We start from the raw sequence: 56,961 nt of genomic DNA, 5'->3' as shown, positions 1-56,961 counted from the left end.
CCGCGCCTGCAGATCGGCCACGCCCTGATACGGGTCGATCAACTCACCTTCGGCGGAGCGGGCGATGGCGTTGATGGTCAGGTCGCGCCGCAGCAGGTCTTCCTCCAGGGTAACGTCCGGCGCGGCGTAGCAGGTAAAGCCGGTGTAACCCTGGCCGGATTTGCGTTCGGTGCGCGCCAGCGCGTATTCCTCATGGGTTTCAGGATTGAGGAATACCGGGAAGTCTTTACCGACCTGCTGATAACCCATCGCCAGCAGCTCCGCCGGCGTGGCGCCGACCACCACCCAGTCGCGGTCGAACACCGGAATATCGAGCAGGCCGTCGCGGACGGCGCCGCCGACCAGGTAAATCTGCACTGTTAACTCCTGAATTTGTTTTGGGGCTCTGTCTATCAGATTACATGAATTGGCGACGGGATGTCGGCGCCAATAAAAAGGGCGCCCACAGGCGCCCGAATTCAAACTGAACGATACTGAAATCAGTTCATCCAGCGGTTGCTGTTCTTGCGACGCGGGATCAGGTGCGGCAGCAGCAGACCCAGCAGCAGGCCGACGCCGGCCACGCCGCCGCCGTACATGAACCACTGCAGGATAATGGTGCGCTGCTTGTCGTCGAGCTGCAGATTGACCGCGCTAACCTTCTTCTGCGCGACCACCAGCTGGTTTTTCAGCTCCTGATTTTCCTGCTGCAGGCCGCTGATGGTGCTGTCGCTGCCCGCCACTTTTTGCTGCATTTCAGCGGTGCGCTGGTTCCAGCTGTTGTCGATGTTGGCCAGTTTGTCGGTCAGGGTTTTCACCTGCTGTTCCAGCTCCGGCACGCGGGTGCGCAGGCTTGGCGTTTGGCTCAGCTGATCGAGGGGGATCCAGGTGGTGCGGCCTTTCGGATCGCGGATCTGGCCGTAATGGGTCGCGTCATTTACGCTCAACAGGGTGACTTCTTCACCGGCGTTCAGGGTGCCGACAATGCGGTACTGATTGCCCGGGCCGCTATGGACATAAGTGCTCAATTCATCGGAGATATAGCGTTTATCTTCGGCATGTGCGCCCCAAGAGATGCTGAAGCTCAGCACGGCAAGGCAAATCAGGCGTAATTTCTGCATTAGTTCATCGTTTCTGTGTGAATTTATGGAACGATAGTAGAGCGTTCAGTCTGACGACGCAACGCTAAAACCGGAATGAGAACTATCTTACTGTGGCAGATTCCGTGAGTTGCGCAGCGTTTTATAACGTAACAGGTTTTTTCTGCAGTTAGCAGGGTTAAGGGGCCGGGAATCGCGGTAAGATAACGGCAACAGTGCGTCATCGAGCGGCATGCGGCAGGCCAAGGCCGTGCGGCACCGCCAGACGTGAATGCGTAACCTATTGGTGTAAAAGACTTATGACCGTTGAAATAGAACTGAAATTTATTGCCACTCCGGAGGCGGTCGCCGCATTGCCGCAGCAGTTGGCGGCCTGGCCGAACCAGCATTCCGCGCCGCAGAAGCTGACCAACATTTACTTCGAAACTGCCGACAATTTCCTGCGCAGTCAGGATATGGGCCTGCGCATTCGCGGGTTCGACGACAGCTACGAAATGACCATCAAAACCGCCGGCAAGGTGGTGGGCGGCCTGCATCAGCGGCCGGAGTACAACGTCGCCATCGCCGCGCCGGAGCTGGCGCTGGAACGGTTCCCGGCCGACATCTGGCCAGAGGGCTGCGACCTCGCGGCGCTGCAACAGGCGCTGCAGCCGCTGTTCCGTACCGATTTCGCGCGGGAGAAGTGGGTGGTCACTTACGGCGAAAGCGAGATTGAGGTTGGCCTCGATCAGGGGGAGGTGCGCGCGGGTGAATTGAGCGAGGCACTGTGCGAGATTGAGCTCGAGCTCCAGCAGGGCAACACCGGCGATCTGCTGGCGCTGGCCAATGCGCTGGCCGAGCACGGCGGTCTGCGCCAGGGCAGCTTGAGCAAGGCGGCGCGCGGTTACCACCTGGCGCAGGGCGATGCCGCGCGTGAGCGCCGTCCGCTGAACGTGCTGAAACCGGCGGCCAAATCCAGCGTCGAGCAGGGCATGATCGCCAGCTTCGAACTGGCGCTCAGCCATTGGCAATACCACGAAGAGCTGTGGCTGCGCGGCGACGCCCAGGCGCGCCGTTCGGTGATGGAGGCGATTGCGCTGATCCGTCAGGCGCTGGTTGTCTTCGGCGGCCTGGTGCCGCGCAAGGCCAGCGCCGATCTGCGCGCCCGCCTGACCGCGCTCGAACCGCTGTTGGTGGATAAAACCACCCAACCGCAGGTGCTGTGCTACAGCGCAGAGTACCTGCAGTGTAAGTTGGCGCTCACATCTTGGCTGGTGACCGGCGCCTGGCGCCCATTCATCGACGCCAAGGCGCAGGCCAGGCTCGATGGCTCCTTCAAACGTTTTTGCGACATCATGCTGGGGCGCAGCGCCGCCGAGCTGAAAGAGGCGTTCAACCGCACGCTGAACGACGATGAATACCAGGAACAGCTGCCGCGCCTGACGCGTCAGGTGTCGGCGCTTATCCTGCTGGCCGGGGCCTACCCCGACGAACAGACCGGGCCATATATCGACAGCTGGCGCGAGCTGCAGCTGGCGTTGGCCGAACGCCGCCAGGGCTGGTATGAAGCCAGCCGCAAGCAGGCCTTATCGCATGCGCCATTCTGGTTAAACGGCGCGCTTCGTTAATCGAGCCGGCCTGCCAGGCTGCAGGCCGCAGAACGGGTCATACACTATGTCGCCACTCTCAGCAGCGTTACAGGCTCAGGCACAGCAGGTTGTGCAGCGTTTTCGGGAAGTTCGGGGCGCGGAGTGCGCCTTCAGCGAACAGGAACAATGGGTGCTGGCGTCGAGCGATTTCGTCAGCGACGCGCTGCTCGGCCAGCCGGAGTGGCTGGCGACGCTGCGCAAGCAGCCGCCGACGCCCGGCGAGTGGCAGCACTACGCCGCCTGGCTGCAGGACTCTCTGGAAGAGGTGCGCGACGAAGCCGGGCTGATGCGCGCATTGCGCCTGTTCCGCCGCGAGACGCTGGTGCGCATCGCCTGGGCGCAGGCGCTGGGCCAGTGCACCACCGAAGAAACGTTGCTGCAGCTGAGCGGGCTGGCTGAAACGCTGATCGTCAGCGCGCGCGACTGGCTGTACCAGACCTGCTGCCGCGAGTGGGGCACGCCGTGCAACGCCGAGGGCGCGCCGCAGCCGCTGCTGATCCTCGGCATGGGCAAGCTGGGCGGCGGCGAGCTGAACTTTTCGTCGGACATCGATCTGATCTTCGCCTACCCGGAAAACGGCCAAACCCAGGGCGGGCGGCGCCAGTTGGATAACGCCCAGTTCTTCACCCGGCTTGGCCAGCGGCTGATCAAGGCGCTGGATCAGCAGACCATCGACGGTTTCGTTTACCGGGTGGATATGCGCCTGCGGCCGTTCGGCGACAGCGGGCCGCTGGTGATGAGCTTCGCCGCGCTGGAGGATTATTATCAGGAGCAGGGGCGCGACTGGGAACGCTACGCCATGGTGAAGGCGCGGCTGATGGGCGGTGCGGAAGACGCCTACAGCCAGGAGCTGCGCAAGACCCTGCGGCCGTTCGTGTTCCGCCGCTATATCGACTTCAGCGTGATCCAGTCGCTGCGCAACATGAAGGGCATGATTGCCCGCGAGGTGCGGCGGCGCGGGCTGAAAGACAACATCAAGCTGGGCGCCGGCGGCATCCGCGAAATCGAATTCATCACCCAGGTATTCCAACTGATCCGCGGCGGGCGCGAGCCGGCGCTGCAGGGGCGTTCGCTGTTGCCGACGCTGCAGGCGGTGGGCGAACTGGGGCTGCTGGAAGCCGGGCAGGTGCAGGCGCTGAGCGCCGGCTATCTGTTCCTGCGCCGGCTGGAGAACCTGCTGCAGGCGATCGCCGATCAGCAGACCCAGACGCTGCCGCAGGACGCGCTGGATCAGGCGCGATTGGCCCAGGGCATGGGGATGGCGGATTGGCCGGCGCTGCTGGCGGCGCTGGAGGCGCATATGCAGGCGGTCAGAGCGGTGTTTAACGACCTGATCGGCGACGATACCCCCGACGTGGGCGAAGATCCCGATTACCAGCATTATCACAGCCTGTGGCAGGATGCGCTGGAGGAAAACGAACTGGCGCCGCTGACGCCGCACCTGGACGAAGAGGCGCGGCGGCAAATGTTGCGCACCATCGCCGATTTTCGTCACGACGTCGACAAACGCACCATCGGCCCGCGCGGCCGCGACGTGCTCGATCAGCTGATGCCGCGCCTGCTGGCGGAGGTGTGCCCGCGGCAGGATGCGCCGACGGCGCTGCTGCGGCTGACGCAGCTGCTGCTGAGCATCGTCACCCGCACCACCTACCTCGAGCTGCTGGTGGAGTACCATGCGGCGCTCAGCCATTTGATCCGCCTGTGCGCCGCCTCGCCGATGGTCGCCAACCAGCTGTCGCGCTACCCGCTGCTGCTGGACGAGCTGCTGGATCCGGCCACCCTGTATCAGCCGGTGGCGCCGGACGCCTACCGCAGCGAGCTGCGTCAGTACCTGCTGCGGGTGCCGGAAGACGACGAAGAGCAAAAGCTGGAGGCGCTGCGCCAGTTCAAGCAGGCGCAGCAGTTGCGCATTGCTGCGGCGGATATCGCCGAGGCGCTGCCGGTAATGAAAGTGAGCGATCACCTCACCTATCTGGCGGAGGCGATCATCGACGCGGTGGTGCAGCAGGCCTGGGGCGACATGGTGGCCCGTTACGGCCAGCCGACCCACCTGCAGGAGCGTGAAGGGCGCGGTTTTGCGGTGATCGGCTACGGTAAGCTGGGCGGCTGGGAGCTGGGGTACAGTTCCGATCTCGATCTGGTGTTCCTGCTGGACTGCCCGCCGGAGGTGATGACCGACGGCGAGCGCTGCATCGACGGCCGCCAGTTCTATCTGCGCCTGGCGCAACGGGTGATGCACCTGTTCAGCACCCGCACCTCGTCCGGCATTCTGTACGAAGTGGACGCTCGCCTGCGGCCTTCCGGCGCCGCCGGCATGCTGGTCAGCACCGTGGAGGCGTTTGCCGATTATCAGCAGAACGAAGCCTGGACCTGGGAGCACCAGGCCCTGGTGCGCGCGCGCATCGTACACGGCGACCCGGCGCTGCATCAGCAGTTTGACGCCATTCGCCGCGAGATCCTGTGCAAAGCGCGCGAGCCGGAAACGCTGCGGCGCGAAGTGCGCGAGATGCGCGAGAAGATGCGCAGCCACCTGGGCAGCAAGCAACGCGATCTGTTTGATATCAAAGCCGATGAAGGCGGTATCACCGATATCGAATTTATCGCCCAATATCTGGTCTTAGGCTATGCGAGCGCCGAACCGCGCCTGACGCGCTGGTCGGATAACGTGCGCATCTTCGAGCTGATGGCCAACTACGACATCATGCCGGAAGAAGAAGCGCGCGCGCTGACCCAGGCCTACGTTACCATGCGCGACGCGATCCACCACCTGGCGCTGCAGGAGCATTCCGGCAAGGTCGGCGGCGGGCTGTTCGCCGCCGAACGCGAGCAGGTGCGCGCCAGCTGGAGCAAATGGCTGGGCTAATACGTTTTGCAGGTATTCCGGAGGTCTGTGGTAATATCTGCGCCACTAAAATTTTGTTCTTTTTTGGAGTTATCGGATGAAAGTTACGCTGCCTGATTTTCGCCGCGCCGGTGTACTGGTGGTAGGCGACGTCATGTTGGATCGCTATTGGTATGGGCCGACCAGCCGTATTTCACCGGAAGCCCCGGTGCCGGTGGTCAAGGTCGATACCATCGAAGAGCGTCCCGGCGGCGCGGCTAACGTGGCGATGAACATTGCCGCACTGGGCGCCAATTCCCGCCTGGTGGGTCTGACCGGCATCGACGATGCGGCGCGGGCGCTGAGCGCCAAGCTGAACGAAGTCAACGTGCGCTGCGACTTCGTTTCGGTGCCGACCCATCCGACCATCACCAAGCTGCGCGTGCTGTCGCGCAACCAGCAGCTGATCCGTCTGGACTTCGAAGAAGGTTTCTCCAACGTCGACCCGCAGCCGATGTTTGAGCGCATCCAGCAGGCGCTGCCGCAGATTGGCGCGCTGGTGCTTTCCGACTACGCCAAGGGCGCGCTGAGCCAGGTACAGGGCATGATCCAACTGGCGCGCGCCGCCAAGGTGCCGGTGCTGATCGATCCGAAAGGCTCTGATTTTGAACGCTATCGCGGCGCTACGCTGCTGACGCCGAACCTGTCCGAATTCGAGGCGGTGGTAGGCCACTGCAAGGATGAGGCCGAACTGGTCGAACGCGGCATGAAGCTGGTGGCGGATTTTGAGCTGTCCGCGCTGCTGGTGACCCGTTCCGAGCACGGCATGACGCTGCTGCAGCCGGGCATGGCGCCGCTGCACCTGCCGACGCAGGCGCAGGAAGTGTTTGACGTGACCGGCGCCGGCGATACCGTGATCGGCGTGCTGGCCGCCGCCCTGGCCGCCGGCAACAGCCTGGAAGAGTCCTGTTTCCTGGCCAACGCCGCCGCCGGCGTGGTGGTGGGCAAGCTGGGGACGTCGACCGTTTCGCCGATCGAACTGGAAAACGCGGTGCGCGGCCGCGCCGAAACCGGCTTTGGCGTAATGAACGAAGCCCAGCTGAAAAACGCCGTGGCGCAGGCGCGCCAGCGCGGTGAAAAAGTGGTGATGACCAACGGCATCTTCGACATCCTGCACGCCGGCCACGTGTCCTATCTGGCCAATGCCCGCAAGCTGGGCGATCGGCTGATCGTGGCGGTCAACAGCGATGCCTCCACCAAGCGCCTGAAGGGCGAAACCCGCCCGGTCAACGCGCTGGAAAACCGCATGATCGTGCTGGGTGCGCTGGAAGCGGTGGATTGGGTGGTGCCGTTCGAAGAAGACACGCCGCAGCGCCTGATCGCCGACGTCCTGCCGGACCTGCTGGTGAAGGGCGGTGATTACAAGCCGGAAGACATCGCCGGCAGCAAGGAAGTGTGGGCCAACGGCGGCGAGGTCAAAGTGTTGAACTTTGAAGATGGCCTGTCGACCACCAATATCATCAAGGCAATCAAAGACGGGCGCGGTTAACGCCCGCTAAAAACGGCGGTGGCCAGTGGGCGGACTGAAGCAGGATTTAGGTTTGGCGCAGGGCGTTGGGCTGTTGTCCACCTCGCTGCTGGGTACCGGGGTCTTCGCCGTACCGGCGTTGGCGGCGCAGGTGGCGCAAGGCGATAGCCTGTGGGCCTGGCCGCTGTTGATCGCGCTGGTATTCCCGATCGCCATCGCCTTTGCCGCACTGGGGCGCCGTTTCCCCAGCGCCGGCGGGGCCGCGCATTTCGTCGGTTTGGCCTTTGGCCCAAGGCTGGCGAAGGTGACCGCCTGGCTGTTTTTGTCGGTGATCCCGGTTGGGTTGCCCGCCGCGCTGCAGATTGCCGCCGGTTTCTGGCAGGCGGCGTTCGGCTGGAGCGCCAACGGCCTGCTGGTGGTGCAGGTGGCCACGCTGGTCGCCATCTGGCTGCTGGGCACGCGCAGCGCCGGTTCCAGCGCCAATATTCAAACGCTGATCGCCGTTTTGGTGGTGGCGTTGGTGGCCGCCATCTGGTGGCGGGGCGAAATATCACCCGCGCAGATCCCCTGGCCCGCCCTTGACGATATCTCCCCTCCCAATCTGTTCCATGCGCTGGCGGTGATGTTTTGGTGCTTCGTCGGGCTGGAGGCCTTCGCCCATCTGGCGACCGAGTTCCGTAACCCCGGGCGTGATTTCCCGCGGGCGCTGCTGATCGGCATGCTGGTCGCCGGCGCGGTGTACTGGGGCTGTACCGTGGCGGTATTGCATTTTCACGCCTACGGCGAGCACCGGGCCGCCGCGGCGTCGCTGCCGGGCATTGTGGTGCAGCTGTTTGGCCGGCATGCGCTGTGGATCGCCTGCGTTATCGGCTATCTGGCCTGTTTCGCCAGCGTGAATATTTATACCCAAAGTTTCGCCCGGCTGGTGTGGTCGCAGGCGCAGGACAAACCGTCCAGCGCCTTGGCGCGGCTTTCCGCCGGCCAGGTGCCGCTCAACGCGCTAAGCGCGGTGGTGGGGTGCTGCCTGCTGTTCACCCTGGTGATTTACACGCTGAGGCTGCCGCTGGATCTGCTGCTGGTCTACGCCAATGGCATCTTCGTGCTGATTTATCTGCTGTGCATGCTGGCGGGCTGTCGGATATTGCAGGGGCGCGCGCGGCTGATGGCGGCGACGGGGTCGCTGCTGTGTCTGCTGCTGCTGGTGATTATCGGCTGGAAAAGCCTGTATGCGGTGGGCATGTTCACCGGGATTTGGCTGGCGCTGCGTTACTGGCCACGGGCGGCGGCCAACGAGCGGTAAGGGCGCGGCGAGGCGCCCCGACGATATTATTCTTCTTCCTGCTTGGCGGCCGGCGCGGCGTTCAGCTTGCCTTCCAGCTCGGTCATGCGCTGTTCCAGCAGCGCCAGTTTCTCGCGGGTGCGCAGCAGCACCTGGGTCTGCACGTCGAACTCTTCGCGGTTGACCAAATCCAGACGGGTCAGCTGCGATTGCAGCACCTGGCGGATTTTTTTCTCAACGTCTTCCCCGAATTCACGGACGCCTTTAGGCATGGATTCATGAACCTGGCGTGCGATCTGTTCAATTTTTTTCGGGTCAATCATGGCGTATCCCTTTCAGAGTTTTTAATAGCTGCCGCCTAGTGTAATGCGAGTTGCCCGCCGGATAAACTATTAACCGCATTCATCGCGCCTGTCTGAATTGTGCTTTTGCCAATTGCCCCATTTAATCATTAGCGTTATAGTCAATCTGCTTATTCTCAGGGCGGGGTGCAAGTCCCCACCGGCGGTAAATCACCTTCTACGGTGAAAGCCCGCGAGCGCTCAGCCTGTTCGTTACGGACCGGTTAGAGGTCAGCAGATCCGGTGTAATTCCGGGGCCGACGGTTATAGTCCGGATGGGAGAGAGTAACGGTATCTGCCGGGTTTGTGCCCGCTTGCGTTATTTTTTTAGCTACTGCTAGCTACTCCTCAAGATCGCCCTGGTTCTGGTAATCCATAATTTTTAATGAGGTTTTTTACCATGAATCAGACGCTACTTTCAGATTTCGGCACGCCGGTAGAACGCGTTGAACGCGCTCTGGACGCATTGCGCAACGGGCGCGGCGTGATGGTGCTCGATGACGAAAACCGTGAAAACGAAGGTGACATGATCTTCGCCGCAGAAACCATGACCGTTGAGCAGATGGCGCTGACCATTCGCCACGGCAGCGGTATCGTGTGCCTGTGCATCACCGAAGACCGCCGTCAGCAGCTTGAGCTGCCGATGATGGTGACCAACAACTCCAGCCAGTTCCAGACCGCCTTCACCGTGACCATCGAAGCGGCGCAGGGCGTGACCACCGGGGTTTCCGCTTCCGACCGCCTGACCACCATCCGCGCGGCCATTGCCGATAACGCCAAGCCGAGCGATCTGAATCGCCCGGGCCACGTGTTCCCGCTGCGCGCGCAGCCGGGCGGCGTGCTGAGCCGCCGCGGCCACACCGAAGCGACCATCGATCTGGTGGCGATGGCCGGTTTCAAACCCGCCGGCGTACTGTGCGAACTGACCAACGACGATGGCAGCATGGCGCATGCGCCGGAAGTGATCGCGTTCGCCAAACAGCACGAGATGGTGGTGTTGACCATCGAAGACCTGGTGGCTTACCGCCAGTCTCACGAGCAGAAAGCCAGCTGATCCGGCTCGAGCCTTCGATGATGAAAAAGCCGCGTAATGCGGCTTTTTTTATGGTTTTAACGCGGTGGAACCGCGCTTGACAGGCGCACCCCCGGCGGCCGAGCTAGCGGTGGCTCAACCGATACCGCCGCTTTGCAGCAGCGTCAGGCTGAACCCCATGACCGCCATCCCGCACAGCACGCCGTAGCTGGGGTTATTGTGCGGATCTATCTCTTTCGCCAGCGGCATCAGCTCATCCACCGACAGCGCCACCATGATGCCGGCTACCGCCGCCATGATTGAAGCCATCACCACCGGTGAAATCATCGGGCCGAGCAGCAAGAATGCCAGCACGCCGCCCAGGATCTCCGCCATGCCGGAAATGCCGGACCACAGCAGCGCCTTGGTCTTCGAACCGGTGGCGGCATACACCGGGCCGGCGACCGCCAGCCCTTCAGGAATATTATGGATGGCCACCGCCAGCGCAATGCCCATCCCCAGCTCCAGATCGGCGCTGGCGGTGACGAAGGTCGCGATGCCTTCGGGAAAGTTGTGCAGGCTGATGCCCAGCGTCAGCAACAGCGCGGTGCGCTTCAGATTGTGCGGCTGCAGCGGCTGTTGCAGCAGGTCTTGCGGATGCTGGTGCGGCAGCAGGCGATCCAGCGCGAAGTAGCCCAGCAGGCCGAGCATGAACATGCCGTAACCCAGCATCGGCGACATGCCGGCGGTATGCAGCGCCGCAGGCAGCATTTCCATCAGTGAAATCAGCAGCATAATGCCGGCGGCAAAGCCGAGGGCAAAGGCCAGCATTCGGTTGGACGGCTTCTGGCCGATGATGCCGAACAGGGCGCCGACAAAAGTTGCGCCACCGGCCAGCAGGGTCAGGATCAGCGGTACCGACATTGTGGCCTCCTCTATGCTAATGATAATTATTTATTTTCCGATACTAACAGAGTAAGAGCATAAATCGAGTGGATTTGGCTGATTGTTCCCATTGCCCGAACCGTTCAAATTTATTGAAGATCATCATCAGGGTTATCCGGCTGTGTCGGCCTGGCAAAGGGCGTAATGTAATCCTCAGAACCCGTGATGATTAACCAAGGAAATCCCATGAACACCTCTCGCATGCCGGCGCTGTTTCTCGGCCACGGCAGCCCAATGAACGTGCTGGAAGAAAACCGCTATACCCTGGCATGGCGTGCGCTGGGGGAGACATTGCCGCGTCCGAAGGCGATAGTGGCGGTTTCCGCCCACTGGTACACCCGCGGCACTGCGGTGACCGCGATGGAGCAGCCAAAGACCATTCACGATTTCGGCGGTTTCCCGCAGGCGCTGTTCGACACCCGCTATCCGGCGCCGGGTTCGCCCGAGCTGGCGGCGCAGCTGCAGCAGCTGTTGGCGCCGGCCAAGGTCACTGCGGACCTCGGCGAGTGGGGGTTGGATCACGGCACCTGGGGCGTGTTGATCAAGATGTACCCTGAAGCGGACATTCCGGTGGTGCAGCTGAGCATAGACGGTACCCAGCCGGCAGCCTATCACTATGAACTGGGCCGCAAGCTGGCCGCGCTGCGCGAGCAGGGCGTGATGATCGTCGCCAGCGGCAACGTGGTGCATAACCTGCGGATGGTGAAGTGGCAGGGAGACACCAGCCCTTACCCCTGGGCGGAGTCCTTCAACCGCTTTGTGCGCGATAATCTGGCTTACCGGGGCGATAATCATCCGCTGGTGAATTTTATGCAGCACGAAGGCGCGGCGCTGTCCAACCCGACGCCGGAACACTATCTGCCGTTGCTGTATGTGCTCGGCAGCTGGGACGGCCAGGAAGCGGTGAGCGTGCCGATCGACGGCATGGAAATGGGAGCCCTCAGCATGCTGTCGGTGCAGGTCGGGTAAATAAAAAACGCCAGTCAGAGACTGGCGTTTTTACTGGCGGAGCGCGGATCAGCCCAGGATGATATGCGGATAAAAACGCGACAGATCCTGGGTGATCAGCTCGCGATCTTCACGCAGGCCAATGCCGCAGGGCTGATCGTTGACCAGCCAGCTGCCGATCAGCGTATAGCTGCCTTCAAACTGCGGCAGCGCGTGGAACTGCTGCACGATCATGCCTTCTTCACCGTAGGGGCCGTCGACGCGCGCCACTTCCTGACCGTTTTCGACGATCTGGATATTGGCGCCTTCGCGTGAGAACAGCGGCTTGGTGACGTAATGATCCAGCGGCGGATGATCGTCTTCGGCGAAGTAGGCCGGCAGCAGGTTGGGATGGTTCGGGAACATCTCCCACAGCAGCGGCAGCAGCGCCTTGTTGGAGACGATGCTTTTCCAGGCCGGTTCCAGCCAGCGTACGCCGGCGTCTTCCAGCTTGGTCGAGAACATCTCGCGCAGCATAAACTCCCAGGGATACAGCTTGAACAGGTTGCCGATCACCTGATCCTGCAGATCGGTGAACTGGCCCTTTTCGCCGAGGCCAATCTCTTCCATAAACAGGAACTCGGTCGGCAGGCCGGCCTCCAGCGCGCAGTCCTGCAGATATTGCACGGTGCCGCGATCTTCTTCGCTGTCCTGGCAGCAGGCCAGATGCAGCAGGCCGAAACCGTGCTGCGCTTTCAGCTCGGCGAAGCGCTCGATCAGCTTCTCCTGCAGGCTGTTGTATTGATCCGATTCGGGATCCAGCTTGCCGGCGTTGATTTGGTCTTCCAGCCACAGCCATTGGAAGAAGGCCGCTTCGTACAGCGAGGTCGGCGTATCGGCGTTGTTTTCCAGCAGCTTGGGCGGGTTGACGCCGTCATAGGCCAGATCGAGACGCGAATACAGCGAAGGCTGGTTGGTGCGCCACGCGCTGCGCACGAACTCCCAGGTGTGTTTCGGAATGCGGAATTTGGCCATCAGTTCGTCGCTGTTGACCACTTTCTCCACGACCTGCAGGCACATCCGGTGCAGTTCGGCGGTGGCGCTTTCGATCTCTTCAATCTGCGCCAGCGTGAACTGGTAATAGGCGTCTTCGCACCAGTAGGGTTCGCCGTACATGGTGTGGAATTTGAAGCCGAATTCAGTGGCTTTTTCGCGCCAGTCCGGGCGCTCGGTAATTGCAACGCGCTTCATGCATCAACCGCCCATGCTGCGAGAGCTGGAGGTGGCGCTGCTGCGCTGCATGCTGGTCTGCTTGGCCACGGTTTCACCGAAGCCGCCGCGGGTTACGGTGTTGGTGACCGCAGGTTTTGGCGCCATGGCGGTTTTCGGCACCGTCATGGTGCGGCCGCCGGCGGTGGCCGGGCCGTAGCTTTTACCGCTGGCGTCGACGAACTTGCCGTTAGCCGGGCTGGCGGCGTTTTTGGAGGTGAACAGCGGCTGCTGGGCAAAGCCGGAACCGCCCATCATGCGGCCCATCATGTAGCCGGCCATCAGCGGCATCCAGAAACTGCCGCTGCTTTGCGATTCCGCCGCCATGCCCGCCTGCGCCGGGGCTGGCGTCTGGGTGCACTGCGCTTCGCCGAACTCGGCGACGCAGTCTTCGCGGGTGGCGTATTTAGGCGCGGTTTTTTCGGCTTCTTTCAGCGCGTTGTTGTAGGCGGTGGTGCACTGCTCGCTCATCGACGGATTCGAGCGCGAACAGTCGTCGGCATTCTGATACATGGAGACGGTTTCGTCGCTCTTCTCGCAGCCGGCCAGCATAAAGACAGCGCTGATCGCCAAAGCCACGGGCGCCACAGGGTAGCTGCGCCAGGATTTGCGGAACGTCTCTTGGTTGATGTTTTTTGTCCGTTTCATCGTTATCAATCCCATCATGCGGGCTGTTTTCGCCCTTTCCCAGTAGTGGCGCTAAGGATAGGGGAAACATGGTCAAAATTAAAGCTGAAACGCCCACAGAATCCACTCTTTACGCAGCTATACGTTAGGGTGTGCGCCAGCTCGCTTTAGCGACGAAAAAACCGGCGCTATAGTTTCATCATGAAACGTCTGCCGTGCGGTTATGTTCCAAAATGAAACGAATATCCTGCCGCTCGCCAGACGGCTTTCAGGGCCTATAGTCAGACCTGATACGACCCGGCCAAAGCCCGGCGGGTTGCGCTCCTTGAGCTACAGAGGAACTAACCGTGAAAAAACTGATTAACCAGGTTGAGTCGGTGCTGGACGAGCAGCTGCAGGGGTTGGCGGAAGCGCACCCCGAGCTGTTGGTGCATCGGGAGCCGGCGTTCGTGACCCGCGCCGATGCGCCGGTGGCGGGCAAGGTGGCGATCCTGTCCGGCGGCGGCAGCGGCCATGAGCCGATGCACTGCGGATTCGTCGGTGAAGGCATGCTCGACGGCGCCTGCCCGGGAGAGATTTTCACCTCGCCGACGCCGGACAAAATGTATGAGTGCGGCCAGGCGATCGACGGCGGCGCCGGCGTGCTGCTGCTGATCAAGAACTACACCGGCGACGTGCTGAATTTCGAAACCGCGACCGAGCTGCTGCACGACAGCGGGGTGCCGGTGGCGACGGTGCTGGTGGACGACGACGTGGCGGTCAAGGACAGCCTGTTCACCGCCGGCCGGCGCGGGGTGGCGAATACCGTGCTGATGGAAAAACTGCTCGGCGCCGCAGCGGCGCGCGGCGACGATTTGGACGCGCTGGTGACGCTGGGCCACAGCATCAACAATCATGGCCATTCGATCGGCATCGCGCTGGGCGCCTGCACCGTGCCGGCCGCCGGCAAGCCGTCGTTTACCCTGGCGGAAAACGAGATGGAGTTCGGCGTCGGCATTCACGGCGAGCCGGGCATTGCGCGGCGTCCGTTCACCACGCTCAACGCGGCGGTGGACGACATGTTCCATACGCTGATCGATCACGGCCATTACCAGCGCGCGATCCGCGTCTGGGACCGCCAGCAGGGCGAATGGCGCGATGAAGCGCAGACCAAGCAGCCGCTGACCCGCGGCGACCGGGCGATCGCGTTGGTGAACAATCTGGGCGCCACGCCGCTGTCCGAGCTGTACGGCGTTTACCACCGTTTGGCGGAGCGCTGCGCCGAGGCGGGCATCATCGTGGAGCGCAATCTGGTGGGGGCCTACTGCACCTCGCTGGACATGCAGGGCATGTCGATAACCCTGCTCAAGGTGGACGACGACCTGTTGTCCTTGTGGGATGCGCCGGTGAAAACGCCCGCGCTGCGTTGGGGTTGCTGAGGAGGGAGCATGGCGTTAACCAAACAACAGGTGGTCGACTGGCTGCTGCGCTGCGGCGAGGTGTTTACCCGGCAGCGGGACTTTCTGACCCAGCTGGACACCGAGATCGGCGACGCCGATCACGGCCTGAACATGAACCGCGGTTTCAACAAGGTGGTGGAAAAGCTGCCGTCGGTGGCGGATAAGGACATAGGTTTTATCCTGAAAAACACCGGCATGACGCTGCTGTCGAGCGTAGGCGGCGCCAGCGGCCCGCTGTTCGGCACTTTCTTCATCCGCGCGGCGCAGGCGGCGAACGCCAAGCAAAGCCTGGACCTGGCGGAGCTGCACCAGCTGATGCAAGAGGGCGTCGAAGGCGTGGTGATGCGCGGCAAGGCGGAGCCGGGCGACAAGACCCTGTGCGACGTCTGGTGGCCGGTGGTGGAGAGCCTCGGCCAGTCCGCCCGGCAGCAGCTGGCGGTGCCGGATGCGCTGCGGCGGGCGGCCGAGCGCGCCGAACAGGCGGTGGAGGGCACCATCACCATGCAGGCGCGCAAGGGCCGGGCCAGTTATCTGGGCGAACGCAGCATCGGTCATCAGGATCCGGGCGCCACTTCGGTGATGCTGATGATCAAAACGCTGGCAGAGGTCGCCGGCCAATAGCAGGAGGCGAGATGATCAATATCGTAGTGGTCTCACACAGCGCGCTGCTGGCGCGCGGGGTTGAACAGCTGGCGCAGCAGATGATGCGCGGCGACGGCTGCCGGCTGGCGCTGGCGGCGGGGGTGGACGATGAGGAACACCCGATCGGCACCGATGCCGTCAAGGTGATGGCGGCGATTGAGTCGGTGGCCGACGGCGCCGCCGGCATCCTGGTGCTGATGGATCTGGGCAGCGCGCTGCTCAGCGCGGAAACCGCGATCGATCTGCTGGATCCCGAACTGGCCGCTCGCGTGCGGCTGTGCGCCGCACCGCTGGTGGAGGGAACGCTGGCGGCGGTGGTCGCCGCCAATTCCGGCGCGGCGCTGGAACAGGTGGCGACGGAGGCGCAGGGCGCGCTGCAGGCCAAGCAGGCCCAGCTTGGCGAAGCTTCACCGGCGGCGAAAAGCGTGATTCTGCCGCTGACGCAGGGCAAAAGCGTCAGTTGGACGGTGCAAAATCCGCATGGGCTGCACGCGCGCCCGGCGGCGCGGTTGGCGGCGGCGCTGGCGCCGTTCGACGCCGAGCTGGTGTTGGAAAAGCAGGGGCAGTGCGTCGATCCGCGCAGCCTCAACCAGCTGGCGCTGCTGCAGGTGCGCCACGGCGACACCGTTCGCCTGATCGCCGCCGGCCCGCAGGCGGATCGGGCGTTGGCGACGTTCAAGACGCTGGCGGAACAGCACTTTGGTGAAACGGTATCCGAAGCGCAGCAGCCTTCGCTGCACGGCATTCCGGTGGCGGAAAGCCTCACCAGCGGCCCGGTGTTTCAGGCGCACAGCTTCTGGCCGACGATCGTCGAACGGCGAATTGGCGCGGACGAAGTGCTGAATGAACAGCAGCGGCTGCGCGAGGCGCTGCAGCATACGCTGAGCGATCTGAACCGGCTGGCGGAGCGCACCGGCACACTGATCGGCAAACCGCAGGCGGCGATCTTCGGCGCGCACAGCATGCTGTTGGACGATCCCGATCTGCAGCAGGCGGCCTATACCCGCATCGCCCAGCGCCAATGCAGCGCCGAGCAGGCGTGGCGCCAGGAGCTGGAGGCGATCGCCGAAGACTATCGCGCCCTGGACGATGACTACATGCGGGCGCGTGAGCTGGACGTGCGCGACATGCTGCGCCGCACCCTGAGCCACTTGCGCGGGCAGCCGCTGCCGCCGATCGCGCTCAGCGAACCCTCGATTCTGGTGATGGATGAGCTGATGCCTTCCGACGTGGTGATGCTCGATCGCCGGCTGGTGCTCGGCATCTGCCTGAGCGGCGGCCATGCGTTATCGCACAGCGCCATTTTGGCCAAGGCGATGGGCATCCCGATGGTGGTCGGCATGCACGATTGCATGAGCAAAACCCGCAGCGGCCAGAAGGCGATGCTGGACGCCGCGCGCGGCGTGCTGCAGCTCAGCCACTGAGGGCTCAGGCGCGCAGCTTGAACTGGCGGATATCAAGCTGATGCCGCTTTATTTTCCGCCACAGCGTGGTGCGGCCGATGCCCAACAGCTGCGCCATTTCATGCAGTTGCCCGCGGCTGACGTTGGCCGCGCGCAGGATCGCCTGCCGCTCCTGCTCCTCCAGGCTCAGCAGCGGCATGGCGGGGGGCGGATCGCTTTCCAGCAGCGGCTGCTGGCCGAGCAGATGCGCCGGCAAATCCGCCAGCTGGATATGGTGGCCGTGACAAATCATCGCCGCGCGCTCCACCACGCCCTTCAGCTCCAGATCGTTGCCCGGCCACAGGTACAGCGCAAGCTGGGCCGTCACTTCGTCATCCACCCTGAAACGGCATTGGAAATGCTGCTCCAGCGCGCGCAGATGATGCTTCACCACTAGCGCGATGTCGCTCAGCCGTTGGCGCAGCGGCGGAATTTGGATTTCGAACGCCTGCAGGCTGTAAAACAGCTGGCGGCGGAAGCGGTTCTGCTGCACCAGCAGCGGCAGGTTGGCGGCGCTGCCGGCGATCACCCGCACATCGACCGGGATCACCCGGCTGGAGTTGAGGCGGATCACCACGCCGGTCTTCAGCACCTGCAGCAGCGCGGACTGCATCTCCGCCGGCAGGTATTCTATCTGTTCCAGATACAGCGTGCCGCCGTTGGCCAGCTCGAACTTGCTGAGCTGGCCGGCCTCTTCTTCGCTGGCGTCGCTGCCCAGCAGTGCGCGCAGCCCCCGGCCCTCCGGCAGCAGTTGGCAGTTGAGGGCGATATAGGGGCCGGCGGCGCGTTCGCTGGCGTTGTGGATCGCCTGGCTGAGCAGCTCTTTGCCGACGCCTTCTTCGCCGCACAGCAGGATCGGATGCTGGCCCTTCGCCGCCTGCTGGCCATAGCGGATCAGCCGGCGCATCTCCAGCGAGGCGGAGGGCATCTGCTCGAAGCTGTGGCTGACGCGCCCCAACTGGCTGCTGACGTACCGGTGCAAAGGCTCCAGCGGGTGCAGCAGGGCGATGAAGCTGCAGCGTTCGCCGTCGAAGACCGGCTTCAGGGTCAGCAGGGCGGCGATAAACTGCCGTTGGCTTTCGAAGGTGACCTCTACGTGCTGCAGCGGCCGGCGTTGGGCAATGGCGCGTTTCAGCAGGGCGGGCAGCGTCAGCAACTGCGTCAGCGGTTTGCCCTGACACTGCTGTTCATCCAGCTTCAGCAGGCCGGCGGCGCGCTGGTTGATGTATTGCAGGTAACCGCGGTGGTCCCAGGCCATTACGCCGTCGTCGACGCCATCCAGCAGGCCGTAAAGCTGATTCAGATGGCGGTTGGATTCCGCCAGCAACCCGTCGGCGTTCAGCGAATTGCCGATCTCGCGGGCGAGCGCCAGCGTCAGCGACAGGTCGCCGGCGGCGCCGTCGGCCAGCAGGCAGCCCAGCGCAATCGCGCCGCGCTGACGCCCGCTGTTGTCGTAGACCGGGGTGGCGCAAAACGCCCAGCCGTGCAGCGCTCGCCGCACGTGTTCGTCACCGCTGACCCGCACCGGGTGGCCCTCCGCCGCGGCCAGCGCCGGCGCATTGGTGCCGATGTGGCCTTCGGCCCAGTAGGCGCCGGGGGCGAACCCCAGCTGCAGCAGCCCTTGCCGCGTTTGGGCATCTCCGCACTCCCACAGCATGCAGCCGCTTTCATCGAGGATCATCAACAGGCAGCGGCGCGGCTCCATATATTCGCAGGCGTCTTCCAGCGCCGCCTGGCCGAGGGTCAGCAGGTCGTTTTTACGCTGGCAGATCGAATCGAAGGTGGCGCCCAGCGCCCGGTGCGGGGGGGACCAGACCGCGGGTTGCATCAGGTTGCGGCAGCGCAGCCAGGAGGCGTAAATCGCCGGCGCGGGGCGTTCCTGCGGCGGCAGCGCGCCGTCGGCAGTCAGTCGTCGCCAGCTTGCAGCATTGTTCATCGGATCTCACCTAAACGGAGAAAAACCATGGGACAGATGATACCACCGCAGGCGGGGAGTCTGGCTGTGAGGCGGCGGGCAGAACCGGTGACGCAGGCAAAAAAAACGGGGCGCGGCGAAGGCCGAACCCCGTGTTCATCAGGCGGCGGGCATCAGTTGCGGAAAGGGTTGCCGCTGTTGCGCGTTGGCTGAGTGGCAGCGGCGGGCGCCGGCGCCGAGGCGCGGGTGGCGGCCGGCGCGGCGGTTTGCTGCATCGGCGCATTGTCCTGATAACCGTCAGCATAGGCATCCTGCGTGCGGTTCTGCGGCGCTACGGCATCCGGTGAGGTGGAAATCGGTTTGCCCAGCGCGCCGTTCAGCGTCAGCAGATCGTTCTGGTTCAGCGTGCCGAGTGCGGACTTGATGTTCAGCTGGTTGATCAGGTAGGTGTAACGCGCGTCGGACAGCTGACGTTTGGCGTTATACAGCGTGGTGGTGGCGTCCAGCACGTCGACGATGGTGCGGGTGCCGACCTGGTAGCCGGCCTCCATGGCGTCCAGAGAGCTCTGGGCGGAAACCACCGCCTGTTTGTAGGCGTTGATGCTGCTGATCGAGGCGTTGACGTTGTTGAACGACGAACGCACGGTCTGCACGACGCTGCGGTGCGAGCTTTCCAGCTGTTCGCTGGCGCCGACGAAGTTGTACTGCGCCTGTTTTACCTGCGAGTTGGTCGCGCCGCCGCTGTAGATCGGCAGGTTGAAGCTTACGCCGATTTTATTCTGGCCGATATCAGTATCGGGATTCGTGTTGCCTGAACCACTGTACTTGCTATTGGTGATGCCGGTGGAGGCGCTCATATCCACGGTCGGCATATAGCCGGTCTGCGCCGAGCGGATCTGCTCACGCGCCAGGTCCTGGCTCAGGCGCGCGGACAGCAGGCTCAGGTTGCGCGCTTCGGCCTCTTTCAGCAGGTTGTTCACCGCTTCCGGCCGTTGGGTGGTGAAGCGATCGGTGTTCAGCGAGGCCAGTTCAGGATAGAACGCGCCGGTCACCTGACGCAGCGATTCCAGGGCGTTGTCCAGATCGTTGCGGGCGGAGACTTCGGCCGCCAGCACGGTATCGTAGTTGGAGCGGGCGTTCTGCACGTCGGTGATCGCCACCAGGCCCACGTTGAAGCGCTGGGTGGTTTGATCCAGGGTGCGGTACACCGCGTCTTTCTGCGCCTGGGTGTAAGACAGCGTGTCAATCGCCTTCAGCACGTTGAAGTAGGCGGTGGCGGTGTTAAGGATCAGCGTCTGTTCCGAGGTCTGGAAGGTGACGTCGGAGATACCGGCGGTCTTCTCCTGCAGCGTCAGCGCGCGCCATTTCGACATGTCGAAAATGGTCTGGGTCAGCGCCAGCGATCCGCTGGTGACGTCGCTGTTCACGTTGTTGGCATCGCGGTAACCGTTGCCATAGGTATAACCGGCGGTCAAACCCAATTGCGGCAGCAGCGGGCTGCGCGCTTCGTTGATTTTTTCGAATGCGGCGTCGCGGTCAGCAGCAGTTTTGCGCAGGTCCGGGTTACTTTCCCTGGCCTGTTTGTAGACCTGCAGCAGGTTCTCTGCCTGGCTCATTGCACTGAAGCCGCCCAGGCTCAGTCCGATAAGAAGGGGGAGCAGTTTCTTCATTTGCATTCCTTGTTGTGCAGCAATATTGCTATGTTAGCGCTGACGATAGACGAAATAGTTGCCGATTCTAGCAGAGTCTGCAGTACGCATCAGGTGGCTGAATGTGCCATCCGGCGTAACTTTTACCTTTCAGGCCGCCCATTTGCCGCCGTTCAACTGGCCGCGCAGACCGCACCTGATATTATGGCTGACAATCTATCATAAAGCTGCGGCAGATCGTCCGGCCGTTTCTGTCATCAAAACTGTTTATTTTATCGGCATACTCATGCAGGAGAATTCGCTTATGAGCCGTTCACAGCCGTCGCCGGTTACTTTCGATAAAAAAGATGTAGAAATTATTGCACGTGAGACGCTGTACCGTGGTTTTTTTTCACTCAATTTATACCGTTTCCGCCATCGCCTGTTCAACGGCGACATGAGCCCCGAGATAAAACGCGAGATTTTCGAGCGCGGGCATGCGGCGGTGCTGTTACCCTATGACCCGGTGCGCGACCAGGTGGTGCTGATTGAACAACTGCGCATCGCCGCGGTCGATACCAGTAATTCCCCCTGGCTGCTGGAAATGGTGGCGGGTATGATCGAAACCGGCGAGAGCGTCGAAGACGTGTGCCGCCGAGAAGCCGAAGAAGAAGCCGGCGTGGCGGTCGGCCGCTGCAAGCCGGTGTTGAGCTATCTGGCCAGCCCGGGGGGCACCAGCGAGCGCCTGTCGATCATGGTCGGCGAGGTCGACGCCGCCACCGCCGAGGGCATCCATGGACTGGAGGAAGAAAATGAAGACATCCGCGTCCACGTGGTCAGCCGCGAACAGGCTTATCGCTGGGTTGAAGAAGGCGCGATCGATAACGCCGCATCGGTGATTGCATTGCAATGGCTGGCGTTGCACCATGAATCGCTAAGAAAAGAGTGGGCCAACTAATGAAACAACGCTATACCCCTGATTTCCCCGAAATGATGCGGTTGTGCGAAACCAACTTCGCGCAATTGCGCCGCTTGCTGCCGCGCAACGACGAAGTGGGTGAAACGGCGACTTATCAGGTGAATGGCGCCCACTATCGTCTGACCCTCGTCGAGTCTACGCGCTATACCTCGCTGGTGGAGATCGAACAGACCTTTCCCGCCGTCAGCTACTGGAGCCTGCCGGCCATGACGGTGCGGCTGTATCATGACGCCATGGTTGCGGAAGTGTGTTCCACTCAGCAGATCTATCGCTTTAAAGCGCGTTATGATTATCCTAATAAAAAGTTGCATCAACGCGACGAAAAGCATCAAATTAACCAGTTTCTTGCTGATTGGTTGCGCTACTGCTTGGCGCATGGAGCGATGGCGGTTCCGGTTTGTTAGACAGACTGAAATAACAAAGGACACCATTTGGAAAGCCTGTTTAGACTGCCCGTGGCGAGTGGGAACACGGTCAGGATCCTACAAATAACAGATACCCACCTTTTTGCCGGCGAAAATGAGACCCTGCTCGGCATCAATACCTATCGCAGCTACCATGCGGTGCTGGACGCCGTCCAGGCGCAGCGGCGCGAGGTCGATCTCATCGTCGCCACCGGCGATTTGGCGCAGGACCATTCACAGGCTGCGTATCGGCACTTTGCCGAGGGTATCGCCAGGTTGCCGGCGCCCTGCGTCTGGCTGCCGGGCAATCACGATTTCCAGCCGGCGATGGTCGATGCGCTGGCCGCCGCCGGCATCGCGCCCTCCAAGCACGTGCTGCTGGGCGATAAATGGCAGGTGCTGCTGCTCGACAGCTAGGTGTTCGGCGTGCCGCACGGCGAACTGAGCGAGTATCAGCTCGAGTGGATGGAGCGCTGCCTGCAGGCCCACCCAGAGCGTTATACTCTGCTGCTGCTGCACCATCACCCGTTGCCTTCCGGCTGTACCTGGCTCGATCAGCACAGCCTGCGCAACCCGCATATGCTGGGGGCGATCCTGCTGCGCTATCCCAAGGTGAATACCCTGGTCTGCGGGCATATTCACCAGGATCTGGACCTCGAATGGCAGGGCCGCCGCCTGTTGGCGACGCCGTCCACCTGCGTGCAATTCAAGCCGCACTGCACTAATTTTACCATCGACGAGGTTTCTCCCGGCTGGCGTTACCTCGACCTGCTGCCGGACGGCCGGGTCGAAACGCAGGTATTCCGGCTGGAGAACGACGATTTCCGCCCCGACATGGATTCGGATGGGTACTGATGTCTACGCTACTTTATCTGCACGGTTTCAACAGTTCGCCGCAGTCGGCCAAGGCGACCGCCTTCAAGGCCTGGCTGGCCGAGCATCATCCGACTATCGAGATGCTGGTGCCGCAGCTGCCGGCATTCCCGGCGGAAGCCGCCGAAATGTTGGAAAATCTGGTGATGGAACGCGCCGGGCAGACGCTGGGCGTGGTCGGCTCTTCGCTGGGCGGCTACTACGCCACCTGGCTTTCGCAGTGTTTTTCACTGCCGGCAGTAGTGGTTAACCCTGCGGTGAAGCCGTTTGAGCTGCTGATTGACTACCTTGGCGAAAACGAGAACCCCTACACCGGCCAGCAATATGTGTTAGAGTCACGTCACGTTTACGATCTGAAAGTGATGCAGATCGATCCCTTGGAGTCGCCGGATTTAATCTGGTTGCTGCAACAAACGGGCGATGAAATTCTCGATTACGGACAGGCGGTGGCCTATTACACCGCGTGCCGGCAAACGGTGGAGTCGGGTGGAAACCACGCCTTCGTCGGTTTCGAGCACTACTTCCCCCAGATTGTGGATTTTTTAGGGCTAAACGCCGTCTGAGCAGACGGTTCCGGCACCTTCCTTTAACCACGAAAAAATAATCAACGATGACTCAATCCAGCTATAACGCTGATGCCATTGAAGTACTCAGCGGTCTAGAACCAGTGCGCCGTCGTCCCGGCATGTATACCGACACGACGCGTCCAAACCACCTCGGACAAGAGGTGATCGATAACAGCGTCGATGAAGCCCTGGCCGGCCACGCCAAGCGCATCGACGTGATTCTGCACGCCGATCAGTCGCTGGAAGTGATCGACGACGGTCGCGGCATGCCGGTGGATATCCACCCGGAAGAGGGCGTGCCTGCGGTTGAGCTGATCCTGTGCCGGCTGCACGCCGGCGGCAAATTCTCGAATAAAAACTACCAGTTCTCCGGCGGCCTGCACGGCGTGGGGATTTCGGTGGTCAACGCCCTGTCGACGCGGGTCGAGGTCAGCGTGCGCCGCGACGGCAACGTCTACGGCATCGCCTTCGAAAACGGCGACAAGGTGCAGGACCTGACGGTGACCGGCACCTGCGGCAAACGCAATACCGGCACCAGCGTCCACTTCTGGCCCGACGGGCAGTTCTTCGACAGCCCGCGCTTCTCGGTTTCGCGCCTGAGCCACCTGCTGAAAGCCAAAGCGGTGCTGTGCCCCGGCGTCGAGATCTACTTTATCGACAAGGTGAACAACACCGAGCAGCGCTGGTGCTATCAGGACGGCCTGACCGATTACCTGATGGAAGCGGTCAACGGCCTGATCACCCTGCCGGAGGCGCCGTTCGTCGGCAACTTCGCCGGCGACACCGAGGCGGTGGACTGGGCGCTGCTGTGGCTGCCGGAAGGCGGCGAGCTGCTGACCGAAAGCTACGTCAACCTGATCCCGACCATGCAGGGCGGCACCCACGTCAACGGCCTGCGCCAGGGGTTGCTGGACGCGATGCGCGAGTTCTGCGAATTCCGCAACATTCTGCCGCGCGGCGTGAAGCTGTCGGCGGAGGATATCTGGGACCGCTGCGCCTACGTGCTGTCGGTGAAGATGCAGGATCCGCAGTTCGCCGGCCAGACCAAAGAACGCCTGTCGTCGCGCCAATGCGCGGCCTTCGTTTCCGGCGTGGTTAAAGACGCCTTCAGCCTGTGGCTGAACCAGAACGTCCAGGCGGCGGAACAGCTGGCCGAGTTGGCGATCTCCAGCGCCCAGCGCCGTCTGCGCGCCGCCAAGAAGGTGGTGCGCAAGAAGCTGACCAGCGGGCCGGCGCTGCCGGGCAAGCTGGCGGACTGCACCTCGCAGGATCTGAGCATGACCGAACTGTTCCTGGTGGAAGGGGACTCGGCGGGCGGCTCGGCCAAGCAGGCGCGCGATCGCGAATATCAGGCGATCATGCCGCTGAAAGGCAAAATCCTGAACACCTGGGAGGTCTCCTCCGACGAAGTGCTGGCCTCGCAGGAGGTGCACGACATTTCCGTGGCGATCGGCATCGATCCGGACAGCGAAGATCTCAGCCAACTGCGCTACGGCAAAATCTGCATCCTGGCGGATGCCGACTCCGACGGTCTGCACATCGCCACGCTGCTGTGCGCGCTGTTCGTGCGTCATTTCCGTTCGCTGGTGAAAGGCGGCCACGTGTATGTGGCGATGCCGCCGCTGTATCGCATCGATCTCGGCAAAGAGGTGTTCTACGCGCTGGATGAAGAAGAAAAAGCCGGCGTGCTGGAACAGCTGAAGCGCAAAAAGGGCAAGCCTAACGTTCAGCGCTTTAAAGGTCTGGGTGAGATGAACCCGCTGCAGCTGCGCGAAACCACGCTGGATCCGAATACCCGCCGTCTGGTGCAGTTGACGGTGAGCGACGACGACGTGGATCAAACGCTGGCGGTGATGGACATGCTGCTGGCCAAGAAGCGTTCGGAAGACCGCCGCAACTGGCTGCAGGACAAGGGCGACATGGCCGAACTGTCGGTCTGAGCCGTTCCCGGGCCCGGTTTCCCGATCGGGCCCGCTTCCCGCAGGGCGTTGCATGCGGCGCCCGATAACCATGGGCGGAATGCATGAAGATCACCCTCGAAGAATTGCTGGCGTTCACCTCGGTGGTCGACAGCGGCTCCATCACCTCCGCAGCCGAGCTGCTCGGCCAAACCACCTCCGGCATCAGCCGCGCGCTCAGCCGTCTGGAAAAGAAGCTCGACACCACGCTGATGCGCCGCACCACGCGCCGGCTCGAGCTGACCGAAGAGGGGCAGAGCTTCCTCAATCACGCCCGCGAGATTATCCGTTCGGTGGAGAACGCCGAAGAGCAGATGGCGTTGCGCCGGCTGATCCCGGCCGGGCGGCTGCGGGTCAACGCCGCCGCGCCTTTTATGGAACACGTGATCGTGCCGCTGGTGGCGGGCTTTCGCCAGAGCTTTCCGCAGATTGAGCTGGAGCTGAATACCGACAATCTGATCATCGATCTGCTGGAGAAACGTACCGATATCGCCATCCGCATCGGCGCGCTGCGCGATTCGACCATCCACGCCCGGCTGCTGGGATCGAGCCGGTTGCGCATTCTCGCCAGCCCGGGCTACCTGGCGCGGCACGGCACGCCGCACAGCGTGGATGAGCTGCATCAGCACAGCCTGCTGGGGTTCACCCAACCGGAATCGCTGAATCAGTGGCCGCTGCGGACCCGGCAGGCGCAGCATTTCACCATCGAACCGACCCTGTCCGCCTCCAGCGGCGAGACGCTGCGGCAGCTGGCGCTGCGAGACGCGGGGATCGTGCAGTTGGCGGATTTCATGACGCGCGACGATCGGCAAAACGGGCGGCTGGTGCCGCTGCTGGAACGGGATACGCTGGACGTGCGCCAGCCGATCAATGCGGTGTATTACCGCAACACCCAGCTGGCGGCGCGTATTACCTGCTTTTTGGACTACGTCAGCGCGCACATCGACGCGCAGACGCTGTAGGCCGATTACAGTGCGTTATCCAGCACGTAGATGGTGGTGTCCAGCACGCTGTCTTTGATGACGTCACGGTGCTTGAGCATGTGATCGATCTGCAGGTGTTTTTCCAGGTGCGCCTGGCTTTGCCATTTTTCCAGCATGAACACCGAATCCGGCGACAGCTTCTGCCACGGCGCCTGGGTATGGCTGTCGACCATCGGCGTGTATTCGCCGCAGCCGTCTTCCGCCAACACCAGCGGCACCAGTTTCTCGATCGCTTTCAGTACCGTTTCACGCTGGCCCGGTTTGGTTTTGATTTCTGCAATTACGGTGATCATCACTACCTCATTGATTAACGTGCCTAATGTGATTTAAGCAAAAATTTCCGTCAGGTGCGCGCGATAACGTGCGATATCGCCGTCGATATCCGGTTGTTTAATCACGTCGTTACAGATAAAGGTCGGCAGCGCTTCCATACCCAGGAACTGATTCGCCTTGTGGAAATGCAGGTAAACGCCGTCGACGCCCACGCCGTGGAAGAACTGGTCGGGGTCGGTAAAGGCTTCCAGCGGGGCGTTCCAGGTCAGGCTCAGCATGTATTTCTTGCCCTGGATCAGGCCGCCCGAGCCGTATTTCTTGCTGGCGTCGGAGCGGGTGCGACCGTCGCTGGCGTACAGGCTGCCGTGCCCGGCGGTGAACACCTCATCGAGGTATTTTTTCAGGATCCACGGCTCACCCATCCACCAGCCCGGCATCTGGTAGACCACCACGTCGGCCCACAGGTATTTCTGCACCTCGGCCTCGATGTCATAGCCGTCGTCGACTACGGTAACCTGCACATCGTGCTGCACGTCGCGCAGGAAGCTTTCCGCCACGTCGCTCAGGGTTTGGTTGAGTTCGCCATTTGAATGGCCGAATTGTTTTTTAGCATTGATAATCAGGATATTGCTCATCTTTCGCGGCTCCTGTCAGAGTTAAGATATGTCATGTTCTCCGCGTTAACGGGCGGAAAACATTGCGCTGAAAGAGAGTGTAATCGTTAGCCAAGCAGGTAAAAATGCGATCCAGCGCACAACAGTGTTGACTGTGAGTCAATAAAAGCGCCGTCAGGCGGCGAAATGTTGCATAAACTTAGCGGCTGAATCGGCTTCAGCCGGCGATCCTTGCGCCAGCTGTGACAGCCACCCCGCAGATGGGTTACTATCGCGGGCAGAATCGACAAGCTATGCCCATTGTCGTCCAGGGATTGCCAAGCCACGGTCTGAGGATAATTGAGTAATGAGTGATCTGACTCATGACGGTGTAGAGCGTTTACCGCTGCACACATTCACTGAAAACGCCTATCTGAACTATTCCATGTACGTCATCATGGATCGGGCGTTGCCGTACATTGGCGACGGTTTGAAGCCGGTACAACGCCGCATCATCTACGCCATGTCTGAGCTGGGGCTGAACAACAGCGCCAAATTCAAAAAATCCGCCCGTACCGTGGGCGACGTGCTGGGTAAATACCACCCGCACGGCGACAGCGCCTGTTACGAAGCCATGGTGCTGATGGCTCAGCCGTTCTCGTATCGCTATCCGCTGGTAGACGGCCAGGGGAACTGGGGGGCGCCGGACGATCCCAAGTCGTTCGCCGCCATGCGTTATACCGAATCGCGCCTGTCGAAATATGCGGAAGTGCTGCTGGCCGAGCTGGGCCAGGGCACCGTCGACTGGGTGCCTAACTTCGACGGCACCCTGCAGGAGCCGAAGATGTTGCCGGCGCGCCTGCCGAACATCCTGCTTAACGGCACCACCGGCATCGCCGTCGGCATGGCCACCGACATTCCGCCGCACAACGTGCGCGAAGTGGCCGCCGCCGCCGTGGCCCTGATCGACAAACCGGGCAGCTCGCTCGACGATCTGCTCGAGTTCGTGCAGGGGCCGGATTTCCCGACCGAAGCCGAAATCATCACCCCGCGCGACGAAATTCGCAAAATTTACCAGAACGGCCGCGGCTCGGTGCGCATGCGCGCCGTGTGGAAGAAGGAAGACGGCAGCGCGGTGATCACCGCCTTGCCGCACCAGGTTTCCGGCGCCAAGGTGCTGGAGCAAATCGCCAGCCAGATGCGCGCCAAGAAGCTGCCGATGGTCGAGGATCTGCGCGATGAATCCGATCACGAGAACCCGACGCGCCTGGTGATCGTGCCGCGCTCCAACCGCATCGATCTGGAGCAGGTGATGAACCACCTGTTCGCCACCACCGATCTGGAGCGCAGCTACCGCGTCAACATGAACATGATCGGCCTGGACAACCGCCCGCAGGTGAAAGGGCTGGTGGAAATCCTCACCGAATGGCTGGCCTACCGCCGCGATACGGTGCGCCGCCGCCTCAACTATCGCCTCGAGAAGGTGCTGAAACGCCTGCACATCCTCGAAGGCTTGCTGGTGGCGTTCCTCAATATCGATGAAGTGATCCACATCATCCGCAGCGAGGACGAGCCCAAGCCGGTGCTGATGCAGCGCTTCGGCATCTCCGATACCCAGGCGGAAGCGATCCTCGAGCTGAAGCTGCGCCATTTGGCCAAGCTGGAAGAGTTCAAAATCCGCGGCGAGCAGGATGAGCTGGCCAAGGAGCGCGATCAGCTGCAGGCGCTGCTGGCGTCCGAACGCAAGCTGAACACGCTGATCAAAAAAGAGATCCAGGCCGATGCGCAGGCCTATGGCGATGACCGCCGCTCGCCGATTACCGAGCGCGAAGAAGCCAAGGCGATGAGCGAGCACGATTTCGTGCCGTCGGAGCCGGTAACCATCGTGCTGTCCGAGATGGGATGGGTGCGCAGCGCCAAGGGGCACGATATCGATCCGAGCGGCCTGAGCTACAAGGCCGGCGACAGCTTCCGCAGCGCGGCGCGCGGCAAGAGCAATCAGCCGGTGGTGTTTATCGACTCCACCGGGCGCAGCTATGCGCTGGATCCGCTGACGCTGCCTTCGGCGCGCGGGCAGGGCGAGCCGCTGACCGGCAAGCTGACGCCGCCGCCGGGCGCCACCATTGAGCAGGTGCTGATGGCGGCGGACGATCAGAAGCTGCTGATGGCCTCCGACGCCGGCTACGGTTTCGTCTGCACCTTTAACGATCTGGTGGCGCGCAACCGCGCCGGCAAGGTGATGATCACCCTGCCGGATAACGCCAGGGCGCTGCCGCCGATGGAAATCCACGGCGAAGACGATATGCTGCTGTCGATCACCGCCGCCGGGCGCATGCTGATGTTCCCGGTCGCCGATCTGCCGCAGCTGTCGAAGGGCAAGGGCAACAAGATTGTCTCCATACCGGCGGCGCAGGCCGCAGCCGGGGAAGACAAGCTGGCCTGGCTGTTCGTGCTGCCGCCGCAGACTTCCGTCACCCTGCACGTCGGCAAACGCAAGCTGACGCTGCGGCCGGAGGACCTGCAAAAGTTCCGCGCCGAGCGGGGCCGCAAAGGGACCCAGCTGCCGCGTGGCCTGCAGCGCATCGATCGCGTCGAAGTGGATGCGCCGCCGCGCGCCGCGGCCGCGGGCGACAGCGAAGAGTAAGCGCTGCGGTAAGATAATCAGACGGGGCGCAGCCATGCTGCGCCCGCTTTATTTCCCGCGTCGGCGGTTATTTTCAAATAATTAACATTTACCCGCATAAAATTATTGTGCGCATCGTCGGCTGGCGGGAAAATAGCGAAAAATGCAGGCGCCATTTCCGCTTTCGCGCCCTGCAGTCAAATAATGAGTAAAGGAATCTGCGCAGCGAATCAGGCTGCGTCGGCAGTGTGCTAATGAGGTTGTTATGTTATTGATTTTACGTGCCGTTCTCGCCACTCTCTATTGTATTCTGGTGTGTATTTTCGGCTCTGTGTACTGCTTGTTCAGCCCGCGCGATCCCCGCCATGTGGCAACTTTCGGTCATCTGTTTGGCCGCCTGTCCGGGTTATTCGGTTTGAAAGTGGAAATCCGGGTGCCGGCCGATGCGGCTAAAAACGGCAACTGCATTTATATCGCTAACCACCAAAATAATTACGATATGGTCACGGCGGCCAAAATAGTGCAGCCGCGCACCGTCACCGTGGGTAAAAAAAGCCTGCTGTGGGTTCCCTTCTTTGGCCCGCTGTATTGGCTGACCGGTAATCTGCTGATTGATCGGGATAATCGCGCCAAGGCGCACGGCACCATCGCCCAGGTGGCGGAGCAATTTAACAAGCGGGACATTTCTATCTGGATGTTCCCGGAAGGCACGCGCAGCCGCGGCCGCGGGCTGATGCCGTTTAAAACCGGCGCCTTCCATGCGGCCATCGCCGCCGGCGTGCCGATTGTGCCGATCTGCGTCTCCACCACCAGCGGTAAAATTAATCTTAACCGTTGGAATAACGGCCACGCGATCGTTGAAATGCTCGAGCCGATCGACGTCAGCCAATACGGCAAAGAAAATGTGCGTGAGCTGGCGGCCCATTGTCATACGTTGATGCTGGCGAAAATCGCCCAACTGGACGAAGAAGTCGCCCGGCGCAACGCGGCCGGAAAATAATATTCCCAACCGGCTTCAAAGAATGAAATTTTAAACGGCGCCTGACGCCGTTAACGCCCGGGCTCCTGCTAATCTTGCTTACCAGGGGCCCGGGTTTTGCACACGGTTTAGTTATTGCTTTTCATGGAGAAAATATGTCACTCAGTCGACGTCAGTTTATACAGGCATCGGGCCTGGCGCTGTGCGCGGGAGCCGTGCCGCTGAGGGCTGAGGCGAGCGGAACGCAGACCCCTTTACCTATCCCGCCGCTGTTGGAATCCCGCCGTGGCCAGCCGCTGTTTTTAACCCTGCAGCGCGCTCATTGGGCGTTTATGGATAACCGCAAGGCGTCGGTATGGGGCATTAACGGCATGTACCTTGGGCCGACGGTGCGGGTTTACAGCGGCGACGACGTCAAACTGATCTACAGCAACCGCCTGCCGGAGCCGGTGGCGATGACCGTCAGCGGTCTCCAACTGCCGGGCACCCTGATGGGCGGCGCGCCGCGCATGATGTCGCCCAACGTCGACTGGTCGCCGGTGTTGCCGATCCGCCAGGCTGCGGCCACCTGCTGGTATCACGCCAATACGCCGAACCGCATGGCGCCGCACGTCTACAATGGCCTGACCGGGCTGTGGCTGGTGGAGGACGAGGTCAGCAAGGCGTTGCCGCTGCCCAATCACTACGGCGTCGACGATTTCCCGCTGATCATCCAGGACAAACGCTTCGACAACTTCGGCACGCCGGAATACGACCCGCCGTCACAGGGCGGATTCGTCGGCGATACGCTGCTGGTCAACGGCGCGCAAAATCCGTATGTGGAAGTGTCGCGCGGCTGGGTGCGCCTGCGCCTGCTCAACGCCTCCAACTCGCGGCGCTATATCCTGCAGCTCAGCGATGGCCGGCCGCTCAACGTGATCGCCAGCGATCAGGGCTTCCTGCCCGCGCCGGTGGCGGTGCAGCAGCTGTCTCTGGCGCCGGGTGAACGCCGCGAAGTGCTGATCGACATGTCGAAAGGCGACGAGGTGAGCATCACCGCCGGCGAAGCGGCGGGCATCATGGATCGCCTGCGCGGCCTGTTCGAGCCTTCGAGCATTCTGGTCTCTACCCAGGTGCTGACGCTGCGGCCGACCGGATTGCTGCCGCTGGTGACCGACAACCTGCCGATGCGTCTGCTGGCGGACCAGCTGTTGGACGGCAGCGCCAGCCGTACCCGCGATTTCCGCCTGGGCGACAGCGTGGCCGGCATCAACGGCGCCATCTGGGATATGAATCGTATCGATGTGCAGGCTCAGCAGGGCAGCTGGGAACGCTGGAACGTTCACGCGGATACGCCGCAGTCGTTCCATATTCAGGGGGTGCAGTTCCTGATTAAGCGGGTGAACGGCGCGCAGCCGATGGCGGAAGATCGCGGTTGGAAGGATACCGTTTGGATCGATGGCGACGTCGAGCTGCTGGTGTATTTCAATCAGCCGACCTCGGAACACTTCCCGTTCCTCTATTACAGCCAGACGCTGGAAATGGCGGACCGCGGCACCGCCGGTCAGCTGATGGTGCAACCGGCGCCGTAAGGCATGCCTGCGGCGCCGCGCCAGGGCCGTCAGGCCGCGTTGAAGCGCCGCTGCAGCTGTCGCCAGTCCGGCGGATTGGCGGCGCCGGCGCTCGCCACCACGCAGGCGGCTACGCGGTTGGCCAGGTCGACCGCCTGCGGCAGCGGCCAGCCGGCGGACAGCCCGGCCAGCAGGCCGGCGCAGTGGGCATCGCCCGCGCCAACAACGTCAACCTCTTCAACGGCATAGGCCGCGATGTGCTGCGGCCCGCTCTGGCCGTCGCAAATCCATACGCCGTCGCGGCCTAAGCGACAAATCAACGTCAGGTTATGGGCCGCGGCGAAACGCTGCGCGGCGTCAATGGCATCGCCGGCGCCGCACAGCCTGGCCGTTTCATCGCGATTCAGCGTCAGCAGGGTGTGGCTGTCGCTGAGCATGGCGAAAAAGTCCTCGTCGAGCAGGCCGACATGCATGCCGGGATCGAGCAGGCGCCGCTGGTCGAACGGCAGCCGCGTCAGCCATTCACGCAACGCCTCGCCATTTTCCCCCGCCAGCTGCTCGCCGCTGAGGTAAATCAGCGTATCTTCGGTCAGCGGCAGCATGGCCAGCTGGGCCTTGTTCCACTGCGTTTCGCAGCCGGGTTCGCCGGGCTCGCCGTTCGATTGGCGCCAGCCGTTATCCATCAGGCCATGGCGCAGCAGCACCGGCAGGCCCAACCGCGCCATTTCGGCTTCGATCGTCGCGCCCCATTCGCCGTTGCCGACCGGCATGCCGTTGACCACCGGCGCCTCCAGCCGGCGCAGCGCCCGCGCCACGTTAAAGGCGCGGCCGCCGATGCGCCGCTCCTGCGTCGGCGTGACTTCGCCGACGGCGCCGCCCAGCACCAGCACCGGTTTTATCGCTAAAAACTCACTCATCGCTTTCCTCCGCTAGCGGCCATGATGACGGCGCAGCCGCCCGGAGTCGAGCGGCGGAATGCCGTCGGCGCATCGGGCGCTGAATAAAACAGCAACCCAATCCGCGGTTCGCCTGGCGGAAAGTGGTCGAACCAACCAAAATGATCACGGGTCCTGAGAACGGCGAACGGGATGAGGCGGCGTAAAAGTTAGAGGCGCGTCGCTATCGCCGTCAGGCAAATAGGATAAAAGCAAAGCTGGCAGAGGAACGCGGCAAAGAGGGGGGACGTCATGCACGAATTTATCACCTGGCTGTGTCGGCAGCTGGCGCAGGAGGCGGCGGCGCCGCGCTATATGCAGCTGGCGGCGGCGATCGAAATGGCCATCAGGCAACGGACGCTGGCGGCGGGGGATTTTCTGCCGCCGGAGCGGCTGATGGCGGAGGGGCTGGCGCTGTCCAGAGTGACCGTCAGCAAGGCGATGAAGATGCTGGAGGGCAAATCGCTTATTTTGCGCCAGCGGGGCGTGGGTACGCGGGTGGCGATGCACATCGGCTATTCGTGCAACCAGGACGGCAGCGCGACCGCCCAGATGCTGCGCAACGGCAGCAGCGTCAGCAACCAGTGGCTGCTGCGCACCCGCATGACGGCCCCGGCCGAGGTGGCGAAAGCGCTGGCGCTGGAGGGCAGCGCCACGGTGGTTAAGCTGCGGCGTCTGCGATTGATGGACGGCAGCCCGGTATCGCTGGAGACCACCTATATTCCCCCGCGTTTTCTGCCCGATCCTGAGCGGCTCGAGCACTCCCTGCACGCGCTGTGGCAAGCGCGCGGCATCGTGCCGGAAGGCAAGCATTTCCTGCTGAAAGCGGTGGCCTGCAACAGCGAAATGGCCAACCTGCTCAATGTGCACAGCGGCACGCCGCTGCTGCGCATTATCCAGACCAGCCGCAATGCCCGGGGCGAGGTGCTGGCGTTCAGCGAAACCCTGTGCCGCAGCGACGTTTACGAATTTGAAGTGAACAGTTAGTTAAATAACCATGCTCTTTTTGCTACTAGTGCGTATAATCGCCGCCCGGCGATTAATTAACCTGTGAAAAGAGCACCAGAATGAGCACCACCAGCCTGATCCAACCTGACCGTGAACTGTTTTCCTACAAGCCCTATTGGGCCGAATGTTTTGGCCCCGCGCCGTTTTTGCCGATGTCGCGCGAAGAGATGGATCAACTGGGCTGGGACAGCTGCGATGTGATCATTATCAGCGGTGACGCCTATGTCGATCACCCGAGCTTCGGCATGGCGATCATCGGCCGCATGCTGGAGGCGCAGGGCTTCCGCGTCGGCATCATCGCGCAGCCGGACTGGAGCAACAAAGAAGACTTCATGCGTTTGGGCAAACCGAACCTGTTCTTCGGCATCACCGCCGGCAATATGGATTCGATGATCAACCGCTACACCGCGGACCGCAAACTGCGCCACGACGACGCCTACACCGCCGGCAACGTCGGCGGCAAGCGCCCGGACCGCGCCACCCTGGTGTACAGCCAGCGCTGCAAGGAAGCCTACAAAGACGTGCCGATCGTGCTGGGCGGCATCGAAGCGAGCCTGCGCCGCATCGCCCACTACGACTACTGGTCGGATACCGTGCGCCGCTCGGTGCTGGTGGATTCCAAAGCCGATATGCTGATTTACGGCAACGGCGAGCGCCCGCTGGTGGAAGTGGCGCATCGCCTGGCCGCCGGCGAGAAAATCACCGACATCCATGATATTCGCAACACCGCGGTGATGCGTAAAGAAGCGCTGCCGGGCTGGAGCGGCGTGGACTCCACCCGTTTGGACAAACCGGGCCGCATCGAGCCGATCCCGAATCCGTACGGTGACGATCTGCCGTGCGCCGACGGCGCCAAGCCGGAGCCGGAAGCCAAGCCGGTGACCGTACGCGCCGCCAAGCCGAAGCCGTGGGAAAAAACCTACGTGCTGCTGCCGTCGTTCGAAAAGGTGAAGGGCGACAAGGTGCTGTATGCGCACACCTCGCGCATCCTGCACCATGAAACCAACCCGGGCTGCGCGCGCGCGCTGATGCAGAAGCACGGCGACCGCTATGTGTGGATCAACCCGCCGGCCATCCCGCTGACCACGCCGGAAATGGACAGCGTGTTCGCCCTGCCGTACCAGCGCATTCCGCACCCGTCCTACGGCAAGGAAACCATTCCGGCCTATGACATGATTCGCTTCTCGGTGAACATCATGCGCGGCTGCTACGGCGGCTGTTCGTTCTGTTCGATCACCGAGCACGAAGGGCGCATTATCCAGAGCCGTTCGGAAGATTCGATCATTCGCGAAATCGAAGAGATCCGCGACAAGGTGCCGGGCTTTACCGGCGTGATCTCCGATCTGGGCGGCCCGACCGCCAATATGTACATGCTGCGCTGCACCAATCCGCGCGCCGAGCAGACCTGCCGCCGCGCGTCATGCGTCTACCCGGAAATCTGCACCTACATGGACACCAACCACGAACCGACCATCAAGCTGTACCGCCGGGCGCGTTCGCTGGAAGGCATCAAAAAAATCCTGATCGCCTCCGGGGTGCGTTACGATCTGGCGGTGGAAGATCCGCGTTACATCAAAGAGCTGGCGACCCACCACGTCGGCGGCTACCTGAAGATTGCGCCGGAGCACACCGAAGAAGGCCCACTGTCGAAGATGATGAAGCCGGGCATGGGCAGCTACGATCGTTTCAAGCAGCTGTTTGACCACTATTCGAAGCTGGCGGGCAAAGAGCAGTACCTGATCCCGTACTTCATTTCTTCGCACCCTGGCACCCGCGACGAGGATATGGTCAACCTGGCGCTGTGGCTGAAGAAGAACCGTTTCCGCCTCGATCAGGTGCAGAACTTCTATCCGTCGCCGATGGCCAACTCTACCACCATGTATTACAGCGGCAAAAACCCGCTGAGCCGCGTGGGGTACAAGAGCGAAGACGTGGTGGTGCCGCGCGGCGATCGCCAGCGCCGCCTGCACAAGGCGCTGCTGCGCTATCACGATCCGGCCAACTGGGCGATGATCCGCACCGCGCTGGAAGAGATGGGCATGAAGCACCTGATCGGCAGCCGCCGCGAGTGCCTGGTGCCGGCGCCGAGCATCGACGAGCAGCGCGAAGCGCAACGCCTGCAGCGCCGCACCCGCCCGGCGCTGACCAAGCATACCGACATCACGCGACAGCGCACGCCGTCTAACCGGCCGCCGCGCAAGCCGATTCGCAGCGGCAAGCCGTAAAGCAAAAGGAGAACCCCCGGGTTCTCCTTTTTGTTTCGCCGGATCACAATTGCTCGTAGGCGGTTTCCACTTTCATCAGATGGCGTGGCGCCTGCGGCGCGGGATGATATTTGCGCACGTGCCAGTTGAAGGCGTCCGGCGACAGGGTGTTAATTATCGAAATGGCTTGCTGACGATTGCTGGAGAATGTCCGCAGCAGCGCACCGGTGCCGTTCACGTAGGCGATGATGGTGGCGTAACGCAGAGTGACGGGATCGTCGATCCCTTTAAGCTGCTGTTTTTGCAATACGGCCAGATAGGCGGCGCCGAGATCGATATTGGTATCGGGATCCAGCAGATCGTCCTCGTCCGGACAGCCGCGTTTCCCTTTGTAGCGATAGGCGTCACAGCCGGCGGTATCGGCTTTCAGCTGCATTAAACCGATAGCGTTAGACTGGCTCACCGCGGATGGGTTAAAGCCGGATTCCACCTTGATCATCGCGGTGATGAGCCTGGCGTCGATATCATATTCATCGGCGGCGTCTTCGATCGCCTCGTCGTAGGCATGGGGATCGTAGCTGACGCGCTGCTTCTTGCCGGCGCAACCGGCCAATACCAGCATGGCGCAAAGCATGCCCAGGCGTGACCACTGTGATAGGGAAAATTTCATGGTGCTCCGTGCGTCTATTTTTGACTGAGTTAACCGGCGGTTAGGGTCTTGGATGCCATCATCATAGCGTCAGCGGGCACAAAGATCTTTAGTAAAAAAAGCAGCGGTGTCGGCCCTTTTCGCAGAATGAATTTGCCGACAATAACGATTCTGGATCTTCCTCACAGAACCCATTCAAACTCTGTAACCGGTTACTGAAACCGGTTGCTGTTTTTTCATTTTTGCCATCATACTCATTTCTCAACTTAATCATTTGCATCAATTGGCCACAGGAGATCGGATGAAAAAGATATTTCTTTGCTGTGCCGCCGGCATGTCGACCAGCATGGTAGTGAATAAAATGAAAAAGTCTGCCGAACAGCAGGGGATCGAGGTGGATATTATCGCCGTCGGCATCGAAGAGTTTGAAACCACGCTGGCCAATTACCAATGTTGCCTGCTGGGGCCGCAAATTAAATATAAGTTGGCGGACTTTAAAGCCATCGCCGATCGGGAAAATAAACCCATCGCGGTAATTGACAGCATGGATTACGGCATGATGCGCGGCGACAAAATTCTTGCCGAAGCCCTGGCGATGATCGCGCAGCATTAATTTCTTTCGCAGCCGCCGCGCCTGGCCGCAGGCCGGGGCGAACTGCCTAACGCCCGTTTACTCAGAACGTCCCGGGGGTTGAACCATGAGTATCAGCCAGGCCGCATTCAGCTTTATTGAAAACCGCATCAGCCCGATAGCCGGCAGGTTATCCACCCAACGGCATATTATGGCGATCCGCGACGGTTTTATTTCCGCCATGCCATTTATGATTGTCGGGTCATTCTTGCTGGTATTCGCCTACCCGCCTTTTTCCGCCGACAGCGGCTGGAGAATAGCGCAATGGTGGCTGGGGGCGGCGGAAAAACATCAGGTCGCGATCCTTACTCCGTTTAATATGACCATGGGGATAATGTCGATCTATATTACCGCCGCCATTGCCTATAATCTGGCGCAGAGTTATAAGCTCGAGCCATTTATGGCGGCGATGCTGGCGCTGATGTCCTTTCTGCTGGTCGCCGCGCCGCAGACGGAGAAGGTGTTGCCGACCGCCGCGCTCGGCGGCGTCGGGATCTTCACCGCCATTCTGGTGGCTGTCTACACCACCGAACTGATCCGTTTCCTCAAGGTGCGCAACATCGGCATCTCGCTGCCCGAGCAGGTGCCGGCCAAGATCAAGCAGTCGTTTGACCTGCTGATCCCGATCCTGGCGGTGGTGATCACGCTGTATCCGCTCAGCCTGCTGGTGCAGCATCAATTCGCGCTGCTGCTGCCGCAGGCGATCATGGCGCTGTTTCAGCCGCTGATCTCCGCCGCCGACTCGCTGCCGGCGATCCTGCTGGCGGTGCTGATCGGCCACCTGCTGTGGTTTGCCGGCATTCACGGCGCGGTGATCGTTTCCGGCATGCTGCAGGCGTTCTGGCTGACCAACCTGGGCATCAATCAGGAGGCGCTGGCCGCCGGGCAAACGCTGCCGCACATCTTTATGGAGGCGTTCTGGACCTTCTTCATCGTCATCGGCGGCTCGGGCGCCACCTTCGGGCTGGTGCTGCTGTACCTGCGCAGCCGCTCGGCGCACCTGCGTTCGATCGGCAAGCTGAGCCTGGTGCCCAGCTGCTTCAACATCAACGAACCGGTGATCTTCGGCACGCCGATCGTGATGAACCCGACCTTCTTCATTCCCTTTATCACCGCGCCGATCGTCAATTCGATCATCGCCTATGCGGCGGTGAAGCTGGATCTGATCGGCAAGGTGATCTCGGTGGTGCCCTGGACCGCGCCTGCGCCGATCGGCGCCGCCTGGGCCACCGGCTGGGATTTCCGCGCGGCGATCCTGGTGCTGGTGTTGGCCGCGGTATCGGCGCTGATCTACTACCCGTTCTTCAAAGTGTACGAACAGCAGCTGCTGGCGCAGGAAACCGGCGAGACGGAAGACGTCACGCCAACCGAAGGAGCAACCGAATGATGGATATGGAATCGGCGGTGATGGAGCTGATCATCAACGCCGGCGAGGCGCGCAGCTGCGCCATGCAGGCGCTGTACGCGGCGCGAAAATACCAGTGGGAGCAGGTGGACATTCTGCTGGCGGAATCGCAACGGGCCTCGAAGCGCGCGCACGCCACCCAAACCGAGCTGATCGGCTTTGACGAAGGCGAGGGCAAGCTGCCGGTGAACCTGATTATGGTGCACGCGCAGGACCACATCATGAACGCCATGCTGGCGCGCGACCTGGTGGAGGAACTGGTGAGAATTTATCGATTGCTGGAGCAAAATGGGGTGCAGAGCCAATGAGCGTATTTCCGAAAGATTTTCTCTGGGGGGCGGCGACCGCGGCTTACCAGGTCGAGGGCGCGCACGACGCCGACGGCAAGGGGCTGTCCAACTGGGACCTGTTCTCGCACCTGCCCGGCACCACCTATCAGGGCACCAACGGCGACGTGGCGGTCGACCATTATCATCGCTTCAAAGAAGACGTGGCGCTGATGGCGGAGCTGGGCATGCAGACCTACCGCTTTTCCATCTCCTGGCCGCGGGTGCTGCCGCAGGGGCGCGGGGAAGTGAACGAGGCCGGGATCGCTTTTTACAGCGGCCTGATCGACGAGCTGCTGAAGCACAACATCAGGCCGATGATCACCCTGTATCACTGGGATCTGCCGCAGGCGTTGCAGGAAGCGTTCGGCGGCTGGGGATCGCGCGAGATAGTCGAGGCCTTCGACGAATATGCGCGCCTGTGCTATCAGCGCTTCGGCGATCGGGTCGATCTCTGGTCGACCTTCAATGAAACCGTGGTGTTCATCGGCATGGGCTACTTTACCGGCGCGCACCCGCCGAGCCTGACGGATCCGCAACAGGGCATTCAGGCCTGCCATCATGTCTTCCTGGCCAACGCCCGCGCGGTAAAGAGCTTCCGCGAAATGGGGATCCGCGGGCAGATCGGCTTCGTCAACGTGATGCAGCCGCACGATCCGATCAGCGATTCGCCGCAGGATCGCCGCGCCTGCGAGATAGCCGAGGGGATCTTCACCCACTGGCTGTACGATCCGGTGCTGAAGGGCGAGTATCCGGCGGAGCTGCTGGCGATGGCGCAGCAGGCGTTCGGCGTGCCGCAGTTCGCGCCGGGGGACGAGGCGCTGCTGAAGGACAACATCGTCGATTTTATCGGACTGAACTACTACAAGCGCGAGATGGTGGCGCATAACGACGATGTGAACGGTTACGCCATCAATACCAGCGGGCAGAAGGGCAGCGGGCGCGAGCTGGGCTTCAAGGGGCTGTTCAAACTGGTGCGCAATCCGCACGGCGTTTACACCGACTGGGATTGGGAGATTTATCCGCAGGGGCTGACCGACGCCATCGGCCGCATCGTCAAACGTTACGGCAATATCCCCATTTACATCACCGAGAACGGGCTGGGCGCCAAGGATCCGATCGTCGATGGCGAAGTGCGCGATCAACCGCGCATCGATTATTTGCGCGATCACATTCAGGCGATCGGCGCGGCTATCGAGCAGGGCGCCGACGTGCGCGGCTATTATCCGTGGTCGTTTATCGATTTGCTGTCCTGGCTCAACGGTTATCAGAAACAGTACGGTTTCGTGTACGTCGATCACGCCAATAATCTGGCGCGCAGGAAAAAGCAGAGCTTCGGCTGGTATCAGCGGGTGATCGCCAGCAACGGCGAGCGTCTGTAGCGGAGCATGAAATGGCCCTCTCCCGGCGGGAGAGGGCGCGGGGCCTTACAGCGAATCCGGATCCGGCCCCAGACGATTGCCGACGTCCAGTTTGGCGATCTCGCCCAGTTCGTCCTTATCCAGTTTGAAATCAAACACCTCGAAGTTTTCGCGGATACGCGACGGCGTGACCGATTTCGGGATCACGATCAGACCGCTGTCCAGGTGCCAGCGCACCACGATCTGCGCCGGGGTTTTCTCGTATTTTTCCGCCAGTTCCTTGATCACTTCCTGATCGAAGACCCCTTCGCCGCCCTGCGCCAGCGGGCTCCAGGACTCGGTGGCGATGTGATGGGTGGCGTTCCAGGCCCGCAGCTGGCGCTGCTGCAGCAGCGGATGCAGCTCGATCTGGTTGATCACCGGCGCGACGTTGGTTTCATCCAGCAGGCGCTGCAGGTGCGGGGTATGGAAATTGCACACCCCGATGCTTTTGACCAACCCTTGCTCGCGCAGTTTGATCAGCGCTCGCCAGGCGTCGACGTATTGATCCTGCTGCGGTCTTGGCCAGTGGATCAGATACAGATCGACGTAATCCAGCTTCAGCTTTTCCAGGCTGCTTTCCAGCGCCGCCTGCGGATCGCCCTGATCGTCGTTCCACAGCTTGGTGGTGACGAACAGCTCGTCGCGCGGGATCGCGGTGGACTGCAGCGCGGCGCCGACCCCTTCCTCGTTTTTGTAGATGGCGGCGGTATCGATGGAGCGGTAACCCACTTCCAGCGCCTTGGTCACCGCACGGGTGGTCTCTTCAATACTCGCCTGCCAAACGCCGAGACCCAACTGCGGCATCAGATTACCATCGTGGAGTTTGATGATGGGTTGTTGCGTTGTCATGCGCATCTCCTTGTGAACTGATTGCCGGTGCTACTGGCACCGAAACGGCTATAGATAAATTCTAGTTGGCAAACCGCGCGGTTGCTGAGTTTGCTAACCCGAGTTCCGCGGTCGCGGGAGAGAGAGTCCAGACGGCGCCTCCCATGCATTGATTAACCAGATGATGTTTTGCGGTTCGATCGGCAGCGCAGATAAAGCGCCGAACTGCGCCCGGTGATCGGCCGGACGCAGGATGCAGAAACGGTAAGCAGAAACTAAAGCCTAGCAGGAAATCGCCGGTTTGCGATTAACGCGCCGCTTCATAAATGCGTTGGCTTACTTCCAGGGTGATGTCCTGACGTTCGCCCAGCGCGGTCATGCCGTGCTGATGCAGCTTGTCGAGCAGCGCCGGAATGCTGCTGCCATCGAGCTGATAATCGGCCATGCGGGTCGGCACGCCCATTTGCTCGAAGAACGCGCGGGTGGCGGCGATCGCGCCGTCGATGCGGCTCTCTTCGCCGCCGTCGCGCAGGCCCCAGACGCGGTCGGCGTACTGCAGCAGCTTTTCGCGTTTCTGCGCTTTTTTCTCGTTCAACAGCGCCGGCAGCACGATCGCCAGCGTCTGCGCATGATCCAGATCGTGCATGGCGGTCAGCTCATGCCCCAACATGTGGGTCGCCCAGTCCTGCGGCACGCCGGCGCCGATCAGGCCGTTCAACGCCATGGTGGCGCTCCACATCACGTTGGCGCGCACCCCGTAGTTCTCCGGCTCGGCCAGCGCGCGCGGGCCGTCTTCCAGCAGCGTCAGCAGCAGGCCTTCGGCGAAGCGGTCCTGCACCTTGGCGTCGACCGGGTAGGTCAGATACTGCTCCAGCGTGTGCACGAAGGCGTCGACCACGCCGTTGGCGATCTGGCGCGGCGGCAGCGAGTAGGTCACCACCGGATCCAGCACCGCAAACAGCGGCTGCACGTGCGGGGAGAAGAAATGCTGCTTGTCGCCGCTGCTCTTGCGGGTGATCACCGCGCCGCTGTTGGACTCGGAGCCGGTGGCCGGCAGCGTCAGCACGCAGCCCATCGGCACCGCGTCGACGATCTGGCCGCCAACGGTTTTCAGGATATGCCAGGCATCGGCGTCTGCGGTGTAGCGCGCGGCGGCGGCGATGAACTTGGTGCCGTCAACCACCGACCCGCCGCCGACCGCCAGCAGGAAATCGATATTTTCCGCCCGCACCACCTCGACCGCCTTCATCAGCGTTTCGAAGGTCGGGTTCGGTTCGATGCCGGAGAACTCCTGCACATTGCGCCCGGCCAGCGCGCGGTACACCTGGTCCAGCACGCCGTTTTTCTTCACGCTGCCGCCGCCGTAGGTAATCAGAATGCGCGCATCCGCCGGGATCTGTTGGGCGACTTCGGCAATCTGATCCTTGCCGAACAGGATTTTGGTTGGGGTATGCAGAATAAAGTTTTGCATGATCGGTTTCTCTCTCGGTGTCAGGGCTGCGCCGGCGGCGCAAAAATAACTGGAGTGTATTGTCAGTAACTTAGGCCGAACTCACAATGCTCATTCCTGTCGGTGTCTTGCCTATTTCTACAAGTGTCTGTAGAAATGGAGGTATTTAAATTATTATTTATGCCGAATCGTTCTGACTGTAAGAGGGTGTTTCCGTGATTGAAATCGATGAACCGCGCAGCCGCATGGCGCGCCAGGCGATGCGCTTTGCCAGCGGTAACGGCTATGCGCCTTCGCCGGTGCCGCGGGTGAAGATCCTGTACGTCGACCATCACTGCCAGCGGCAGCCGGTGATGTACGAACCGGGGATCGTGATTATTTTCCAGGGGCATAAGGTCGGTTACTGCGGCGATCGGGTGTTTCAGTACGATCCGCGCAACTACCTGCTGATGACGGTGCCGTTGCCGTTTGAATGCGAGACTTTCGCCAGCCCGGAACTGCCGCTGGTGGGGTTGGCGGTGAACATCGATACCCAGATGCTGCAGGACCTGCTGATCGACATCGGCGACGACGATTACCTGATGAAACCGCGGGCGGACAGCAACGGGGTGAACCTGGCCGAGCTGACGGAAGAGCTGCTGTGCGCCACCGAACGCCTGCTGGACGTGATGGCCAAGCCGCTCGACGCGCGGGTGCTGGGGCCGCAGATCGTGCGTGAAATGCTCTACCATGTGCTGCGCGGCGCCTGCGGCGCGTCGCTGCAGGAATTGGTCAATCGCCATACCCATTTCAGCCAGATAGCCAAAGCGCTGCGGCGGATAGAAAACCAGTACGCCGACAGCCTCAACGTCGAACAGCTGGCCAACGAGGTCAACATGAGCGTGTCGGCGTTTCATCATAACTTCAAGGCGGTGACCAACACCTCGCCGCTGCAGTACGTAAAATCCTACCGCCTGCACAAGGCGCGTTTGCTGATGGTGCACGACGGCCTCAAGGCCAGCACCGCGGCGATCCGCGTCGGCTACGAGAGCGCGTCGCAGTTCAGCCGCGAATTCAAACGCTTCTTCGGCGTGACGCCGAGCGATGAGATTGCCCGGCTGCGCGACGCCAACCCGCTGCTGCTGGAAGGCTAATCCCTCAGGGGGTCAGGACAATCTTGCCGAACGCCCCGCGGTCGAGATGATCGAGCGCCTGCTGCAGCTGGTCGAAGCGGTAAACCCGATCGATGATCGGCTGCAGCCCGATGACGTCCACCGCGCGCACCAGATCCTCCAGCGCGCGGCGGTGGCCGACGCCAATGCCCTGAATGATCGGCGATTTCAGCAGCAGCGGCCCGGCGGGGGCGGAAACTTCGAAGCCCTCCAGCGCGCCGATCACCGAGATGCGGCCATGCACCGCCACGGCGCGCACCGAGTGGCCGAGATTGGGGCCGCCGACGGTGTCGATCACATGGTCGATGCCGCGATCCTGCGTCAGTCGATACACGGCTTCCACCCAGTCGCCATTCAGGCGATTAATGCCGTGATCGGCGCCCAGCGCTTTGGCGCGCGCCAGCTTTTCATCGCTGCCGGAGGTCACGAACACCTCAGCGCCCTGCGCCTTGGCTATCTGCAACGCAAACAGCGCCACGCCGCCGGTGCCCTGCACCAACACCGAGTCGCCGGCGCTCAGCCGCCCCTGTTCCACCAGGGCGAACCAGGCGGTCAGCCCGGCGCACGGCAGGGTGCTGGCCTGTACCTCGTCCAGCGAGTTCGGCGCCGCCGCCAGCCAGTCTTCATGCACCACCACGTATTCCGCCAGCATGCCCTGATAGAAGCCGCCCAGGGTGCGGTAGGGCGGCGTGCGCGCATCGCCGTAGGGTTTTTGCCGCCCGTCTATCCAGCCGGGGCTGAAGGTTGAAATGACCCGATCGCCGGGCAGGAAACGGCTAACGCCGGCGCCGATCGCATCGATTTCGCCGGCCATATCGGAGGCGGGAGTGAAAGGCTGCGGCAGCGTCAGCCCCATGCCGGTTTCGATCACCAGCTTATCGCGGTAGTTGAGCGCCACCGCCTTCACTTTAACCCTGACCTCGTGCGGCCCAGGCTGCGGGATGGCGCTGGCGGTCAGCTGCAGGTGTTCACGCCCCAGGGCGTCCATTGTCCAGCGTTGCATAGTTTCGGCCATGTTTGACTCCAAAATTGGCGGTTAACAGACCCGTCGATATTATCGTTGATTCCAGTTCGCCAGTGGCGATAAGATTTCTCAAGATTGTTTCTTTAAGGGCTACAAACCATGACCGACCGATTGAACGGCATTTCGGTATTCGTCACCGCGGTGGAGGCGGGCAGCTTTGCGCTGGCCGCCGGCCGGCTGCACCTGTCGCGCTCGGCGGTGGGGAAAACCATCGCCCGGCTGGAACAGCGGTTGGGCGTGCGTCTGTTCCACCGCACCACCCGCAGCCAGAGCCTGACCGACGACGGCGCATTGTTTTACGAACGCTGCCTGCGGGCGCTGGAGGAGATACGCACCGCGGAGACGCTGCTGGAATCGGGCAAGCAGCAGGTCGGCGGCCGGTTGCGGGTCTCGATGCCGGTGCTGTTTGGCCGCATGTGCATCGCGCCGCTGCTGACCGAACTGACGCGCGAACATCCGGGGCTGGAGCTGGAGCTGTCGTTCAGCGATCGCATCGTGGATTTGATTGAAGACGGTTTCGATCTGGCGATCCGCAACGGGGCGTTGGCCAGCAACGGCGGGCTGGTGGCGCGGCGCATCGGCGATCACCGCATGACGCTGTGCGCCTCGCCGGATTATCTGCGGAGCTGCGGCGAGCCCCACAGCCTCGAACAGCTGGCCCGGCACGATGCGGTGACCTACATGCGCGCCGGGGCGGTGCGCCAGTGGTCGATCCTGGAGGCCGACGGCAAGGTGCGGGAGGTGATGCCGAACAAGCGGCTGCAAATGGATGACCTGCAGGCGATAGCCGACGCGGCGGCGGCGGGGTTCGGCATCGCCTGGCTGCCGTGCTGGCTGGTGCGCGACCGGTTGTTGAAAGGAGAACTGGTGCGGCTGATGCGCGATCGGCCGGGGGCGTCTTTCGAGGCGCATGCGGTGTGGCCGCAGACGCCCCACCTGCCGCTGAAGGTGCGGCTGGCGGTGGATACGCTGGTGAGCAAGCTGCCCCCCAGCCTGGCGTTGGTCGAAAAAGCGCTGTAGCGCAGGGACTCAGGACGAGGCGGCGCGCTTTTTACGCCAGATAACCAACATGGCGCCCAGCAGGCCGATAAACAGCAGCAGCAGCGGCAGGATCATCAATCCGGTCATGACCTGGCTCTCGTAGCGTTTCACCAGAGGGATCTGGCTGAAGGCATAGCCCAGGCCAACCAGCGCGCTGACCCACACCACCGCGCTCAGCCAGTTAAACAGCTGGAAGCGGGTGCTGTTCAGGCCGGAGATGCCGGCCATGGTCGGCAGCAGGGTGCGGACGAAGCCGAGGAACCGGCCGATCACCAGCGCCATCAGCCCGTGGCGGTTGAACAGGTTGTGCGCGCGTTGGTGGTATTGTGCGGGCAGCTGCAGCAGCCAGCCTTTGACCAGGCCGGTGTGGCCCAGCCAGCGGCCCTGCAGGTAGCTCAGCCAGCAGCCGAGGCCGGCGGCGGCGGTCAGAATGAGCAGGGTGGGGGCAAAGCCCATCACGCCTTTGGCGATCAGCGCGCCGGACAGCAGCAGCAGGCTGTCGCCGGGCAGGAACGAGGCTGGCAGCAGTCCGTTTTCCAAAAACAGGGTGGTGAAAAGCACCGCATAAACCACCCAAATCACGCTGGGATCGGCGAGGGCAATGAAGTCCTGCTGCCAAAGCGCATGAACAATCTCTCGTAATACATCCATTTTATGTCCTGTTGCATGCCGGTTGCGCCCGGGGTCAGGTTCTCCAGGATGCGGAAGTTACCGTATCTGACAGTTACCGGGCTAGTGTACCGCTAATAGCTTAAGCCGACATTAAACGAGACGAATAAAATTAGCGAACCCGGCGTCAGCGCGCGTTGGCGATGCGGTCGAAACCGGCCGCCAAATCGGCGATCAGATCCTCGACGTTTTCCAGGCCGATATGCAGGCGCACCAGGGTGCCGGAGAAATCGACGCCGCCCGCCGGGCGGATCGCCTCCAGCTCTTCCGGCTGATTGGCGAGGATCAGCGACTCGTAGCCGCCCCAGGAATAGGCCATGCTGAAGTGGCTGAAGTTGTCCAGATAGTCGGCCAGCTGCGCCTCGTTCAGCCGCTCTTTCAGCACGAAGGAGAACAGGCCGTTGCAGCCGCTGAAGTCGCGGCGATAGAACTCATGGCCTTTGCAGCCGGGCAGCGCCGGGTGATTGATCACCGCCACCTCCGGCCGGGTAGCCAGCCAGTTGGCGACCTCGAGGCTGCCGCGCTCATGCTGCTTCAGCCGCACCCCCAGCGTGCGCAGGCCGCGGCTCGCCATATAGGCGGTATCCGCGTCCACCATTTGCCCCATCAGATAGGAATATTCGCGCAGTTGCTCCCAGCAGCGCCGATTGGCGACCGCGGTGCCGAGCATGTAATCGGAATGGCCGATAATGTATTTGGTGCCGGCCTGGATGGAAATGTCGATATCAAAGTCCAGCGCCTTGAACAGCACCCCCGCCGCCCAGGTGTTGTCGATCATGATAACCACCTCGGGGGCCACGGCGCGGATGGCCTGCACCATGGCGGGAATATCCTGCACTTCCATGGTGATCGAGCCGGGAGACTCGAGGAACACCACCCGGGTGTTGGGCTGGATCAGCTCGGCGATGCCGGCGCCGATCAGCGGATCGAAATAGGTGGTGGTCACGTTCATGCGGCCGAGAATATGGCTGCAGAAGTCCTGGGTCGGTTCATAAACCGAGCCGGTCATCAGCAGGTGGTCGCCGGCGCCGACGAACGACAGGATGGCGTTGGATACCGCCGCCGCGCCGCACGGATAAAGCACGCAGCCGGCGCCGCCCTCCAGCTCGACCATCGCGTCCTGCAGGGCGAAGTGGGTCAGGGTGCCGCGGCGGCCATAGAACAGCTCGCCGTGGGCGCGCTGGGCGGTGGCGTGCTTTTTGGCCGCCACGGATTCAAACACCAGCGAAGAAGCGCGTTGGGTCACGGGGTTGACGGAGCCCTGGGTGTAGCGTTTGCCGCGGCCGGCGCCGATCAGCGTGGTTTCGATGTTTTTTGACGTCATGGTACCTGGCTCACCTCTGGTTGCTCTGCACTGCCCGTTTGCGATAGCCCTTACGTTAGCATGACGGCTTATAGCCATCCAGACGTTTTAACCTCCAGATACAGAAACGGCTATAATTATCTGCCACAGCGCCTTTCTTCGCGCCATCCTTCTGCCGCACGGCGATAAAAAAGCCCGTTTGTCGGCACCGGGGCGATATCGACCGCGCGTCAGCCGTATACGCCGGTCACCTTCGGCAGCCACAGCGAAATGGCCGGGATGTAGGTGATCAGCATCAGCACCAGCACCAGCAGGCAGTAAAACGGCACCATCGCCCTCACCACTTGCTCGATCTTCTGTTTGCTGACCGCGCTGGCGACGAACAGCACCGAGCCGACCGGCGGGGTGATCAATCCGATGCCCAGGTTGATCAGCATGATCATGCCGAAATGCACCGGATCTATCCCCAGCGACGTGACGACCGGCAGCAGCACCGGCGTCAGGATCAGAATGATCGGCGCCATGTCCATCAGGGTGCCGATCAGCAACAGCAGCACGTTGATGCACATCAAAATGACGTACTTGTTGTCGGAAATGCCGGTGAAGAAGTCGGTGATGATCTGCGGCAGCTGCATAAAGGTCATTACGGCGCCGAAGCCGGCGGCAAAGGCGATCAGCACCATCACGATGGTGACGGTCTTGATGGTGCGAAACAGCAGGATGTGCAGCTGGCTCCATTTAAAATCGCGATAGATGAACATGGTGACGAAGAACGCCCACAAACAGGCGATGGCGGCGGATTCTGCGGCGGTGAAGACGCCGGACAAAATGCCGCCGAGGATAATGAAAATAGTGAACAGGCCCCAGAACGCGTTAACGAAAATTTTCAGCGCCTGACGAAAGGGCACCCGTTCGCCTTTCGGGTAATGGCGTTGGTGGGCGAAGCCGATGCACAGCACGATCAGGCACAGCCCGAGCAGCAGCCCCGGAAAGATGCCGGCGATAAACATCGAGGAGATGGTCACCGTACCGCCGGTCGCCAGCGAGTAAATCACCGAGTTATGGCTGGGCGGCGTCAATATCGCCTGTACCGAGCCGCTGGCGGTCACCGCCGCGGAGAAATCGCGCGGGTAGCCCTTTTCCTCCATCTCCGGGATCATGACCGAACCGATGGAGGCGGTATCGGCGATGGAGGAGCCGGAAATGGCGCCGAAAAAGGTGGAGGCGACGATATTGACCAGCGACAGCCCGCCGCGGATAAAACCGACGAAGATATAGGCGAAGTTGACCAGCCGCCGGGCGATGCCGCCTTCGGCCATAATGGCGCCGGCCAGGATGAAGAAGGGAATGGTCAGCAGCGAAAACTTGTTGATGCCGTTGGTGACCTGGATGATCACCGCCTCCAGCGGCAGGTCGATCCACCAGGCGCCGATGAAGGCGCTCAGTCCGACGGCGAAGGCCACGGGGAAACCCAGCATCAGCAACAGCAGCATGCTGCCGATCAAAATCAATGCGTCCATGGTGCGGCTCCGGTTAGTGGGTGTTGCCGAGCATCACCAGCGGACGGTGGGTCTGTTCGCCCCACACCATCCGCTCGATGACAAACAGCAGGGTGATGACGGCGCCGATCGGAATGGGCAGGTAGGTTTCCCCATAGGTCACCGCCGGCAGCGAGGCTAACGGCTGTTGCCACATGTCGCGGCACAGGCTGTAGCTGGCGAAGAAAATCAGCAGGCAGGTGGCGCACATCAGCAGATCGCTGAGTAAGCGAAACAGCCGCTGCCCGCCCGGCGGCAAGCGATCCGTCACCATCGACACGCAGATATGCGCGCCGGCGCGCAGCCCCACCGAAGCGCCGATAAAGGTAAAAATCACCATGCAAATAATCGCCACCGGCTCCGGCCAGGAGAGGGCGCTGTTCAACGCATAGCGGGCAAAAATGCCGATCGGGATGATGATCACCATGATCAGCAACGCCAGGCCGGCGATCAGCATGGAGAGCAGATACAGCAAGTCCATGGTTCCAGAATAGAGGCGTGACATAAGCGTTTACCTGATGCTGTGTCGCGCAGCGGTGAAAGGCGCCGCCGCGCAAAGGGCCGTTTACTCCACGGCGGCGATGCGTTTAAGCAGGTCCTCATGGCCCTTGCCGTATTGTTCGCGCACCGGCTGGGTGGCCTGAATAAAGTCATTGCGATCGATAGGCTGGAAGTGCACGCCGCTGGTTTTCATCTTGTCCAGCGACTGCTGGTTGTAGCTGGCCCACAGCGTGCGCTCTTCGGCCTGCGCCTCTTTGCCCAACTTCAGCAGCAGCTGTTGATCGGCGGCGGAGAGCTTGTCCCAGCGGGCTTTGGAGAACAGCATCATTTCCGGTTGGATAAAGTGGCCGGTCAGGGTGTAGTACTTGGCGACCGGCAGATAATTATGAGCGACGAAGGTTGGCGGGTTGTTTTCGGTGCCGTCCACCACGCCGGTCTGCATGCCGCTGAACACTTCGCTGACCCCCATCGCCACCGGATTGGCCCCCATGGCTTTCAGGGTCGCCAGCGAGATCGCGCTGTTTTGCACCCGGATCTTTATGCCTTGCAAATCTTCCGGCTTGTTGATCGGCCGCTTGGTGATCATGTTGCGCACCCCGGCGTCGGTCCAGCCGAGGAACACCATGCGCGCCTTGGGATCGGCGGTCAGGCGCGCGGCGATTTCCTGGCCGATGTCGCCGTCCAGCACCTTATGCATATGCTGCTCGTCGCGGAAGATATAGGGCAGGGTCAGCACGCCGGTTTCCGGCGCAATGGTGGTCACCGGCGCCAGAGAGACGCGGATCATGTCGATGGCGCCAATTTGCACCTGCTGCAGCGTTTGGTCCTCATCCCCCAGCACGCCGCCGGCAAAAACCTTGATCTCCAGCCGGCCGTCGGTGGCCTGCTTCAGCTTATCGCCCATATGCTGCAACGCGACCACCGTGGGGTAGCCGGCGGGCTGCACCTCCGCCACCTTAATCACCTGCCCCAGCGCGGCGGTGGAAGCCATCAGCGTGGAACAGGCCAGCGAGAGTGCGAGCAACGGCCGTTTTATTTTCATTTGGGTAACTCCTGCGGGTGAAGGATTGTCGTGCGCCCTTGGCTTGGTGCCAGAGGAGATGTGGAAGCCGTGGCGCGCCCAGAAACGGTTGTCTCAGCATAGATAAAATGGCGGCGCGGCATCGGTCCGCGTGTTGATTGAATGAAGGTCGTCACATTATCAAAACAATGTTTTAATAATTTATAAAACTGCATCACAAAATTAAAACATGGTTTCGTCGTCGGCGCGGCGACGGGCGACGGATCTTGGCGGATTGGCAGTTATTTGGTAAATAATAATGAGAACCACTATCAATCCCTGATTGGTTTGATATGATCGCACGCTGAACTATTCCTTAATTTCGATCGGTAACGGGTGGAGGCACAGCGTGAAAACGGCTGGCAAGAATTTAAATCAAGGATCGTTCGGCCAGGGCCGGGCGCAATGGGGCAAGGCGTTCGGCCGCAGCCTGATCGCTTCAATGGTATTGGTGGTGGGTCTGGTGGGCGGCGCACAGGCGGCGCCGGCGGCCAATCCTGCCGTTACCGAAAGCGTTGCGCCGGGTTCCGCGCCCGCCGCCGCAGCGCCTGAGAACCTCACCCCGCCGAACCCGGCGCCAACCCTCCAGCCGCCGGAAACCCGCGGCATGGATCTGTCCGTCTGGGGCATGTACCAGCACGCCGACATCGTGGTGAAAGCGGTGATGATCGGCCTGGTGCTGGCGTCTATCGTCACCTGGACCATTCTGTTCTCCAAGGGCAGCGAACTGTTTCGCGCCAAGCGCCGTCTGCGCCGCGAACAGCTGGCGCTGGCCGACGCGCGCTCGCTGGATGAGGCGTCCGAACTGGCGCAGAACTTCGCCGAAGAGAGCATCAGCGCAGTGTTGCTGAACGACGCGCAAAACGAGCTGGAGCTGTCGGCGGGATCCAACGACAACAACGGCATCAAGGAACGCACCGGTTTCCGCCTCGAACGCCGCGTGGCGGCCTACAGCCGCAACATGGGCCGCGGCAACGGCTTCCTGGCCACCATCGGCGCCATCTCGCCGTTCGTCGGCCTGTTCGGCACAGTTTGGGGCATCATGAACAGCTTTATCGGCATCGCCCACTCGCAGACCACCAACCTGGCGGTGGTGGCGCCCGGCATCGCGGAAGCGCTGCTGGCGACCGCGCTGGGCCTGGTTGCGGCTATCCCGGCGGTGGTTATCTACAACATCTTCGCTCGCGTCATCGGCGGCCATCGCGCGCAGGTTGGCGACGTGGCGGCGCAGGTGATGCTGCTGCAGGGCCGCGATCTGGACCTGGCGGCGACGGCGGAAGCCAAACGCTCGCAGCACGCACACCAACTGCGGGTGGGGTGATTTATGGCGATGCGCTTAAATGAAGATCTGGACGACAGCGGCGAACTGCATGAAATCAACGTGACGCCGTTTATCGACGTCATGCTGGTGCTGTTGATCATCTTTATGGTGGCCGCGCCGCTGGCAACGGTAGATATTCGCGTCGATCTGCCGGCCTCCTCCGCCAAGCCGCAGCCGCGGCCGGAGAAGCCGGTATTCCTGTCGGTGAAAGCCGACAAGCAGCTGTATGTCGGCGACCAGCCGGTCAATGCCGAGCAGCTGACGTCGGTGCTGGATCAACGCACCCAGGCGAATAAAGAGACCACCATCTTCTTCCAGGCCGACAAGAGCGTGGACTATGAAACGCTGATGAGCGTGATGGACACCCTGCGCAAGGCCGGCTACCTGAAAGTGGGGCTGGTGGGCATGGAAGGCGCCGCCAGATAGCGGGCCGGTCGCATTGAAAAGGGCGCTCAGGCGCCCTTTTTTTATTGCCGGGGATCAGCGGCTGTTCAGCAGCGCCTTCGAACCGGCATGGCGCCAGTGAATGCTGCCGGGCAGATAGAGCGCGCTCTGCTCCAGCGGCCGTTCGTCGATCAGGGCGCTGACCATGTCGAAGCTGTGCTGAGCCAGCGCGCGGCAGTCCTGCGCCACAGTGTCGATCTTGAGCGTCATGCAGTCGAACAGGTAGTGGTCGTCGAAGCTGCACAGGTGAATGTCGCTGTCCATCAGCTGATGCTGGTTAAGGTAGCGCAGCACCCCTTCCAGCAGGCCGCAGGCGGCGGTGAACAGCGCCTTTGGCGGCCGCCCCAGCTGCGCGCACAGCTGGGCGAACATCTCGTAGCCCGAGCTGGGGTGGTAGTTGCCGTTGATGATCCACTCCGGCTTGCCGTTCACCCCGGCGCGCTCCAGGCCGAGCTGGTAGCCGGCCAGGCGATCGCGGGTCGGCGAAATGCGCGGCTGGCCGCCGAGAAAATAAAATTCGTCCGGGTGCTGGCGCGCCACGTTTTCCACCAGCGCGGCGGTCGAGCTCAGCGAGTCGGTGATCACCAGCGGCAGCGACGAACCGGCGATCAGGCGGTCCATCTGCACCACCGGCAGCCCGGCGTTGATCTTCTGGTATTCCGCATCGTTGAGCTGGCTGGAGGCGACGATCAGGCCGTCGACCTGGCGCTGCACCAGGCTGTTCACCGCCATCATCTCCTGCGCCGGATTCTCGTCGGTGCAGGCGATCAGCAGCTGCAGCCCGGCCTCGCGGCACAGGGTTTCCAGCTCGCGTGAAATCACCGCAAACCCGTAGTTGGTGACTTCCGGCACCACCAACCCCAGCGTATGGCTGCGATTGGAACGCAGCGAGCGGGCGTGGAAGCTGGGCTGATAATGGTGTTCATTGGCCAGCGCCAGAATGCGATCGCGGGTGTCGTCAGACACCCGGTATTCCTTGCTGCGGCCGTTGAGCACCAGGCTGGCGGTCGATTTCGATACCCCAGCCAGCGCGGCGATATCACTGATGGTTATGCGTTTATTTTTTTTCACTGACGGCATCTGAGTTCATCGGGGGATGCGTCATTCTAGCATGCATGGCGTCAGCGGCCAGTGTTCCAGCGCCAGAGCGCCGTCACCGCTCATGCGCAGCAGCGGCTCGGGCCCCGGGAAATAGCGCGCGCTCATTACCGCCGCGCCGCGGTTGATAAAAATCTCCACGCTGGAACGGTCGAACAGCAACTGCAGATGCGTGACTTCGCCGCGCCAGTAGCGGTGTTCCGGCTGGCCGCTGCGCAGGTTGCGGCGCGTCAGGCGCAGCAGCTCGCCGTCCCAATGCAACGTCATCGCCTCGCCAAAGGCGGCGCTGAAGGCGCCCTGCGGCGTCAGCTGCAGCTCCGCGCTGTCCAGAACGCAGGCGGGGGCGTCATCGGCGCGGCCCCGCCACCGGGTCGCCGCGCCGCGCAGCCGCCGCAGCTCACGCGCCGGCAGCTGGCAGAGTTCGCCGTCGCGCAGCGACAGCTCACGCGGGCAGGTCATGCAGTGGAGCCAGCCGTATTGCCGCGTCGGGTGCGCATCCTCATCTTGCTCCGGCACGCCCAGCCAGCCGAACAGCAGGCGGCGGCCGTCTTCCGCCAGCGCGGTTTGCGGCGCATAGAATTCGAAGCCGGCGTCCAGCTCCCGGAACGCGCCGTGGCTGAAGGCGGCCCGATGATAATCCAGCTCGCCGATCAGGTAACCGGCCTGATAGACGTTGAGGTAACGTTCGGCCTGTTTCGCCAGCCCCTGCGGGCAGCAGATCAGCACCTGCGCACCGTCCAGCGCAAACAGGTCCGGGCATTCCCACATGTAGCCGAACTCACCGATGCCGTTCAGCCCGGAACCGGCGATCTCGCCCAGCAACCGCCAGCTGCGCAGGTCGGCGGAGCTCAGCAGCAATACCTTGCCGCGATCCTGCAAATCGCGGGCGCCGAGCACCATGTACCAGCTATCCTGGTGGCGCCAGACTTTCGGATCGCGCACATGGCCGCTGTAACCGGCCGGCAGCGGCAGCACCGGGCCGAGCTTGGCGAACTCGCCCTGGCCGCTGTCCTGCGCCAGGCACTGGTAGGCGGTGCGCGAACCGTCGGGATATTTCACGTTGCCGGTATACACCAGCGTTAGCTTGCCGTCCGCCACCACCGCCGAACCGGAGTAGCAGCCGTGGCTGTCGTAGCAGGCGCCGGGCGCCAGCGCGACAGGCTGATGCTGCCAGTGCAGCAGATCGGTCGACTGCCAGTGGCCCCAGCATTTGTTGCGGTGATCGCAACCCAGCGGGTTCCACTGATAGAACAGGTGGTAGACGCCGTCATGCTGAATAAATCCGTTGGGGTCGTTCAGCAGGCCGACGCTCGGCGCCAGGTGCCAGGCCGGCCGGTGCGGATCGCGCAGCGCCCGCGGTATGCCGCTCATCAGCGCCCTGGCGGCCTGTTTGATCAAGCTCAGTTCGTCCATCATGCCGCCTCAGTTTTGTATTTCAGCAGCAGCGAGAGAACAAAGGCGCTGCCGAAGGCGATAACCAATCCAATGATATAGCTTAACAGCGAACCGGCCTGCACGATCGCCATGCCGGGGATCGCCGTCAGCCCGACGGCGTTCATGCCGACGTGATTGGCCACCACCCAGGCGCCGCCGAGCGCGCCGCCCGCCAGCGCCGCCAGGAAGGGTTTGACGAAGCGCAGGTTGATGCCGAACAGCGCCGCCTCGGTAATGCCGAGCATGGCCGAGAAAGCCGAGGGCACCGCGATGGCCTTGATTTTGGCGTCGCGGGTTTTGAAGTACACCGCCAGGCAGGCGCCGCCCTGGGCGATGTTGGCCATCGACCAGATCGGCAACAGGAAGTTGACGCCGATGTTCGGATTGCCGAGCAGCCCGGCTTCAACGGCGTGGAAGCTGTGGTGGACGCCGGTAATGACGATGGCGGAGTACAGGCCGCCGAACAACAGCCCGGCGAACCAGCCGGCGTGGGCGATCAGGGTGCTGAGCACCAGCGAGATGCCGTCGCCCAGCGCGCGGCCGGCCGGGCCGATGAACAGCATGGCGACAAAGCCGGAGATCACCACCGTCAGGAACGGCGTCAGGATCAGGTCCAGCGCGTTGGGGATCACCTTGCGCAGCCGTTTCTCCAGCAGGCTCATAAACCACACCGTCAGCAGCACCGGGAACACCGTGCCCTGGTAGCCGATCATGGCGATTTCCAGGCCAAAGAAATCCATGGTGTGGAAGCCGCCGGCGACGCCCCAGGCGTTGGTCAGCGCCGGGTGGGTCAGGATGCCGCCGAGCGTGGCGCCGAGATAAGGATTGCCGCCGAACTCGCGCGCGGCGGTGAAGCCTATCAGGATCGGCAGGATAATGAACGCCGCCGAGCTGAACATATCCAGCATCACGAACAGCGCGCTGTTGGCGTCCGCCCAGCCGTAGGTCTTCACCATGCCGAGCAGGCCCATCAGCAGGCCGGAGGCGACGATGGCCGGGATGATCGGCACAAAGATGTTCGACAGCAGGCGGGCGATGCGCTGCAGCGGGTTGAGCTTTTTCGCCGCGATGTCGGCGGCTTCGGACTTGCTGGATTCGCTGATGCCCGCCGCCTTGATGAATTCCGCATGCACCTTGTTCACCAGCCCGGTGCCGAAGATCACCTGGATCTGCCCGGCATTGCTGAAGCAGCCTTTCACCCCGTCCAGCTTGTCGATCGCCGCCTTGTCCATTTT

Annotated in this window: 50 protein-coding genes, 1 pseudogene and 1 riboswitch (2 of these 52 cut by a window edge); of the genes and pseudogenes, 28 read left to right on the top strand and 23 right to left on the bottom strand. The window is 62.1% G+C overall.

The annotated features are described in order from the left end of the window. On the bottom strand, positions 1-357 hold the 5' portion of the coding sequence (locus tag CKW09_RS21270; protein ID WP_095099317.1) for a multifunctional CCA addition/repair protein. 888 nt of this gene lie to the left of the window's left edge; 357 of the gene's 1,245 nt are visible here — the first part of the coding sequence; the start codon lies at positions 355-357; its stop codon lies off the left edge, out of view. A 122-nt stretch (positions 358-479) separates the two neighbouring features. Beyond that, positions 480-1,100 (bottom strand): TIGR04211 family SH3 domain-containing protein, encoded by a 621-nt coding sequence (locus tag CKW09_RS21265; protein WP_061797205.1) that lies wholly within the window; start codon positions 1,098-1,100, stop codon positions 480-482. A gap of 278 nt (positions 1,101-1,378) precedes the next feature. On the opposite strand from CKW09_RS21265, the gene CKW09_RS21260 reads away from it, so the two are divergent. From CKW09_RS21260 to yjeH, 4 genes are all read left to right on the top strand, one after another. Then, on the top strand, positions 1,379-2,686 hold the full coding sequence (locus CKW09_RS21260; RefSeq protein ID WP_095099308.1) for a CYTH domain-containing protein: 1,308 nt from the start codon (positions 1,379-1,381) through the stop codon (positions 2,684-2,686). Positions 2,687-2,732: 46 nt separating this feature from the next. Beyond that, complete coding sequence (gene glnE, locus CKW09_RS21255) at positions 2,733-5,570, top strand: bifunctional [glutamate--ammonia ligase]-adenylyl-L-tyrosine phosphorylase/[glutamate--ammonia-ligase] adenylyltransferase (RefSeq protein ID WP_061797209.1); 2,838 nt, start codon at positions 2,733-2,735, stop codon at positions 5,568-5,570. Positions 5,571-5,646: 76 nt separating this feature from the next. Continuing rightward, complete coding sequence (gene hldE / locus CKW09_RS21250; RefSeq protein ID WP_061797212.1) at positions 5,647-7,077, top strand: bifunctional D-glycero-beta-D-manno-heptose-7-phosphate kinase/D-glycero-beta-D-manno-heptose 1-phosphate adenylyltransferase HldE; 1,431 nt, start codon at positions 5,647-5,649, stop codon at positions 7,075-7,077. 25 nt (positions 7,078-7,102) lie between these two features. Continuing rightward, positions 7,103-8,356, top strand: a complete 1,254-nt coding sequence (yjeH, locus tag CKW09_RS21245; RefSeq protein WP_061797213.1) for an L-methionine/branched-chain amino acid transporter — start codon at positions 7,103-7,105, stop codon at positions 8,354-8,356. Between the two features lie 26 nt (positions 8,357-8,382). Here the strand turns inward: yjeH and ubiK are convergent, their stop codons facing one another. After that, on the bottom strand, positions 8,383-8,658 hold the full coding sequence (gene ubiK, locus CKW09_RS21240; protein ID WP_061797214.1) for a ubiquinone biosynthesis accessory factor UbiK: 276 nt from the start codon (positions 8,656-8,658) through the stop codon (positions 8,383-8,385). A 147-nt stretch (positions 8,659-8,805) separates the two neighbouring features. Beyond that, positions 8,806-8,967, top strand: a riboswitch (FMN riboswitch). A 109-nt stretch (positions 8,968-9,076) separates the two neighbouring features. Between ubiK and ribB the strand changes: the two genes are divergently transcribed. Beyond that, a complete protein-coding gene (gene ribB, locus CKW09_RS21235; RefSeq protein ID WP_061797216.1) occupies positions 9,077-9,730 on the top strand; it encodes a 3,4-dihydroxy-2-butanone-4-phosphate synthase in 654 nt (217 codons plus the stop codon). Positions 9,731-9,844: 114 nt separating this feature from the next. Here the strand turns inward: ribB and zupT are convergent, their stop codons facing one another. Then, complete coding sequence (zupT, locus tag CKW09_RS21230) at positions 9,845-10,612, bottom strand: zinc transporter ZupT (RefSeq protein ID WP_061797217.1); 768 nt, start codon at positions 10,610-10,612, stop codon at positions 9,845-9,847. Between the two features lie 207 nt (positions 10,613-10,819). Between zupT and ygiD the strand changes: the two genes are divergently transcribed. Beyond that, positions 10,820-11,602, top strand: coding sequence for a 4,5-DOPA-extradiol-dioxygenase (gene ygiD, locus CKW09_RS21225; protein ID WP_061797218.1), 783 nt, complete (start codon positions 10,820-10,822; stop codon positions 11,600-11,602). 48 nt (positions 11,603-11,650) lie between these two features. Here the strand turns inward: ygiD and CKW09_RS21220 are convergent, their stop codons facing one another. Both CKW09_RS21220 and CKW09_RS21215 read right to left on the bottom strand, forming a co-directional pair. Next, positions 11,651-12,811 carry a glutathionylspermidine synthase family protein gene (locus tag CKW09_RS21220; RefSeq protein ID WP_061797219.1) on the bottom strand — a complete coding sequence of 387 codons (1,161 nt, stop codon included), beginning with the start codon at positions 12,809-12,811 and terminating at the stop codon, positions 11,651-11,653. Between the two features lie 3 nt (positions 12,812-12,814). Then, positions 12,815-13,477, bottom strand: a complete 663-nt coding sequence (locus CKW09_RS21215) for a DUF1190 family protein (RefSeq protein WP_061797221.1) — start codon at positions 13,475-13,477, stop codon at positions 12,815-12,817. Between the two features lie 326 nt (positions 13,478-13,803). Here CKW09_RS21215 and dhaK point away from each other — a divergent pair, with 326 nt between their 5' ends. Genes dhaK through dhaM form a run of 3 tightly spaced genes read left to right on the top strand, consistent with a single transcriptional unit; the run spans position 13,804 to position 16,961 of the window. Then, a complete protein-coding gene (gene dhaK, locus CKW09_RS21210) occupies positions 13,804-14,874 on the top strand; it encodes a dihydroxyacetone kinase subunit DhaK (RefSeq protein WP_061797222.1) in 1,071 nt (356 codons plus the stop codon). Between the two features lie 9 nt (positions 14,875-14,883). Beyond that, positions 14,884-15,516: a dihydroxyacetone kinase subunit DhaL gene (gene dhaL / locus CKW09_RS21205; RefSeq protein WP_061797223.1), complete on the top strand. Its 633-nt coding sequence runs from the start codon at positions 14,884-14,886 to the stop codon at positions 15,514-15,516. 11 nt (positions 15,517-15,527) lie between these two features. Further along, on the top strand, positions 15,528-16,961 hold the full coding sequence (gene dhaM / locus CKW09_RS21200) for a dihydroxyacetone kinase phosphoryl donor subunit DhaM (protein WP_095099293.1): 1,434 nt from the start codon (positions 15,528-15,530) through the stop codon (positions 16,959-16,961). A 4-nt stretch (positions 16,962-16,965) separates the two neighbouring features. Here the strand turns inward: dhaM and dhaR are convergent, their stop codons facing one another. Then, positions 16,966-18,915, bottom strand: a complete 1,950-nt coding sequence (gene dhaR, locus CKW09_RS21195) for a dihydroxyacetone kinase operon transcriptional regulator DhaR (RefSeq protein WP_095099291.1) — start codon at positions 18,913-18,915, stop codon at positions 16,966-16,968. A 152-nt stretch (positions 18,916-19,067) separates the two neighbouring features. After that, positions 19,068-20,564: an outer membrane channel protein TolC gene (gene tolC, locus CKW09_RS21190; RefSeq protein ID WP_095099289.1), complete on the bottom strand. Its 1,497-nt coding sequence runs from the start codon at positions 20,562-20,564 to the stop codon at positions 19,068-19,070. Positions 20,565-20,847: 283 nt separating this feature from the next. Between tolC and nudF the strand changes: the two genes are divergently transcribed. The 6 genes and pseudogenes from nudF to CKW09_RS21160 all read left to right on the top strand — a co-directional run bounded on the left by nudF (position 20,848) and on the right by CKW09_RS21160 (position 26,264). Next, positions 20,848-21,480, top strand: a complete 633-nt coding sequence (gene nudF / locus CKW09_RS21185; RefSeq protein ID WP_061797228.1) for an ADP-ribose diphosphatase — start codon at positions 20,848-20,850, stop codon at positions 21,478-21,480. Continuing rightward, positions 21,480-21,905, top strand: coding sequence for a DUF1249 family protein (locus CKW09_RS21180; protein ID WP_061797230.1), 426 nt, complete (start codon positions 21,480-21,482; stop codon positions 21,903-21,905). The genes nudF and CKW09_RS21180 overlap by 1 nt, the downstream gene beginning before the upstream one ends. Before the next feature lie 27 nt (positions 21,906-21,932). Beyond that, positions 21,933-22,760: pseudogene (gene cpdA, locus CKW09_RS21175) on the top strand (3',5'-cyclic-AMP phosphodiesterase). Next, positions 22,760-23,341, top strand: a complete 582-nt coding sequence (gene yqiA / locus CKW09_RS21170; protein ID WP_061797235.1) for an esterase YqiA — start codon at positions 22,760-22,762, stop codon at positions 23,339-23,341. Before cpdA ends, yqiA begins: the two are co-directional and overlap by 1 nt. A 47-nt stretch (positions 23,342-23,388) precedes the next feature. Further along, a complete protein-coding gene (parE, locus tag CKW09_RS21165; protein ID WP_095099286.1) occupies positions 23,389-25,284 on the top strand; it encodes a DNA topoisomerase IV subunit B in 1,896 nt (631 codons plus the stop codon). An 83-nt stretch (positions 25,285-25,367) separates the two neighbouring features. Then, entirely contained in the window at positions 25,368-26,264 is an 897-nt protein-coding gene (locus CKW09_RS21160) for a LysR substrate-binding domain-containing protein (RefSeq protein WP_061797239.1), read from the top strand. A gap of 5 nt (positions 26,265-26,269) precedes the next feature. Here CKW09_RS21160 and CKW09_RS21155 read toward each other — a convergent pair whose 3' ends face one another. Both CKW09_RS21155 and CKW09_RS21150 read right to left on the bottom strand, forming a co-directional pair. Beyond that, positions 26,270-26,578, bottom strand: coding sequence for a putative quinol monooxygenase (locus CKW09_RS21155; RefSeq protein ID WP_061797241.1), 309 nt, complete (start codon positions 26,576-26,578; stop codon positions 26,270-26,272). 33 nt (positions 26,579-26,611) lie between these two features. Further along, positions 26,612-27,193 carry an NAD(P)H-dependent oxidoreductase gene (locus CKW09_RS21150; protein ID WP_061797243.1) on the bottom strand — a complete coding sequence of 194 codons (582 nt, stop codon included), beginning with the start codon at positions 27,191-27,193 and terminating at the stop codon, positions 26,612-26,614. A 325-nt stretch (positions 27,194-27,518) separates the two neighbouring features. On the opposite strand from CKW09_RS21150, the gene parC reads away from it, so the two are divergent. The 3 genes from parC (at position 27,519) to ftsP (ending at position 32,324) form a co-directional block, all read left to right on the top strand. Further along, entirely contained in the window at positions 27,519-29,795 is a 2,277-nt protein-coding gene (gene parC / locus CKW09_RS21145; RefSeq protein WP_061797246.1) for a DNA topoisomerase IV subunit A, read from the top strand. 244 nt (positions 29,796-30,039) lie between these two features. After that, entirely contained in the window at positions 30,040-30,774 is a 735-nt protein-coding gene (locus CKW09_RS21140) for a 1-acylglycerol-3-phosphate O-acyltransferase (protein WP_095099283.1), read from the top strand. A 134-nt stretch (positions 30,775-30,908) separates the two neighbouring features. Continuing rightward, the gene (gene ftsP / locus CKW09_RS21135; protein WP_061797250.1) at positions 30,909-32,324 is read left to right on the top strand and encodes a cell division protein FtsP; all 1,416 of its coding nucleotides are present in this window, start codon (positions 30,909-30,911) and stop codon (positions 32,322-32,324) included. 29 nt (positions 32,325-32,353) lie between these two features. Here the strand turns inward: ftsP and CKW09_RS21130 are convergent, their stop codons facing one another. Further along, positions 32,354-33,220 (bottom strand): PfkB family carbohydrate kinase, encoded by an 867-nt coding sequence (locus CKW09_RS21130; RefSeq protein ID WP_061797252.1) that lies wholly within the window; start codon positions 33,218-33,220, stop codon positions 32,354-32,356. Between the two features lie 270 nt (positions 33,221-33,490). Between CKW09_RS21130 and CKW09_RS21125 the strand changes: the two genes are divergently transcribed. Beyond that, positions 33,491-34,225, top strand: coding sequence for a GntR family transcriptional regulator (locus CKW09_RS21125; protein WP_095099280.1), 735 nt, complete (start codon positions 33,491-33,493; stop codon positions 34,223-34,225). Between the two features lie 80 nt (positions 34,226-34,305). After that, positions 34,306-36,471 (top strand): YgiQ family radical SAM protein, encoded by a 2,166-nt coding sequence (locus CKW09_RS21120; RefSeq protein WP_061797256.1) that lies wholly within the window; start codon positions 34,306-34,308, stop codon positions 36,469-36,471. A 43-nt stretch (positions 36,472-36,514) separates the two neighbouring features. Here CKW09_RS21120 and CKW09_RS21115 read toward each other — a convergent pair whose 3' ends face one another. Then, entirely contained in the window at positions 36,515-37,120 is a 606-nt protein-coding gene (locus CKW09_RS21115; protein ID WP_061797257.1) for a transglycosylase SLT domain-containing protein, read from the bottom strand. A 280-nt stretch (positions 37,121-37,400) separates the two neighbouring features. On the opposite strand from CKW09_RS21115, the gene CKW09_RS21110 reads away from it, so the two are divergent. From CKW09_RS21110 to CKW09_RS21095, 4 genes are all read left to right on the top strand, one after another. Beyond that, on the top strand, positions 37,401-37,712 hold the full coding sequence (locus CKW09_RS21110; RefSeq protein WP_061797258.1) for a PTS sugar transporter subunit IIB: 312 nt from the start codon (positions 37,401-37,403) through the stop codon (positions 37,710-37,712). An 85-nt stretch (positions 37,713-37,797) separates the two neighbouring features. Beyond that, positions 37,798-39,117: a PTS sugar transporter subunit IIC gene (locus tag CKW09_RS21105; RefSeq protein WP_061797259.1), complete on the top strand. Its 1,320-nt coding sequence runs from the start codon at positions 37,798-37,800 to the stop codon at positions 39,115-39,117. After that, positions 39,114-39,443, top strand: a complete 330-nt coding sequence (locus CKW09_RS21100) for a PTS lactose/cellobiose transporter subunit IIA (protein ID WP_061797260.1) — start codon at positions 39,114-39,116, stop codon at positions 39,441-39,443. Before CKW09_RS21105 ends, CKW09_RS21100 begins: the two co-directional genes overlap by 4 nt. Then, on the top strand, positions 39,440-40,843 hold the full coding sequence (locus tag CKW09_RS21095) for a GH1 family beta-glucosidase (protein WP_061797262.1): 1,404 nt from the start codon (positions 39,440-39,442) through the stop codon (positions 40,841-40,843). Before CKW09_RS21100 ends, CKW09_RS21095 begins: the two co-directional genes overlap by 4 nt. Positions 40,844-40,888: 45 nt before the next feature. Here CKW09_RS21095 and dkgA read toward each other — a convergent pair whose 3' ends face one another. Together dkgA and yqhD are read right to left on the bottom strand one after the other, a co-directional pair. Beyond that, positions 40,889-41,713, bottom strand: coding sequence for a 2,5-didehydrogluconate reductase DkgA (dkgA, locus tag CKW09_RS21090; RefSeq protein ID WP_061797263.1), 825 nt, complete (start codon positions 41,711-41,713; stop codon positions 40,889-40,891). Between the two features lie 286 nt (positions 41,714-41,999). Then, positions 42,000-43,163, bottom strand: a complete 1,164-nt coding sequence (yqhD, locus tag CKW09_RS21085) for an alcohol dehydrogenase (RefSeq protein ID WP_095099278.1) — start codon at positions 43,161-43,163, stop codon at positions 42,000-42,002. 224 nt (positions 43,164-43,387) lie between these two features. On the opposite strand from yqhD, the gene CKW09_RS21080 reads away from it, so the two are divergent. After that, entirely contained in the window at positions 43,388-44,275 is an 888-nt protein-coding gene (locus CKW09_RS21080) for an AraC family transcriptional regulator (protein WP_231922187.1), read from the top strand. A gap of 4 nt (positions 44,276-44,279) precedes the next feature. Here CKW09_RS21080 and CKW09_RS21075 read toward each other — a convergent pair whose 3' ends face one another. Continuing rightward, positions 44,280-45,308 (bottom strand): zinc-dependent alcohol dehydrogenase family protein, encoded by a 1,029-nt coding sequence (locus tag CKW09_RS21075; RefSeq protein WP_095099272.1) that lies wholly within the window; start codon positions 45,306-45,308, stop codon positions 44,280-44,282. A gap of 108 nt (positions 45,309-45,416) precedes the next feature. On the opposite strand from CKW09_RS21075, the gene CKW09_RS21070 reads away from it, so the two are divergent. Further along, positions 45,417-46,337 (top strand): LysR family transcriptional regulator, encoded by a 921-nt coding sequence (locus CKW09_RS21070; protein ID WP_095099269.1) that lies wholly within the window; start codon positions 45,417-45,419, stop codon positions 46,335-46,337. Between the two features lie 9 nt (positions 46,338-46,346). On the opposite strand, the gene CKW09_RS21065 is transcribed toward CKW09_RS21070, so the two are convergent. The 5 genes from CKW09_RS21065 to CKW09_RS21045 form a co-directional block, all read right to left on the bottom strand. Further along, on the bottom strand, positions 46,347-47,009 hold the full coding sequence (locus CKW09_RS21065; protein ID WP_061797269.1) for a DedA family protein: 663 nt from the start codon (positions 47,007-47,009) through the stop codon (positions 46,347-46,349). A 145-nt stretch (positions 47,010-47,154) separates the two neighbouring features. Next, positions 47,155-48,351: a cystathionine beta-lyase gene (metC, locus tag CKW09_RS21060; protein ID WP_061797272.1), complete on the bottom strand. Its 1,197-nt coding sequence runs from the start codon at positions 48,349-48,351 to the stop codon at positions 47,155-47,157. Between the two features lie 209 nt (positions 48,352-48,560). Then, positions 48,561-49,850 (bottom strand): TRAP transporter large permease, encoded by a 1,290-nt coding sequence (locus CKW09_RS21055; RefSeq protein ID WP_095099266.1) that lies wholly within the window; start codon positions 49,848-49,850, stop codon positions 48,561-48,563. Between the two features lie 13 nt (positions 49,851-49,863). Beyond that, positions 49,864-50,373, bottom strand: coding sequence for a TRAP transporter small permease (locus CKW09_RS21050; RefSeq protein ID WP_095099263.1), 510 nt, complete (start codon positions 50,371-50,373; stop codon positions 49,864-49,866). 60 nt (positions 50,374-50,433) lie between these two features. Beyond that, positions 50,434-51,411 (bottom strand): TRAP transporter substrate-binding protein, encoded by a 978-nt coding sequence (locus CKW09_RS21045; RefSeq protein WP_095099261.1) that lies wholly within the window; start codon positions 51,409-51,411, stop codon positions 50,434-50,436. A gap of 367 nt (positions 51,412-51,778) precedes the next feature. On the opposite strand from CKW09_RS21045, the gene exbB reads away from it, so the two are divergent. Together exbB and exbD are read left to right on the top strand one after the other, a co-directional pair. Beyond that, positions 51,779-52,750, top strand: coding sequence for a tol-pal system-associated acyl-CoA thioesterase (gene exbB, locus CKW09_RS21040; protein ID WP_095099258.1), 972 nt, complete (start codon positions 51,779-51,781; stop codon positions 52,748-52,750). Between the two features lie 3 nt (positions 52,751-52,753). Then, entirely contained in the window at positions 52,754-53,176 is a 423-nt protein-coding gene (gene exbD / locus CKW09_RS21035) for a TonB system transport protein ExbD (protein ID WP_061797282.1), read from the top strand. A gap of 54 nt (positions 53,177-53,230) precedes the next feature. Here the strand turns inward: exbD and CKW09_RS21030 are convergent, their stop codons facing one another. The 3 genes in view from CKW09_RS21030 to CKW09_RS21020 are tightly spaced (at most 21 nt apart) and all read right to left on the bottom strand, a layout consistent with a single transcriptional unit that may run on beyond the window. Then, on the bottom strand, positions 53,231-54,274 hold the full coding sequence (locus tag CKW09_RS21030) for a LacI family DNA-binding transcriptional regulator (protein ID WP_061797283.1): 1,044 nt from the start codon (positions 54,272-54,274) through the stop codon (positions 53,231-53,233). A 21-nt stretch (positions 54,275-54,295) separates the two neighbouring features. After that, a complete protein-coding gene (locus tag CKW09_RS21025) occupies positions 54,296-55,705 on the bottom strand; it encodes a sucrose-6-phosphate hydrolase (RefSeq protein ID WP_095100287.1) in 1,410 nt (469 codons plus the stop codon). Further along, on the bottom strand, positions 55,705-56,961 hold the 3' portion of the coding sequence (locus CKW09_RS21020; RefSeq protein ID WP_061797285.1) for a sucrose-specific PTS transporter subunit IIBC. Its footprint extends 114 nt past the window's final position; the window shows 1,257 of its 1,371 coding nt (coding positions 115-1,371); its start codon lies beyond the right edge, outside the window; it ends in the stop codon at positions 55,705-55,707. Before CKW09_RS21020 ends, CKW09_RS21025 begins: the two co-directional genes overlap by 1 nt.

Origin of the sequence: Serratia ficaria (genome assembly GCF_900187015.1) — a bacterium.
GTDB lineage: Bacteria > Pseudomonadota > Gammaproteobacteria > Enterobacterales > Enterobacteriaceae > Serratia > Serratia ficaria.
This window is presented reverse-complemented; position numbering and strand designations above follow the sequence as displayed.

Excerpts from the sequence above, each read along its gene's own strand:
- dhaM (WP_095099293.1), top strand. The coding sequence starts at position 15,528 with ATGATCAATATCGTAGTGGTCTCACACAGCGCGCTGCTGGCGCGCGGG.
- CKW09_RS21220 (WP_061797219.1), bottom strand. The coding sequence starts at position 12,811 with ATGAAGCGCGTTGCAATTACCGAGCGCCCGGACTGGCGCGAAAAAGCC.
- exbD (WP_061797282.1), top strand. The coding sequence starts at position 52,754 with ATGGCGATGCGCTTAAATGAAGATCTGGACGACAGCGGCGAACTGCAT.
- CKW09_RS21100 (WP_061797260.1), top strand. The coding sequence starts at position 39,114 with ATGATGGATATGGAATCGGCGGTGATGGAGCTGATCATCAACGCCGGC.
- CKW09_RS21025 (WP_095100287.1), bottom strand. The coding sequence starts at position 55,705 with ATGGACGAACTGAGCTTGATCAAACAGGCCGCCAGGGCGCTGATGAGC.
- yqhD (WP_095099278.1), bottom strand. The coding sequence starts at position 43,163 with ATGCAAAACTTTATTCTGCATACCCCAACCAAAATCCTGTTCGGCAAG.
- CKW09_RS21075 (WP_095099272.1), bottom strand. The coding sequence starts at position 45,308 with ATGGCCGAAACTATGCAACGCTGGACAATGGACGCCCTGGGGCGTGAA.
- CKW09_RS21070 (WP_095099269.1), top strand. The coding sequence starts at position 45,417 with ATGACCGACCGATTGAACGGCATTTCGGTATTCGTCACCGCGGTGGAG.
- CKW09_RS21050 (WP_095099263.1), bottom strand. The coding sequence starts at position 50,373 with ATGTCACGCCTCTATTCTGGAACCATGGACTTGCTGTATCTGCTCTCC.
- CKW09_RS21125 (WP_095099280.1), top strand. The coding sequence starts at position 33,491 with ATGCACGAATTTATCACCTGGCTGTGTCGGCAGCTGGCGCAGGAGGCG.
- CKW09_RS21140 (WP_095099283.1), top strand. The coding sequence starts at position 30,040 with ATGTTATTGATTTTACGTGCCGTTCTCGCCACTCTCTATTGTATTCTG.
- CKW09_RS21095 (WP_061797262.1), top strand. The coding sequence starts at position 39,440 with ATGAGCGTATTTCCGAAAGATTTTCTCTGGGGGGCGGCGACCGCGGCT.
- CKW09_RS21110 (WP_061797258.1), top strand. The coding sequence starts at position 37,401 with ATGAAAAAGATATTTCTTTGCTGTGCCGCCGGCATGTCGACCAGCATG.
- hldE (WP_061797212.1), top strand. The coding sequence starts at position 5,647 with ATGAAAGTTACGCTGCCTGATTTTCGCCGCGCCGGTGTACTGGTGGTA.
- CKW09_RS21045 (WP_095099261.1), bottom strand. The coding sequence starts at position 51,411 with ATGAAAATAAAACGGCCGTTGCTCGCACTCTCGCTGGCCTGTTCCACG.
- metC (WP_061797272.1), bottom strand. The coding sequence starts at position 48,351 with ATGACGTCAAAAAACATCGAAACCACGCTGATCGGCGCCGGCCGCGGC.
- CKW09_RS21180 (WP_061797230.1), top strand. The coding sequence starts at position 21,480 with ATGAAACAACGCTATACCCCTGATTTCCCCGAAATGATGCGGTTGTGC.
- CKW09_RS21130 (WP_061797252.1), bottom strand. The coding sequence starts at position 33,220 with ATGAGTGAGTTTTTAGCGATAAAACCGGTGCTGGTGCTGGGCGGCGCC.
- CKW09_RS21150 (WP_061797243.1), bottom strand. The coding sequence starts at position 27,193 with ATGAGCAATATCCTGATTATCAATGCTAAAAAACAATTCGGCCATTCA.
- CKW09_RS21265 (WP_061797205.1), bottom strand. The coding sequence starts at position 1,100 with ATGCAGAAATTACGCCTGATTTGCCTTGCCGTGCTGAGCTTCAGCATC.
- CKW09_RS21065 (WP_061797269.1), bottom strand. The coding sequence starts at position 47,009 with ATGGATGTATTACGAGAGATTGTTCATGCGCTTTGGCAGCAGGACTTC.
- ribB (WP_061797216.1), top strand. The coding sequence starts at position 9,077 with ATGAATCAGACGCTACTTTCAGATTTCGGCACGCCGGTAGAACGCGTT.
- glnE (WP_061797209.1), top strand. The coding sequence starts at position 2,733 with ATGTCGCCACTCTCAGCAGCGTTACAGGCTCAGGCACAGCAGGTTGTG.
- ftsP (WP_061797250.1), top strand. The coding sequence starts at position 30,909 with ATGTCACTCAGTCGACGTCAGTTTATACAGGCATCGGGCCTGGCGCTG.
- nudF (WP_061797228.1), top strand. The coding sequence starts at position 20,848 with ATGAGCCGTTCACAGCCGTCGCCGGTTACTTTCGATAAAAAAGATGTA.
- parE (WP_095099286.1), top strand. The coding sequence starts at position 23,389 with ATGACTCAATCCAGCTATAACGCTGATGCCATTGAAGTACTCAGCGGT.
- CKW09_RS21155 (WP_061797241.1), bottom strand. The coding sequence starts at position 26,578 with ATGATCACCGTAATTGCAGAAATCAAAACCAAACCGGGCCAGCGTGAA.
- zupT (WP_061797217.1), bottom strand. The coding sequence starts at position 10,612 with ATGTCGGTACCGCTGATCCTGACCCTGCTGGCCGGTGGCGCAACTTTT.
- CKW09_RS21260 (WP_095099308.1), top strand. The coding sequence starts at position 1,379 with ATGACCGTTGAAATAGAACTGAAATTTATTGCCACTCCGGAGGCGGTC.
- CKW09_RS21055 (WP_095099266.1), bottom strand. The coding sequence starts at position 49,850 with ATGGACGCATTGATTTTGATCGGCAGCATGCTGCTGTTGCTGATGCTG.
- CKW09_RS21160 (WP_061797239.1), top strand. The coding sequence starts at position 25,368 with ATGAAGATCACCCTCGAAGAATTGCTGGCGTTCACCTCGGTGGTCGAC.
- ygiD (WP_061797218.1), top strand. The coding sequence starts at position 10,820 with ATGAACACCTCTCGCATGCCGGCGCTGTTTCTCGGCCACGGCAGCCCA.
- dkgA (WP_061797263.1), bottom strand. The coding sequence starts at position 41,713 with ATGACAACGCAACAACCCATCATCAAACTCCACGATGGTAATCTGATG.
- yqiA (WP_061797235.1), top strand. The coding sequence starts at position 22,760 with ATGTCTACGCTACTTTATCTGCACGGTTTCAACAGTTCGCCGCAGTCG.
- CKW09_RS21215 (WP_061797221.1), bottom strand. The coding sequence starts at position 13,477 with ATGAAACGGACAAAAAACATCAACCAAGAGACGTTCCGCAAATCCTGG.
- dhaL (WP_061797223.1), top strand. The coding sequence starts at position 14,884 with ATGGCGTTAACCAAACAACAGGTGGTCGACTGGCTGCTGCGCTGCGGC.
- CKW09_RS21120 (WP_061797256.1), top strand. The coding sequence starts at position 34,306 with ATGAGCACCACCAGCCTGATCCAACCTGACCGTGAACTGTTTTCCTAC.
- CKW09_RS21030 (WP_061797283.1), bottom strand. The coding sequence starts at position 54,274 with ATGCCGTCAGTGAAAAAAAATAAACGCATAACCATCAGTGATATCGCC.
- tolC (WP_095099289.1), bottom strand. The coding sequence starts at position 20,564 with ATGAAGAAACTGCTCCCCCTTCTTATCGGACTGAGCCTGGGCGGCTTC.
- CKW09_RS21105 (WP_061797259.1), top strand. The coding sequence starts at position 37,798 with ATGAGTATCAGCCAGGCCGCATTCAGCTTTATTGAAAACCGCATCAGC.
- CKW09_RS21080 (WP_231922187.1), top strand. The coding sequence starts at position 43,388 with ATGGCGCGCCAGGCGATGCGCTTTGCCAGCGGTAACGGCTATGCGCCT.
- parC (WP_061797246.1), top strand. The coding sequence starts at position 27,519 with ATGAGTGATCTGACTCATGACGGTGTAGAGCGTTTACCGCTGCACACA.
- CKW09_RS21115 (WP_061797257.1), bottom strand. The coding sequence starts at position 37,120 with ATGAAATTTTCCCTATCACAGTGGTCACGCCTGGGCATGCTTTGCGCC.
- dhaR (WP_095099291.1), bottom strand. The coding sequence starts at position 18,915 with ATGAACAATGCTGCAAGCTGGCGACGACTGACTGCCGACGGCGCGCTG.
- ubiK (WP_061797214.1), bottom strand. The coding sequence starts at position 8,658 with ATGATTGACCCGAAAAAAATTGAACAGATCGCACGCCAGGTTCATGAA.